This is a genomic window from Janthinobacterium sp. HH104, assembly GCF_001758715.1.
Lineage (GTDB): Bacteria > Pseudomonadota > Gammaproteobacteria > Burkholderiales > Burkholderiaceae_D > Janthinobacterium > Janthinobacterium aestuarii.
The window spans coordinates 57,672-115,342 of the sequence record NZ_LRIB01000060.1; the positions used below are offsets into that span (position 1 = coordinate 57,672).

The following is a 57,671-nucleotide window of genomic DNA, read 5'->3' on the forward strand; positions in this document are numbered from 1 at the left end:
CCCACACCATCAGATAGGTCGAGTTGTACCAGTCGGCCGATTCCGGCACGTCCGTCTGCTCGCCCCACACTTGCGGGCTGGCTGGCGGCAAGTCGCAGTACCAGTCGTAGAAACTCAGGGCCACGCCGCCGATCAGGGACAGATAGCGCGTGCCGGAAGCATAGCTGACCATGGACATGGCGGGAATCGGCGAGAAGCCGACGATGCGGTCCGGGCCGTATTTCTTGATCGTCAGCGCATTCGCGGCGGCGATGATTTCATTCGATTCTTCCCAGGTGGCGCGCACGAAGCCGCCCAGGCCGCGGATGGATTTGTACTGCTGCGAGCGCACGGGGTCCTGGCTGATCCAGTCCCAGGCCGTGACGGGGTCCATGGTCTTGCGCGCTTCGCGCCACATTTCCATCAGGCGGCCGCGCACCATCGGGTATTTCACGCGCTGCGCCGAATACACGTACCAGGAATAGCTGGCGCCGCGCGGGCAGCCGCGCGGTTCGTGGTTGGGCAGGTCGGGCCGCGTGCGCGGGTAATCGGTTTGCTGCGTTTCCCAGGTGATCAGGCCATTCTTGACATACACCTTCCAGCTGCACGAGCCGGTACAGTTCACGCCATGCGTGGAGCGCACGATCTTGTCGTGCTGCCAGCGCTGGCGGTAGGCGTTTTCCCAGGTACGGTCTTCATCGACCACGGTGCCGTGGCCGTTTGAAAACGGCTCGGCGGGCTTGCTAAAAAATTTCAGGCGGTCCAGAAAGTGACTCATGCTACCTCCACATTGCGCCGCCGACAGCGGCGCCAGGTCTTAAAAAACGCTGCAAGCACGATGGCTCAAGCGTCGATACAAACAGTCTATCGATGCGCCGTGCCCGGCGGTATTGGCAAGAAGTCGGTTTCCGGCACCAGGAATGCATAGGCGCGTAGTCACCCGGATAGTCACTATTGCCTATGGGCGGCAAGGCGGAGCTGCGGTATACCTGTCGTCATCGTTCAACACAGAGAAAGAGCATCATGCCGATTACCGATTACGCCAGCCTGCTGAGCAGCGCCCGCAACCAAGAGCAGCCGCAACGCCTGCTGTTCACCTTTACGCAAGCGCAGGCCCAGCCTGGCGGCCAGGGCAAGTCCCTCACGCCCGTGATGTGCGCCGACAAGCTGCCCGAGGAACTGGACAGCTTCGAGACATTGAAGGAGGAGTCGAAACAGATGCAGACGCACTGGGATGTGGTCTTCGTGGCGGGACTGGCGGGTCGCGAAGGCCAGCCGCCCGCCGCGCAGGAATGCGAAGCGCCCCTGCGCGCCATGGTGACGGCCATCGAGCAAGGCCGCATCGACAGCCTGCTGGCGTTTGACCGCAGCGGGGATTTGTTACGTTTTAGTTGACGGAACTTGTCGGATTACGGCCTGTGGCCTAATCCGACCTACGTGATTGATGTAGAGCAAGGTAGGTCGGATTAGCGTAGCGTAATCCGACACCTTGTTGGCCGCACGTTTCGGATTATCTGCCTGCATCCGGCCAAGGGCGCTCATGCAAATGCCGCGCCCTTTCTATTGGACAGACCAGAGGCAAAAACTGCTGCTGGCGCGCCGAATACGCCATCAGCGCCCCGCTGTCGATGTCGAAATACCATCCATGCAATTTCAATACGCCCTGCTCCACCCTGCGCTTGAGCCACGGGTAGGTGAGCAGGTTGTCCAGCGACTGCAATATGCTGGCCAGCTCGCACGCGTGGTGCTGTTCCGCCGACGAACGGTGCGCCAGTTCGCGCCGTACTCTTTGCGCCACCGGTTCGGCGATGCGCATCCACTGGCCAACGAAGTCCGTTTCCTGCCCTTCCGCGCGCGGCTGCGGTTCCAGCAGCGCGCGGATGCCGCCGCAGCGCGCATGACCGAGCACGATGACCCTCGCCACTTCGAGCTTGCAGACGGCGAACTCGATGGCCGAACTGACGCCGGGCGGCGCGTCCGGCGTACACGGTGGCACGAGGTTGGCGATATTGCGCACGACGAACATGTCGCCCGGGTCGCTGCCCGTCAGCAGCATGGGGTCGACCCTCGAATCGCAGCAGCCGATCAGCAGAGTCGAGGGCCGCTGCCCGTCGCGCAGGCTGTCGTACAAGGTTTGCGGCTCGCTGAAGTACTGCTGCTGAAACAGGCTGAAGCCGTTGACGAATTTTTCCAGTTCTTCCATGACTACCTCTTACTGTGTTCAACGCCGGGCAAGCAAGACTCGTCCGACGTTCTGACGCTAACTAGCAAGGCATCGGCGCGTTCTTGCGCGCATAGCACCACCAGGTGATCGCGATGCAGCTGACATAAAAGCCGATGAAGCACCACAGGGCCGCGTCGGGGCTGCCCGTCAGCGCGATCGAGGTGCCATAGCTTTTCGGGATGAAGAAAGCTCCATAGGCCGCCACGGCCGAGGTGAAGCCCAGGACGGCCGCGCCTTCCTTGTTGGCGTCGACGATGGCTTGCTCCTGCGCCGCCTTGCCCTTGCCGGCCGCCGCGCGCTGGTGTTCCGTCAAAAAGATCACGGGAATCATACGGAAGGTCGACGCGTTGCCGATGCCCGTGCCGGCGAACAGCAGCATGAACATCCAGAAGAAGCCGTTGAAACTGCCCGCAGTGTGCACACCTTCGCCCGCTTGCGGCATGAAGTACAGCACGCCCAGCACGGCGGCTATCATCAGCAGGAAGGACCACAGGGTGACTCTGGCGCCGCCCAGTTTGTCGGAAATCACGCCGCCGGCCACGCGCGCCAGCGCACCGACCAATGGCCCCAGGAAGGCGTAATCGAGCGGGTTCACGTCGGGGAACTGGATCTTGATCAGCAGCGGAAACGCGGCCGAATAACCGATGAAGGAGCCGAAGGTGCCCGTGTACAGCCAGCACATGAGCCAGTTGTGCTTGCGCTTGAAGATCACGGCCTGCTCGGAAAACGACGCCTTGGCCGATGCCAGATCGTTCATGCCGAACCAGGCCAGCAAGGTCGACAGCGCGATGAACGGCACCCAGATGAAGCCCGCGTTTTGCAGCCACATGTCCTTGCTCACGCCATTCTTGACCCAGGTAAGCGAGTCGCCGCCCCAGGCGCCGAAGACGGCAAACGTGATCACCAGCGGCACGACGAACTGCACCACCGACACGCCCAGGTTGCCCAGGCCAGCATTCATGCCCAGCGCGAAGCCCTTGCTGGCCTTAGGATAGAAAAAGCTGATGTTGGCCATCGACGAAGCGAAATTGCCGCCGCCGAAGCCGCACAGCAGCGCCAGGATCAGCATGGTCGGATAACCGGTGTTCACATCCTGCACGGCCAGGCCGATGCCGATGGCGGGAATCAGCAAGGAACCCGTGGAAATGGCCGTCCAGCGGCGCCCGCCGAAGATCGGCACCATGAACGAATAGAAGATGCGCAAGGTGGCGCCGGACAAACCCGGCAAGGCCGTCAGCCAGAACAGCTGGTTGTTACTGTAGGTGAAGCCGATGTTGGGCAGGTTGACCACCACCACGCTCCACACCATCCACACGGCGAATGCCAGCAGCAGCGCGGGGATCGAGATCCACAGATTGCGCGCGGCCGTGGCCTTGCCCGTGTTTTGCCAGAAGCTCGGGGTTTCCGGCTCCCAGGTATTAATCATATAGCGGCTCATGCTTTAGCTCCTGCGAGTTGGTTGGTAGGTGCCGCGCGCAGCGGCTTGAACGAGAAATGCATCCAGATGAGGGAGACGCAAACGGTGCCGTAGAGGAGCATGAAGGAGCTCGAACGCACGCCCGTAAAGTCCACCAGGGCGCCGAACATCACGGGCAGGATGAAGCCACCGAGGCCGCCAGCCAGGCCCACCACGCCAGAAACGGCGCCGATGTTGTCGGAAAAATCATCGCCGATGAACTTGAAGACGGACGCCTTGCCCACGGCCATGGCGATGCCGACGATGAACAGCAGCACGGTGAACCACAGCGGCGACAGGCCGATATGGAAGGCCAGCGGACCGGTGACGGTTTCCACGACCATCTGTGTTTGCGGATACGACAGCAGGAAGAAGCACACCCAGCACACCCACATCACGGCCCAGGTGACTTTCGCCGCGCCGTATTTGTCGGAGATCCAGCCGCCCACGGCGCGCAGCACGCCGCCCGGCAACGAGAAGCAGGCGGCCAGCAGCGCCGCGTGTTTCAAATCAAAACCGTATTCGGCCACGTAGTACTTCGTCATCCACAGCGCCAGCGCCACGTAGCCGCCGAACACCACCGAGTAGTACTGGCAGTAGCGCCACACGCGCGGATCCTTCAGCACTTTCATCTGGGCCGAAAAGCTTTCGCCCGATGGCGCCAGGTGCGATTTGTCCGTGTACGAAAACAGCCAGAAGATGATGGCCGTGGCCAGCATGGCTACCGCGTACACCTTGGGTAGCATCTGCCAGCCGAAGGCGGCGACGATGCCGGGCGCGACGAACTTGGTCAGCGCGGAACCGGAATTGCCGGCGCCGAAGATGCCCATCGCCAGGCCGCGACGCTCCTTTTCATACCAGCGCGCCACGTAAGGCGTGCCGACGGAAAACGAGCCGCCCGCCAGGCCCACGAACATGCCCAGCACGAGGAAGTGCCAATAGGCGGTGGCGTAGGAGATCAGGTAGATCGGCACCACGCTGGCCAGCATCAGCCAGAAGAAGACGCGGCGTCCGCCGTATTTGTCCGTCCAGATGCCCAAGGGCACGCGCACGAGGGAGCCCGTCAGCACGGGCATGGCGGCCAGCAGGCCGAATTGTGTTTCAGTCAATCCCAGGCTGGTCTTGATGGGGATGCCCAGCACGGCAAACATCATCCAGACCGCAAAGCAGATGGTAAATGCGAAGGTGCTGCTGATCAGCACGGACGCCTGCTTGCGCCGCATGCCGGGTTCGACTGCCTTGTTACTACTGTTGTTCTTAGTGCCATCTAGGGTAGCCACGATGTTTCTCCATGAATGCACTGGCCGTCTGGCCAGCCGTCCCGACCAGCTTACGTGGCAGAGGGGAAAGGCACTATCGGCCACAGGGTGATTCTGGAAAGGCAATCTGGATAGCCGTATCGGCAAAAGTGACTAGATGGCGGGGTATGGACCTAGCCTGGATGGCGGGTGTTTTACAAACGGACGCATTTTTGGCACACTCGGCGCCGGGAGAAAAAGAACGCCATGCAGAACAGAGACGAAACAGACAAGATCATCACGCGCGCGGCCCAGGCTGGCGATGTGGACGCCATGCTGGCCTGCGATGCCTATGCGCAGGCGCACGCCAGCCGGGGCGAGGCCGTGCGCGCCGCCGTCGGCCAGGGGCACTGCCAAGTGGCCATCCGGGCGGGCCAGGTGGCAGGCTATGTCCTCACGCGCGACGATTTCTTCGATTACGGCTTTGTCTCGCTGGTGGTGGTCTCGCCCGCCTACCAGCGGCGCGGTGTGGGCGTGGGCCTGCTGGCCGCCGCCGAAGCCGCGTGTCAAACTGAGAAGCTATTCACCTCGACGAACCAGTCCAACTTGGCCGCGCAACGGCTGTTCTCCAGCGCGGGTTTCGTGCGTAGCGGACAGATCGACCATCTCGACGAGGGAGACCCGGAGCTCGTGTACATGAAATGGTGCCGCTGATTGCGCGTCCCTCCGACGGCGTATGGCGCGGCGCGCCAAAGGGGGCTATGCTGGCGCTACTTTGAATAACGACCGCATGGACATATGGACTATCTGAGCCTCAAGCATTTCCACATGGCTTGCGCCGCCGCCAGCGGCCTGCTTTTCCTCTTGCGCGGCGCATGGATGCTGCGCGCCTCGCCCGCCTTGCAGCAGCGCTGGGTAAAAATCCTGCCGCACCTGGTCGACACGGCCTTGCTGGCCAGCGCCATCACCCTGGCCGTGTGGAGCGGCCAGTCGCCGGGCAGCCAGCCCTGGCTGGCCGCCAAACTGTGCGCGCTGGTGGCCTACATCGTGCTGGGCACCATCGCGCTGAAACGGGGCAAGACGCCGGCCGTGCGCGGCGCCGCCTTCGCGCTCGCCGTGCTGGTCTTCGCCTACATCGTCGCCGTAGCCGTGACCAAACAGGCCTGGCCGCTCTGATGCAGCAAAAAATGTAGCGCAGGGTCGCGCCTGCAGTACAGAGTGACGCGTGCGCGGCGCGACCTGCAGGTGCTTATTTGGCGCGGTTTCTTTCCTGAATTTCCTTGCCAAGGGCGTCCTCTAGCCACCATTCACGCACCTCGAGCGCCTTGTTCTCGATGCTGGCATTGGCCAGCAAGGGATTTTTCTTCAGGTATGCGATATCTTCCTCGAAATTGTCGTGTATCGAAGCCACTTGCAGGAAACGGTTGGCATCCAGACGTCCCAGGTAGATGACCTTGCCAGCAACGACGTCAAACTCGATCGGCTTCGGCGACGATTCGGAGTACCTGGACCTGAATCCATAGTCAAGCAGCCAGATGATGACGCTGTAGCGTCCCGGCGTCAGCTGCAGCGCAAAGGTGCTGCCTTTGCCCGTAGGTACTTTTGGCAAGACATTCTGCAAGGCGACCTGGCCGGCGGGAGCATGGCTGGATAACCACAGACTTTTGCCCTCGAGGGCGGCAGGGTCGCTGCTGACGATGCCGAACCTGGCGCCATGCGCCTCGAAGACGGAGCTCTCGAACACGGTGCCGACGACAACGCCCTTGGCAAGGTCGGGTGTCGTGTAGGTAAACGCAGGCGCGCTATTGCGGCCGGTGACACAGGCCGACAACAGCGCAGGCAGCAAGACGGCGCACGCCAGCGCGCGCAGCATGGTGGTTCGGACAAACATGGATGATCCTGAATAAAATGAAGAAATGGGTCACAAGTGATGGGCAAAGGGCAAAGGACGGCAAGCGCGCCTGTGCCTGCATGAGTCCAGATAAATATTGCTAATTGGAAATATTTTCAGTGTATCCGCCTGGCACGAAAATGTCTAGTTGACAAGTAGTCAAAGGACGCCATACGACTTCTGCGGAACGCGGCAAGCTGCACGGCAATGATAGTATTGGCAACTTCATCGACAAGGCAGCCACCGTGGCCGTGCTGCTCCCCTGAAAGGCAACCATGCTCTTATCCGAACTATTGACCAAGCTGACCTGCGGTGATCTGGAAGGCGAGGAACTCGACGACGCCGTCGCCGCCATCACCGAAGCTCCCTCCGCGCCGCGCGAGGAATGGGTCGACAGCGATGCGCAAGCCTACGCGCTGGAACTCCTCTCGCAGCTGGGCGGCCATATGGCGTCGAGCGACAAGATCGATGAATTGCACGAACAGATACAGGACATGTTCGACGAATTCCCCGACTTCCCGTACGCACTGCTCAAGGAAAGCGGCGGCAGCGTGCTGCCCTATTTCGAGTGGCTGGATACGGAACTGGCGCAGCGCGCCGTGGAAGAAGGCGGCTATGACCTGATCCAGATCGACGGCAACGGCTCCGACGAAATGGATGCGCTGATCGTCTACCGGCGCGACACGGACGACATCATCCAGGCGGCGGCATTGATGGGCGTGACGATAGGCCGGCCGCTCACCTACTATCGCGGCATCGATGCGATGGTAGGCAAGCGGCCAGGGTAAGACTTACTGCATCGGCAAGGCGCTGACATCGACGGCCGGCGCCTGGCCCGTCGCGGGCCGCGTAAAGTTCTGGCTGGTTTTCACATAGTCGGCGAAGAAGCCGCCGTTATGCAGGTAGAACCTGCCGTTTTCCAGCCCGCCCGCATAATCCATGCGCTGCGCATTCGTGGCCGTGGCGTCGCCCGTGAACCTTCCCGCCGTCACTTCGGTCCATGTCCCGGAAACGTTCCTGGCCCACTGGTTGCCGAACTGGACGCGGCGCTCCGTGTAGCCCAGGGTATCGATAAAGTTCTCGAGGAAGGAATGCACGCCCGTCAGATACGTGGAGATCGCCGGCCGCTTCCAGGTGGCGATGTAGCGCCACTTGCCCGTCTCGGGCGCGAAGAACCAGGCCGAATAATCGCTGCCGCCATTGCCGTCGGGCCGCGCACGCGTGATGAAGCGGTACGTCGTGCCAGCCGCCCAGTTATACGACAGATAGGTCTGGCCGCCCGTGCCCTCGCCGCCAAACGCATTGTCGACCACGCCGGCGCCCTTGCTGACCAGGGTGGTCTTGGCGCCATTGTCGGCATCCCACACGGAGAACAATATCCAGCGCTCGCTCGGCGACTTCACCTGGATGCCCATGTAGCCCTGGCCAAAGCCGTTGGCCATGAAGTAGGAACCGATGGCGTCCTGGCCCTGGGGAATCGTCATCTCGTTATAGAAATACTCGGTATTGGCCGGCACCGTATAACCCATGTGCACGGACGGGCCGCGCCGCGACCAGTAGTAGTTGGCGGGGTCATTCGCATAGGTGAGCGCCGTGTTCGACGTCACCTTCAGCGCCGCCACGTCGCCGAACGTGCCCTTCACGCGCTTCAGGCCCTGCATGTCGACCTTTACATAGCCGGCCGCCGGCACATTGACCGTGCCGACGGCATAGGTCTTGCGCTCCTTGCCGGCCAGCTTGACATCGAACGGCGTGCCATTGATCTTCACGCGGATGGTGCTGTTGCCGCCATCGGCCAGGCTGGCGTCGAGCGCCACCTGCACGGAGCCCGCCTCGGCCACGCGGAAATACGTGCTGGCGACGGCATCGGGATTGCTCCAGCCGGCCAGGCCGCGTTCGTTGATGACGGCGCCTACGTCGCCGCTGGTGATGAAGGCGTTACCGGCCAGTTCCACGGTCGCCGTCGTGGCGGGCGCCGCCACGCTGGCCGCCAGCAAGGCCGTGTTGCCGTTGCCCGTGGCGGTGGCGCCGCCGCAGGCCGCCAGCAGCAAGGGCATGGCGGGAAGGATGGCATAGAGTAATGAACTTCTGTGTTTCATCAACGTCTCCTGGTGGTACAGCTTTGCGGCGGGCGAACACGGGCCTGCGCACCTGCGCCGCGGTTGAAAAACTGGGTGGATAGAAAAAACCCGCTACGGCAACTGGTGCGGTAGCGGGCGAATGGAGCTTAGTACTTGCCGTCGAGGGCGAAGATCGGCTTGCGCGATTTCCACTGCCCGCCCGTAAAGTCCGGGAAGTCCAGGGTCTGGAAGTTGGCGGCGATCGATTGCTCGGACAGCGGCGTGATGGCGCTCCACGTCACGGCATCGTAGATATCGATCGGCATCGGCGCGTTGGCCTTGAGCGCTTCGACAAAGGCGTGGATGACGAAGAAGTCCATGCCGCCGTGGCCAGCGCCTTCCGCTTGTGCCGCGTACTTGCGCCACACCGGATGCTCATACTTGTCCTGGTAAGCCTTGAAGTCGTCCCACTGGTGCGGCTTGCTGACGCCTTCGATATGGATCGAATTGTTCAAGTCCATCCACAGGCCGTCCGTGCCTTGCACGCGGAAGCCCAGCGAATACGGACGCGGCAAGCTCGTATCGTGCTGCAGGATGATGGTTTCGCCGTTCTCGCACGCCAGCGTGGTGGTGACGACGTCGCCCAGCTTGAATTTCACCTTGGCGTTCGCATGCTGCGCGCCGCCCGGCTGCTTGACGATGTAGTCGTGCAAGCCGCGCGCCTTGGTGGCGAAGGCGTTGATGCGCGTAAAACGGTTGCCGCGGTTGATGTTCGTGTACATGGCGCACGGACCGATGCCGTGGCTTGGATACAGCTCGCCATTGCGCTCGACCGAGTGCTGCGTGCGCCAATGGGCTTCGGACCAGCCCTTCTCGCCGAACTCCACGCCGCCGCCATATGGCTTGGCCGGATTGCCGCTGTTGAATTTCACGGCGCGCAAATCGTGCTGGTAGCCGCCCTGCAGGTGCAGCAGTTCACCAAACAGGCCCGCGCGCACCATCTGCAGCGCGGCCATCACGTCGCGGCGGTAGCACACGTTTTCCAGCAACATGTACGGCGTGCCCGTTTTCAGCTGGGTATTGAGCACATCCCAGTGGTCTTGCAGGGTGATGCCGGCCACCACTTCGCAGCCGACGGCGATCTTCGCCTGCATGGCGGCGATCGCCATCGGCGCATGGAATTCCCACGGCGTGGCGATGATCACGCCATCGAGGCCGCCCGCGTCCAGCATGCGCTTGTAGGCTTTCTGGTCGCGGTCTTCGCCATACGTGCGCGGACGGGGCTTGCCGGCCTTGGCCACCTGGCCCAGCGCGTGTTTCAGCATGATCGGTTCGATATCGCACAGGGCCACCACTTCCACGTCGTCGCGGCGCACCAGTTCGGCCAGCAGCACCTGGCCGCGCATGCCCGTGCCGATCAGGCCCAGGCGGACCTTGTCGCGGCCGGCGGCGGGTGCGGCGTTGGCCTCGCCAGGCAGCAAGGCGCTGCCGGTCATGGCGCCACCGGCCAGCGCGGCGCTGGCGGACAGGAAATTGCGTCGATTGATTTGTGTCGTCATTGGTCTCTTCTCGCTTCCATTGGTAATGATCGTCGCCGGTCCGCCGCACGGCAGGCCGGCTGCAGTTTAATAGGTGTATTCCGCCGTGAAGCGCACGGAACGCGGCGCCGTGCGGCCGGCCACCTGCAGATAGCTGCGGGCGATGGCGCCATGGTCTTCGCGCGTCTCGTTGTAGCGGGTCACGGTCTGGCTGTTGAACACATTGAACACGTCCACTTTCAGGCTCAGGCCCTTGACGGCGCTGGGAGTATAGGCCAGATTCATGTCCAGCTGGGCTTGCCATGGCAGGCGGCCCTGGCTGCCGCGCGGCGCCGCTTTGCCATCGCAATAGAAGTAGGAATCGCCGTAGTCGTTCTCGAACTTCAGGTTGTCGGGCAGCGCGCCGATGCAGTTGCGCGGCGCGCCCGACGTCAGCGACAGGTTGGCGCCGACCGTCACGTCCGGGATGACCTGCATGAAGCCGTAGGCCTTGAAGGCGTGGCGGTGGTCGCCCGGCAGATAGCCATACGCGTTGTACATCAGTTCCTTGTGGTCGTCGCTGACCGTCAGGCCCACGTCGCCGCCGCCGATGCTGTCCGTCTGGCCTTCCATATTGCCCTTCAAGCCGGACAAGGTGTAGGTCAGCTTGCCGTACCAGCCATTCGTGTACGGGTGCTCGATGAACATGTTCAAGGCGCGGTAGGTGCGTGCCGGTTTCGGATTGCCCCACTCCGCCGCCGAAATATCCACGCGGCGCAAGCCCTTGCCATCGTCGAAGTCCACCATCAGGCTGTTGTCGCGGCCCGGGTTGATGATGGCGCACTGGAAGCCGCCCCAGTTGCTCGTGTCGACGCTGTTGCGCGTAGCCCAGGCTTGCAGCGGACGCGCATCGCAGGTGTCGTCGTTGGTGTCGTTCAGCTTGCGGTACAGGACACTGGCGCCCACCACCAGCTTCTTGCTCAGGGCACGTTCGAAGCCGAGCGAGAATTCATCCTGCGACAGCGGTTTCAGGCCGACGGCCGTTACTTCGCGCGCATCGCGGCTCTGGCCATACGCATTGTTTGCCGAATACGGCTTGCTGATCGCGTGCAGGCCCGTCGGCGCGCCCGTCACCGGATCGACGCCCGTGTACGTGTACATCTCGCTGGTGGCCAGGAAGGGGCTGGCCATGTTGCTCGACAAATTCGACGGCACAGGCAGGTGGTAGCGGCCGCCGTTGGCGAAGAATTTCAGGGTGCCGTCACCCAGGTAATCCCAGGTGGCGCCCACGCGCGGGGCGATCATGTTGCGCTGCGAAATGAAGGCCACGCCATCGGTGCTGTAGTTGGTGAACTGCTCGCGGCGCAGGCCCAGGTCCAGCAGCACCCGTTCCGTAACCTGGTAATGGTCCTGGATGTATTGCGCCGATTGCACGCTGGTGGGACGCGCCAGGTTGGCGTTCAAGTCCTTGCTGACGTAATAGCCCTGCGCGCCATAGCCGCCGCCCTGGGCCGGCGTTTCAAAGGCGCCGTTGATGGCCCGGTTCGGATCGGTCGCGCGCTGGTAGCTCCAGCGGTAGCCGCCGGCCAGGCTCAGGCCCACTTTCGACTCCACGTCGATGCGGTCGATGCCGCCGCGCAGCGAGTGCTTGCCCAGCTTGTATTCGAGGTCCAGGCGCTTGGCTTTCTGGCGGTCTTCCGACGATGGGTCGACCAGGGTGCCCGTCACCGTTTGCGGATTGGCGTACGTCAGGCCAGGCACCTGCGTCGAGGTATTCGACGACGTTTGCGCCAGCAGCGGATTGTAGCCGTTCGGCGTGCGGGTGTGCGAGGTGCGCGACTCGCCCATCATGGCCGTCACGGTCAGGTTGTCCGTCAGGTAGCCCGTGTACTTGAAGATGTCGATGTTGGCGCCCGGCGCGGCCGATGAACCGCAGCAGTTGACTGTCGTCTCGCCCTTGCCTGCCTGGACGCCATTGCTCGCATGCGTGGCGTAGCTGTAGCCATATGCCTGGCTGTCTGTTTTCGTGCGGTCATACAGCTTGGTGTATTCGAAGTGATGGTCGTCCGTCAGGTTGTAGTCGAGCTTGGCCATCATGCGGTCCACCTTGCTCTGGCTCGTGCTCCAGCCGCGCGCCAGGGCCGTGCCCGAGTCGGCGGCGGCGGCAACGGACTGGCTGTCCGTGCGCGTCTGTTCCAGCGCCACGAAGGCGAACAGCTTGTTCTTGATCAGCGGGCCGCTGCCGTACAGGCCCACCACTTTGCTGGTGCTGCCATTGTCGCGGTTCCAGTACAGCAGATTGCCGTCCGTCTTGGGATTGGCGCCCGTGTTCGGGTAATAGGTGTTTTCCGGCTCGCCCTTCAGCGAACGGGGAATGATGGAGACCTTGCCGCCGAATTCGACCTTGTTGCCGCCGCTCTTTGTGGTGATGTTGATCACACCGCCCGTGGAGCGGCCAAATTCCGAACCGTAGCCGCCCGACAGCACCTGCAGGTTCGAGATCGCGCCAAACGGCAGCTCCGACGCACCCACCTGGGTCAGGATATTCGTGATGGGGAAGCCGTTGACGTAGAACGCGTTTTCCGACTGTCCTGAGCCGCCGATCGATGGCGCATTGCCGTACACGCTGTTGGTGCCGCGCGAGACGCCCGGCGTCAGCTGCACGATGGACGCCACATCATTGCCGACCGGCAGCGCCTTCAATTCCTTGGCCGTGAAGATCACGCCATTGTTCGTGTTCGACACGTCGATCGGATTGCGCGACGCCTTCACCACGACGGTCTGCTCCTGACCCACGGTGCCTGCCGCGCTGGCCGGGCCGAAGTTGGCCTCCGCGCCCGCGCCGATCAGCGCTTCGACTTCCTGCGATGCTTCCACCGAACCGGCACGCAGCACGCGCACCGCATAGCGGCCTGGCGGCATGGAGTTGGCCACGTAGCGGCCCGACGTATCGGGCGTCAAGGTGCGCTGCACGCCCGTCGCCAGGTTTTCCAGCACCACGGTGGCGCCGGCCGGCGCACTCACTTCGCCGAAAATGGTGCTGGTGGCGTTCGACTGTGCCCAGGCCTGGCCTGGCACGCCGGCCGCCAGGGCGATCACGATCGCGGCGGCGCGGCTGATGTCGCGCAATTTGAGTCCGGTGGTATGCATGGTGTGTCTCCGTCTATATCGAGGGTTATGCGCGCCCTCCCCGCTCCAGGGCGAAGCCGGGGGGATGCAATTTTTATGGTGGTCGTCGGAAGGTAGCTCCAGGCAGTTGCACCTTCCGGGAAATCAGTCCGTATCGGCTGATTTTCGTTTTCTTGGGATTACTTTAAAAAGAAAAATAAGTATCGTCAACAAAAAGAAAGTTATAACGGCAATTTATCGAGAAATCCGGCAAATAAAGGCATTTTATCTTTCGATTTAATCTGTGATGCGTCCCATAACTTTCGTTATCGTGGTATGACAGATACACGCGACTGCAGCGAGGTAAGCAGAAATCGTGAATCGGCGCAAAAAAACGGGGAGAAAAACGCGAAAGCAGCCATGGCACTCTGCTTTCACTTACGTTTATCTTTCGTATTGTGCATTTCGGAATATTGTCTTTTCTTTTCCATGCCAATACCCCGGCCCGCATAGACGGGCCGGGGCAGCGTCACGTATTAAAAGAACTTGTAGCTGGCCGACAGGGCGAACTGGCGGCCGAACAGGTCCTGGCTATGGTTGTAGCCTTCCCAGCCGTTCGGGTCGTAGTACGGCTTCTTGTTGAACGCGTTTTTCACGTTCAGGCCCACGTCCAGGTTCTTCACCGGCTTCCAGCTGAAGGCCAGGTTGACCGTCGTGTATGACGGCGCGCCCTTGCACTGGCCGGCCGGCAGCGCCACCGAGGCGGCGGTGCAGTTTTCCGGCGTGTTGTCTTTGTCCCAGGGACCGTAGGCCCAGCGCGTCTTGCCCGAATAGTTGATGAAGACGCTGCTGACGAAGTTGCGGTAGCTCCAGTCGGCGTTGACCGTGGCACGGTAGCGCGGCGAATCGTAGTAGCCGACGGTATTGCCCTTGATATCGCTGCCGTCTTCGCTGTCGTGGGTGTCGCGCTTGCGGATGGTGGCCGCGATGCCCGTGCTCAGCTTGCCCCAGTCACCGAGCCCAAAGCGCGTGCGCGCATCGATGTCCACGCCATCCATCAGGGTGCGGCCGCGGTTCGAATACGAGTTGATCAAGCCGCCCAGGTTGCCCACCGAGTAGCCGGGCACGCCGCCCGTGCACACGCCCGCGTTGGCGGGATTGGCGCACATGGCCGCCACCGCCGCCACGTTGCCCCGGTCCGTATCCGTCAGGTCGTTGCGGATGGCGCTGGACGTGCCGGCCAGGGTCGGGCCGTACTTGTCCACCAGTTCCGTAAACAGCTCGTTGAAGTCCTGGCGCACGATTTCGTCGCGGCGGTTGATGAACCAGTAATCGATGGAGATGCTCACGTCCTTGGCCGGCTGCAGCACCAGGCCCACCGTGGAAATCTTCGCTTTTTCCGGACGCAGGTTCTGGTTCGGCGGCGTCAGGCCGCCCACCGTCGTCGAGCAGTTCGAATTGAGCAAACTCTTGCCCAGGTCCGCATCCGTCGCCACCTTGGACTTCATCAGTGCACGCGCCATGGCGTTCGTTTCATCGCAGCGCACCGTGTCGCGGATGCCGCCCACCTGCGCAAAGACGCCGCCCGTGCCCGCTTCAGCCAGGTTGGGCGCGCGGAAGCCTTCCGAATACGTCCCGCGCAGCATCAGGTCGGGCCGCGCGCGCCAGATCACGCCCAGCTTGGGCGCCAGGTTGGCCGAGAAATGCGGATATTTGTCCAGCCGCGCGGCCGCGTTGACCTCCAGGGTGTCGCTGAGCGGCACCACCACTTCGCCAAACACGGCGGCGATGGTGCGCCGGCCGTCGAACCAGGAACCGCCCTGCTGCGTGATCAGGCCATTGGCCGCATCCGCGTTGCCGGGCGTGAGGAAACTCTCGCGCATGATGTTGGTACCCACGGCGGCGCGCACTTCGCGCTCGCCCAGCTTGAACAGGGTGCCTTCCACCTTCGCGTCCCACGTCATCAGCTTGGTCCACGATTCGATGGCGAAGGTCGGATAGGCGCTGCGCACCAGCGCCGCATTCGCCTCGCTGATTTCGCCGAACTTGTAGGCGGGATTGTCGGAGATGTACGTGCGGCCGCTGACGGGGTCTTTCGTGAACGGCCCGAATGCCTGCTCGAAGCCCTTGATGTTGATGTTCGCCGTCTGGAACAGCGTCGAATGGCTGCCCGCCACGCTGAGCGCCGTCTCGAAATCCCAGCCGCCGCCGATGCTGCCGCGCAGGCCGACGAGCGCGCGGTAGTTTTCATCGACGTTCTTCTGGCCGAAGTGGCCTTGTGCATCCTGCAGCAAATAGTTCAAGCCGGCCGCGCCGCCCATCTTGGCCACCATGTCGGCATCGAGCTTGCCTTTCAGGTAGACGTTGTTGGGGCTCAGGAAAGGCGTGGCGAACGTGTTCAGGGTATTGCCCGTATTGCGCGCGAACCAGTTGTTCGTGCTGCCGCTATTGAAGCTCGACGGGCCGTTCTCGCCGCGCATCTTGATGTGGGTGAAAGCGCCTTCCGCGAACGCTTCCATGTCGCCACCGAGTTTCAACCTGCCGCTCACGTACGCCGTGGCGCGCTCCGAGGTGGGGCCCGTGTCGAGCTGGTTCGGCAGCGCATTCCACACGCAGCGCGTGCCCGACGCTTCGGTGATGCTGGTGTTGCAGCCATTGACGGCGCGCTGGGTGCGCGCATTGTTCTTCGCCTTGTCGAAGACAAAGAAGGTCCCGGGATTCATCACGCCCGGTTCGCTGCCGACACCCACGCGCATGTTCGGGATGAAATTGGGATTGTTTACATAAAAATACGAGGGGCGCTTGCGCCAGGTATCGGCCAGCGCGATACGGTCGCGCTGGTAGACGTTCACGGAACCGTAGATGTTGTAGCCATCGCTGGCCAGGTCGCCCAGGCCATACAGCACGCTGGCCTGGCGCTCGCCATACGATTTCACGCTCGGCGAAAACTCGCCATTGGCGCGCGCTTCCAGGCCCTGGTACGACTTCTTGGTGATCACGTTGATGACGCCGGCCACGGCGTCGGAGCCATACACGGCCGACGCGCCGTCCGTGAGGATTTCCATGCGCTCGATGGCGGCGGCGGGAATGGCGTCGATATTGACGAACATGGTCTGGAAACCGGCCGGCGCGCCATAGAACGACAGGCGGCGGCCATTCAAAAGCACCAGGGTGCCCTGCGCGCCCATGCCGCGCAAGTTCGCTTGCGAACCGCCATCGGAACCCGTAAACATCGAGCGGAAATCCTGCTGCGCCGGACGGGCGGCGGGCAGGTTGTCGAGCACTTGCAGCAAGGTCAGCGCGCCCATGTTCTCGATCTGCTTGGCGTTGATCACCTGCACGGGCGACGCCGTCTCCGCGTTGATGCGCTTCAGGCTGGAGCCCGTCACTTCGACACGCTGCAGTTTCTCCTCCTCCGCCGCCAGCGCCGTCGACGCCAGCCCTACCGCCACCATCGCGGCCATCATTTTTTTCAAGTGCATTCTCAACTCCCTTTTTATAAGTGATTTGTTTTCGTCAGGTTGCAAGAGCCCCTCCCCGGTCCGAAGAGGGGCTCTTTTTAGTGAAATGATTGAAGCAGTTAGCGCGGCTTGACTGTCGCGCCTTCCGTGCCGGTGAGTACGGCGTTGGCCCAGTTGCCGCAGACCTGGGCCGGGTGGGCGCCGCGCGCGCCCAGGGTGCGCAAACTGAGCTGGCTCAGGCCGCGCACGTCGATTTCGGGTTTGACCACCCCGGGAGCCGTGACCAGGCCGCTGTCATACAGCAGCCGCTCACCGCTCCAGACCTGGAATTGCAAGCCGCCCGCGCTGCGGCAGCTATCGTCCACGCCCAGGTCGGCGCGCAGCAGATTCCAGTTGCCCGCCAGCTGCAAGTCGATGCGGCTGGCGGGTCCCACGCCGAGGCCCTTGCGGAACCACAGCCCGTTCATGCGCATCTCGGCCGCCTTGCCGGCTGGCCGGTCTTTCGCGATAGTCTTCGGCAACGCCAGGTCCGACAGGTAGCGCTGCACTTCCTCGCCTTCGGCCACTCTGTGCTCGAGCACGCGGAATGCGGACAAGGTGACGGGCGCCACGTCGGTCGCCAGCGCCGCGTCGAACGCGCGCGCCACCGGACCCGCTTGCGCCGCCGTTACCATCGGGTCCAGGGTCGCCGCGCCATCGCCTTCCGGATTTTGCATGCTCATGACGCGAAAGCGCAGCAAGCGCCCGGCCGTGGCGGGGAAGTTGATCGTCTGCATGCCTTCCTGCAGTTTCAATGTGCCGCGCACCAGCGGCGCGCCCCACTCGCCGTTGTTGTCGCCGATGTAGATTTCATAGTCGCGCACCTGGCCATGCTTCCAGTGCTGGTCATTGCGCGGCGCCAGTTCGATGCCGTCCACCAGGCGCCGTTCCGTAAAGCCGATCACCCATTCATGCGGCCCGCTTTTCACGGACGGGCTGCGCACGGTACGGAACCACGTCTCCGGCTTGCCATCGAAAGCGTTTTCCAGCGGATAGCCGCTTTCTTCCGCAGGACGCGCCACCACCTGCATGGCGTCGGCCGGCAAGGCGCGGCCCGGCACGGGTGCCGCCGGGAAGTCGGCATCCGTGCGTGCCACGGCCAGCGCGCCGGCGACCTGCAGCATCAAGCGCTGGCGGATATCCTGCGCCGCCACTTTCACGTGCAGGGTGCCTTGTCTGTCCGCCGCATCAAAATACCAGCCCTCTGCCGCCTTGTCGTAGGCGGCACGGCCGGCGGATGCCGCGATCAGGCGTTCGCCGGCGCGCACGGCGGCCGGTGTCTGGCCTGCCAGCATGCGCAGCACATAAGCGCGGCGCGCTTCCTGGCCCTGGTACCGGCCATCGACGGCGCCGATGTCGACCTGCACGTCGGCGCCCGTCTGGCGCATGCGGATGACTTGCTGGCTGAAGGCGCCGCCCTGGTACTGGCGCGTATTGCCGTCGTCTTCATACAGGGTGTAGTCGGAATCGCCGTGCGGGTAGATATCGAGGGTCAGCTGATCCTTCGGCTTCTGGCCGTCGTACAGCATTTCTGGATACATGGGCAGGATGGCGCCGGCGCGCACGAACACGGGCAGTTTATCGAGCGTCACCTGCAGATCGAGGTCGCGCCCCTTGGCGTCGGCCGTGGCCTGGCGGCCATCCCAGTAGTCATACCACGTGCCCTGCGGCAGGTGGATGCCCTTGCGCCAGCCGCCGCTGACGGCCTGGCTGCGGTAGACGGGCGCCACCAGCACGTCGCGGCCCAACAGAAACTGGTATTTATAGGCTTCCGTATAGGCGGCCGGGTCTTGCGGGTAATCCCACATCAGGCCGCGCACCAGCGGCGCGCCCGATTGCTCCGCTTCGCGCACGAGGGTATACATATACGGCGTCAAACGCATCTTGAGTTTCAGATAGCGGCGGTTGATGTCGCGGTACGGCTCATCGAACCACCACGGGTGCTTGCGCTCGGCCGCGGCCCAGCCGGACATGCCCATAAGGACGGGCGTAAAGCTTTTCCACTGCAGGTCGCGCAAATAGGTTTCCGGGCTGCCGCCGAAGATGGCGTCCACATCGCCCGATGCATAGGCCTGGCCGGACAGGCCCGAGCCGATCAGGGTCGGGATGTGCCAGCGGATGTAGTCCCAACTGGCGCTCTGGTCGCCCGTCCACGCCACAGCGTAGCGCTGGATGCCGGCCCAGCCCATCACCGTCCACAGGAAGGGGCGGCTGTCGGAGTTGTTCAGGATGCCGTCGTAGGCCGACTTGTTCGCGTCCATGGCGAACTGGTAGCCCTTGCCCGTCCACGCCACGTCCAGTTTTTGCACGCGGCTGCCCGCCTGACCCACTTCCCAGGCGATCTTGTCGACGCCGTTTTCCGTCCACAGGCCCGTGCGAAAGCCATAGCCGGCCAGGCCCTTCACCGTTTCCGGCAAATTCGTGTAACCGCAGCCATAGCCGTCGTTGGGCAGTATCCAGCCGCCCGGCATGTCGTGTTCGCGGTACTGGCGCGCCACCGTTTCCACCACGTCCGGCGTCTTGCCGGTGGGGCCGTCCGTCCAGTTCTTCGGCACGGAACCGGGCTTTTTCACGTTGTCGCCATCGTTGTAGCAATCGGCGTCGCCGTATTCCAACGCCCAGCGGGGCAGCATGCGCGCGCGGCCCGTCAACTCCGTGTAGCGGGCGACGACGTCGCGCAAGTCCTTGCCGACGAAGAAATACGCATCGAAGCGGCCTTCCGCGTGCTGCAGCGAGATCTGCTCCTTGTCGCGCAGATCGTAGTTCCCGTCGGACCAGGTATTGCGCAGCATGCCCCAGCCGCGTGAACTCATGAGGAATGGAGCGGGATTCGGCCGGTCGCCCTCTTCCCAGCCGCCCGAATACGATACGGGCACCTGCTTGCCCTTGAATTCGAAGCGGCCATTCTGCTGGCCGCCGCCAAAGTAACGCTCGCCCGGCAGGCTCGATAGCACCTGCACGCCCTGCTTGTCGTCGAGCGACAGCGGCTGCACCTCGCGCCACAGCGGCACCGCATCACCGTTGCGGAAAAGGGAAAAACGCAACGGTTTGCGGTCGATGCGCAGGCTCAGGGCATCCGTGCTGATCAGGATATGGTCGGGCTGTTCCTTGATCTGGTACGCCACCTGCGCGGCAGGCTGGCCCACGACGATGGGCGCTGCCTTGTCGCCGGGCCCCGTCAAGCCTGCCTTGCCGCCGGCCTGGATGCGCAGCACGTCCACCTGCGACAGGCTGATGCGCAGTTGCATGCCCGTGTCGCTGCGCAGGTCCCAGCCCAGCGCCTCGCCCTTGGCCACGTCGGCCGCGTGCACGGCGCTCAAGCTGGTCAGGTTACCGATAGGCGCGGCCTGCAGGCCCGGTGCGGCAAGGGTGGCAAGGGCGGCCAGGACGCAGGCGACAAGAGCGCGGCGGGGAAGCGGGAGAGGTTTCATCTGCTGGCTTTCAGAAAATCGAAGTGATGGAAATACTTTAAGAAGAAAAATAAATATCGTCAATCAAAAGAAAGTTAAAGCGGCAATTTATTAATAAAATGCCCAGAATTGGCGCATTTTTCTTACGTTTCACCAAAATGTCACAAAAGATACTTTCGTTATCGTGGCATTTCAGCGACAGGCCGCGCCGCCACCGGCTTTTGCGCTGCACCGCAGCATGCTTCAGGGCCATTAAAACGACATTATTTCGCAAGCCGCCAAACTATTTACTTTCGTTTTACTTTCGTATTTGACTTTTCGAAATTTAGTATTTATGCTTTCTCCAACAAACACTTTACTGACCTCTCATGACTACCCTTCTTCAGCGTGACATTCAAACCTGGCGCGACATCGGCGGCCTGCACACGGCCGAGGAAATCGCCCACCAGCCAGCTATCTGGCGCGCGCTGGCCACCATCTTGCGCAAAGAGCAAGCGACACTGGCCGCCTTCCTCGGCGACGCGCTGTCGAACCCCCAACAACGCGTCATCCTCACGGGCGCCGGCAGCTCGGCCTATGTGGGCGAAATCGTCGTCGATACCCTGAATGCGGCCTGGCCCGCGCAGATCCGCGCCATCGCCACCACGACTTTGCTGACGCACCATGAGCTGTACCTGGAAGCGGATGCGCCCACCCTGCTCGTCTCGTTTGCCCGCAGCGGCGACAGCCCGGAAAGCCTGGCGGCCGTGGAATTGCTGCGCCAGGTCGTGCCCGGCGCGCGCTTTCTGAACATCACCTGCAATGCGGACGGCAAGCTGGCGCGCCAGGGCGCAAACGACAGCAATACCTATAATCTGCTGATGCCGGAAGGCAGCTGCGACCGCGGCTTCGCCATGACCAGCAGTTTCAGCAGCATGCTGCTGGCGGCCCTGTCGGTACTGGGCAAGGATACTGATTTGTCGCGCCTGGACACCCTGGCACAGCTGGGCGAACACGCCTTGCACGACTGGTCTGCCCCCGTGGCGGACCTGGGTTCGACACCGGTGCGGCGCGTCGTCTACCTGGGCAGCGGCCCGCTGGAAGCGCTGGCCAAGGAAGCGGCATTGAAGATCCTGGAATTGACGGGTGGCCGCGTGATGGCGATGGCGAATACGCCGCTGGGCTTCCGCCACGGCCCGAAATCGGCCGTCACCACGGAGTCGCTGGTGATCCTGCTGCGCAGCAGCAAGCCGCTGGCGCGCCAGTACGAAGACGACCTATTGAAAGAACTGCAGCGCGACAGCGTGGCGCAGACGTGCCTGACCGTCGGTATCGGCGGTGACTTATCTGCCGATGCGCCGGCCTGGCCCGACGCCTGGCTGGCCCCGCTGTGGCTGCTGATGGCGCAGCAATATGCGCTGCACCAGTCCGCACTGCTGCAACTGCGCCCCGACAATCCATTCGCCGGCGGCATCGTCAACCGTGTCGTGCAAGGCGTCACCATCTATGGCCATGACCAATTCTAATCACACAGCCGGCTACCACGGCATCGACATCGGCGGCAGCAAGATAGAGCTGGTCGCCTTTGCCGACCGCGATGGCGCGCTGGAAGAAGTGTTCCGCGAACGGGTCGCCACGCCCGGCGACGATTTCAACGCCTTCGTGCAAGCCATCACCGGCCTGGTGGCACGCGGCGACGCGGCGCTGGGCACGACGGCGCCCGTCGGCATCGGCTTGCCCGGCGTGATCGACAGCGCCAGCGGCCGCCAGCTCAGTTCCAACGTGCCGGCCCTGAACGGCCGCCTCGTGGCGCAAACCCTGCAGCAAGCCTTGCAGCGCCCTGTCGCCATCGGCAACGATTGCCAGTGCTTCGCCCTGTCGGAAGCGCAAGGCGGCGCGGCCGACAATGCCGCCAGCATGTTCGGCGCCATCCTCGGCACGGGCGCCGGCGGCGGCTATTGCGTGGGCGGCCAGCTGTTGCGCGGCTTTAACGGCGTGGCCGGCGAATGGGGCCACTGGAGCCTGCCCGCCACCCTGATGGCGCAGCATGGCCTGGCCGGTTACGACTGCCCGTGCGGCAAGGCGGGCTGCCTCGAGCGCTATGTCTCCGGCCCCGCCATGCGCAAACTCCACGCGCACTTCGGCGGCGACGGCGCCGAGCCTCTGGCCATCGTGGCGCGCGCCAACATGGGCGACGCCGTGGCCCAGCGCACGGTGGCCGTGCACCTCGACGTGCTGGGCCACGCGCTGGCCGGCCTCGTGCTGGCCTACGACCCGCACGTCATCGTGCTTGGCGGCGGCTTGTCCAAGCTGCCGCATTTGTACGACAAGCTGCCGGCCGCCGTGAAGCGCCATCTGTTCCCCGGCGTGCACGTGCCGCCCATTCTGCCGCCCCGCTTTGGCGACGCCGGCGGCGCGCGCGGCGCGGCCCTTTTGATACGACAACATACAAAGGCGTAACCATCATGAAACAAGCGGAAAACCCGACTTTTACCCTGTCCCCGATCCAGCAAGTGATCAAGGCGCACCGCCGCGGCGAGCGCGTGGGACTGTACGCCGTCTGCTGCAGCCACCCGAGCGTGCTGCGCGCCGCCATGCGCGTGGCCAGCGAGTACGACACCGTGCTGCTGGTCGAGGCGACGTCGAACCAGGTCGACCAGTTCGGCGGCTACACGGGCATGACTCCGGCCGTTTTCCGCGACACCATGCTGGCACTGGCCCGCGAACAGGGTTTCCCCGCCAGCCGCCTCGTGCTGGGCGGCGACCATTTGGGCCCGAACGCCTGGCAGCACCTCGATGCGGCCACCGCGATGAACCACGCCGAAACCCTGATCGCCGCATATGCGTCGGCCGGCTTCCATAAGATCCACCTCGATTGCAGCATGCGCTGTGCCGACGATCCCTTGCAGCTCGACGATGAAACCGTGGCCGCCCGTTCGGCGCGCCTGTGCATCGTCGCCGAGGAAGCGGCGGCCGCCGCCGGCTTCGCGCCGCCCGTCTACGTGATCGGCACGGAAGTACCGGTTCCCGGCGGCGAAGCGTCGCTGGCGCAAGCGGGCGCCGTCACCAGCCCGCAAGCGGCGCGCCGTACGCTCGACGTGCACCGCCGCGCCTTCCTCGACAAGGAATTGCATGGCGCCTGGCGCCGCGTCATCGCCATGGTGGTGCAGCCGGGTGTCGATTTCGACCAGAGCAGCATCCAGCATTACGATGCGGATGCCGCCGCCGAACTGTCTGCCTTTGTCGCCGAGCAGCCGGGCCTCGTGTTCGAAGCCCATTCCACCGACTACCAGCGCGAAACGGCGCTGCACGCCATGGTGCGCGACCATTTCGCCATCCTGAAAGTGGGCCCGGCCGCCACCTTCGCGCTGCGCGAAGCGCTGTTCGCCCTGTGCCAGATCGAGGAGGAACTGCTGCCGGCGCACGCCACCTCGCAGCTGATGCAGGTGCTCGACGACGTGATGGTGGCCAAGCCGAAGAACTGGATCAAGCATTACCTGGGCACGCCGGACGAGCAGCGCCTGATGCGCCGCTACGGCTTGAGCGACCGTTGCCGCTATTACTGGGGCGAGCCGGAAGTGGCGGCCGCCGTCGGCAAGCTGCTGGCCAACCTGGATACGGTGGCCATTCCGCTGCCGCTCCTGAGCCAGCATTTGCCGGAACAGTATCTGGCCGTGGTGCAGGGCAGCTTGCCGGCGCAGGCGCAGGCCCTGATCGAGCACAAGATCGGCAGCTTGCTGGCGCAATATGCGCGCGCCTGCAACCGTAATGCGGCAGTCCCCGTCATTGCCGAAGCGGCAATCTGTTAAGCTCGGTATTTTCACTTTTTACCGAGCCCGCCACCATGCGAAATACCAGCCAACGCCGTGAATCCATCCTCCAAATGCTTGCCCAGCAGGGCTCGGTGCAAGTGACCGACTTGGTGGAAAAGCTCGGCGTGTCCGCGGTCACCATCCGCAGCGACTTGAATGCGCTGGAAGCGCAAGGCATGGCCACGCGCAGCCACGGCGGCGCGACCCTGACGCGCACGCCCCCGCTTGAACACACGATACGCCAGAAGGATGCCATCAACCACGAGCAGAAGGAGCGCATCGGCGCCTATGCGGCGCGGCTGGTGGAACCGGGCGACAACATCATCATCGACTCGGGCACCACCACCATCTCGCTGGCGCGCCATCTGCGCGATGCGACGGGCGTGACGGTGGCCACGAATGGCCTGAACATCGCGTGGGAACTGGCCGACGCGCCCGGCGTGGACCTGATCCTCACGGGCGGCCTGCTGCGCAAGCAGTCGCTGTCGATCCAGGGCAGCCAGGCGGAAACCTGCTTGCAGGCCTACAGCTTCGACAAGCTGTTTCTGGGCGTCGACGGTTTCGACCTGCAGTTTGGCGTGACCACCCACCACGAAGCGGAAGCAAGCCTGAACCACAAGATGGTGGAACGGGCCAAGAAAATCATCGTCCTCACGGACGCCTCCAAGTTCGGCCGCGTCAGCCTGCACCGCATCGTGCAGCTGGACCGGGTCGATACCGTCATCACCGATGCCAGCATCAGCCAGGAGTACCGCGAAGGGCTGCAAAAGCTGGGCATCGAACTTTTTATAGCGGAATAACACATGCTGAGCGGCAGAATCCTTACCCCATCTGGCTGGATCACGGGCACCATCACCTTTGACCAGCGCATCGTCCAGATACAAGAAGACCCTGCCGCCGACAGCGCGCTGACCATCCTGCCCGGCTTCATCGACCTGCACGTGCATGGCGCGGCCGGCGTCGACATCATGGAAGGCGGGAACGCGGGCGCCACCGTGGCGCAGGTGCACGCGCGCCACGGCACCACGGCCCTGCTGGGCACGACCCTGACGGCGAAAGAACCGTCGATCCTGCGCGCCCTGCAAGGCCTGGCCGGCGTCATCGCCGAGCGCCCCACCAACGGCGCGCGCATGCTGGGCGTGCACCTGGAAGGACCGTTTTTGAATTTGCACCGCCTGGGCGCGCAGCCGCCCGACGTCGTGCAGGCCAGCCTGGCGCTGGTGCAGCGCTTCCACGCCATCGCCCCCATCAAGGTCCTGACCATGGCGCCGGAAATCCCAGGCCATTTGGAACTGATCCCGCAGCTGGCGGCTATGGGCATCCGCGTGCAGATCGGCCACAGCGCCGGCACGTATGACGAAGGCGTGGCCGCGCTGAACGCCGGTGTGTCCGGCTTTACCCACCTGTACAACGGCATGACGGGCATGACACATTACGACCCGGGCATGGTCGGCGCGGCGCTGGCGCACGCCGAATACGCGGAAATCATCCCCGACCTGCAGCACGTGGCCAAGGGCGCCCTGCGCGCGGCCCTGCGCGCCATCCCGCGCCTGTACGGCGTGACGGACGCCACCTCGGCCACCGGCATGCCGGACGGCGAGTACGGCCTGGGCACGCAGCGCGTCTACAAATGCCTGGGCTGCGTGCGCCTGGCCACCGGTTCCCTGGCCGGCAGCGTACTGACCATGGACCAGGCCCTGCGCAATTTCGTCGACCTGGGCCTGGACCTGGCCGACGCCTCGAACCGCTTGTCGCTGTACCCGGCCGACTACCTGGGCGAGTCCGACCGGGGCCGATTGGCGCCGGGCGCCTGGGCCGACATCGTCGTCCTCGATTCCACACTACAGCCAGTGTCCGTCTTCGTCGAAGGCACGGCCATCGATCTTTCCACCCGCTAGACCACCTCAACTTACCTCAACCCCGTCCCGGAGTTACCATGCACGACACGTCACACAAGGCCCCCGTGTGGGCCATGCGCTACCTGCTATTTATTGCCGGCATGGGGGGATTGCTGTACGGCATAGACATCGGCATCATCGCCGGCGCCCTGCCCTACCTGGAATCGACGGCCTCCGTGGCATGGAAACTGACGGCCCAGCAGCTGAGCTTTATCGTCGCCGCCGTGCTATTGGGTTCCGTGCTGTCGTCGCTGTTCGCCGGCGCCCTGGCCGACCTCTTGGGCCGGCGCTGGGTGATGTTCCTGGCCGGCGCCCTGTTCAGCGCCAGCATCCCGCTGATCGCGCTGGCCGACGGCTACACGCCGCTGCTGCTGGGCCGTCTGCTGCAAGGCATCAGTGGCGGCTTGATCGGCGTCGTCGTGCCTTTGTACCTGGCTGAATGCCTGCCCGCGCAGCAGCGTGGACGCGGCGCCGCCCTGTTCCAGCTGCTGCTGACCATCGGCCTGGTGGCCGCCGCCCTGATCGGCCTGATGCAGGCGCAGACGGTGGAAACGGCCACGCAGGCCGCGCAGGCGTTGCCGGAAGCGGGCCGCGTCGCCGCCATCTTCACGGCCAAGGACCAGGCCTGGCGCAGCATCTTCTGGGTCTGTTTGACGCCGGGCCTCGTGTTTACCGTCGGCGCCCTGCTGCTGGCCGAGTCGCCGCGCTGGCTGGCGCAACGGGGCTGCATCGAGCAGGCGCGCCAGTCGCTGCTGCGCACGCGTTTGCCCGCCGCCGCCGACATCGAACTGCGCGAGATGCAAGATACGCCCGAGAATACGGCCAAGGCCAGCGGCAAGGCGAAAGACCCGCTGCTGAGCCGCCGCTACGTGCTGCCCTTCCTGCTGGCCTGTTTGATCCTCGCCTGCACGCAGGCGACGGGCATCAATTCCATCCTCGCCTATGTCGTCAATATCCTGAACCAGGCGGGCCTGTCGGGCGCCTCGGCCAACATGGCGGACGTCTTACTGAAAGTACTCAATGCCGTGATGACGGTGGTGGCCGTACTGCTGGTCGACCGCAAGGGCCGCAAGTTCCTGCTGATGCTGGGCACGGGCGGCATCGTCGTCTCGCTGCTGGCGGCCGGCCTTCTGTTCCGCGGCGCCGAAGCCCACCTGGTCGACGTGCGCCCCGCCATCGCGGCGCAAGTGCAGGCCGATGGCCTGGCCTTGCAGCTCGATGCGGCCGCCTTGACGGCCCTGGGTGCGGCGGCCGACGGCACGCCGCAGCAGCTGACCATCGCCTACGCCTACGGCCCGTTCACGAACGTAAAAAGCTTGCGCAGCGACGACGCCGTGCTGCGCCAGGTGACGATCGCCCGCGACGAGGCCGTGCAGCCCGACAGCGTGATTGGCGTGTTCTTCCGCAAGCTGCACCTGAACCCGTTCGCCGACCCGGCCGCCGGCCGCGAAGCGCCGCTGCGCATCGAGAAGGCCAGCCTGGGCCCCGTGCCCTCGTCCACGCACGGCTGGCTGGTGGCGATCGCCATCTGCGTGTTCGTGTCCAGCTTTGCCGTGGGACCGGGCGTGTGCGTGTGGCTGGCCCTATCCGAACTGATGCCGACGCGCATCCGCTCGAACGGCATGAGCATCGCGCTGCTCGTCAACCAGTTCGTCTCGACGGTGATCGCCGCCATCTTCCTGCCGACCGTGGGCTTGCACGGTTATTCGACCCTGTTCTTCTTCGGCGCCGGCTGCACGGTGCTGTACTTCCTGGCGGCCGCCTTCCTGCTGCCGGAAACCAAGGGCAAGACCCTGGAAGAGATCGAAGCGCACTTTGCCAAGTAAGCCAGAGTAACCAACTGTAGCAGTCTCCTTTCCAGCCCCGGCTCACCATCCGGGGCTGTTTTTTTGCCGGCCGGACAAGTTTGCGGGGCTGGCGCGCACGGCACCATACGGTTTTCCTTCTGGAATCCCGGGCGCGTGGGCTAGAATCTGGCTGCGTCGTGCTACTCACGAGGCGGCAATGGCGCCATGACAAAAACCACCAGGAGACACAGTGAGCTTATTTAGAACCAAGAATTTGGATGACATGATCGCCCACAGCAAGAAACCGGGAGGTCTGGCGAAAGTGCTGGGGCCCTTCGACCTTGTCCTCATGGGCATAGGCGCCATCGTCGGCACGGGCATTTTTGTGCTCACCGGCACGGGCGCCCTGACGGCCGGGCCCGCCTTGTCGCTGTCGTTCGTCGTGGCGGCCGTCGCCTGCTGTTTCGCCGCCCTGTGCTATGCGGAATTCGCTTCCACCGTGCCCGTGGCCGGCTCCATCTATACCTACAGCTATGCCACTTTGGGCGAGCTGGCCGCCTGGATGATAGGCTGGGACCTGCTGCTCGAGTACGGCCTGGCCGCGGCCGCCGTCTCCGTCGGCTGGTCCGGCTACTTCCAGTCGCTGCTGTCGGGCTTTGGCATCGCCCTGCCCGTCGCCCTGACGGCGGCGCCCGGTGCCCTGCCTGGCGTGACCACCTTCATCAACCTGCCGGCCCTCGTCATCATGCTGCTGCTGACGGCCATGCTGGGCTGGGGCGTGCGCGAATCGGCGCGCCTGAACAACATCATGGTCGCCATCAAGGTAGGCGTGGTCCTGCTGTTCATCATCTTCGGCGCGCGCCACGTGCAGCCGGCCAACTGGCAGCCCTACATGCCGTTCGGCTACCACGGCATGCTGAGCGCCGCCGCCCTCGTCTTCTTCGCCTTCATCGGCTTTGACGCCGTCACTTCGGCCGCCGAGGAAGTCAAGAAACCGTCGCGCGACCTGCCGATCGGCATCATAGGATCCTTGGCCGTGTGCGCCGTGCTGTACGTCGTGGTGTCGGCCATCATGACGGGCATCGTGCCATATCAAAAATTCCTCGGCGTCGACCATCCCGTCTCGCTGGCCCTGCAGTATGCGGGCGAAAACTGGATCGCCGGCTTCGTCGACCTGGGCGCCATCCTCGGCATGACCACCGTGATCCTCGTGATGGCCTTCGGCCAGACGCGCATCATCTTCGCCATGTCGCGCGACGGCTTGCTGCCCAAGCGCCTGTCGACCGTGCACCCGCGCTTCCACACGCCGTTCTTCGCCACCTGGCTGGTCGGCATCGTCTTCGGCCTGATCGCCGCCGTGATCCCGCTCAACATCCTCGCTGAGCTGATCAACATCGGTACCCTGGCCGCCTTCACCATGGTCTCCGTCGCCGTCGTGGTGCTGCGCAAGAAGCGTCCGGACCTGCCGCGCGCCTTCCGCTGCCCTGGCGTGCCGTACGTGCCGGCGCTGGCCGTGATCCTGTGCGTGGGCCTGATGACCTTCCTGAGCTGGGTCACCTGGGTGGCCTTTACCATCTGGCTCGTGATCGGCCTGGTCATCTACTTCGGCTACGCGCGCCGCCGTTCGCTGCTGCATCCGCAACAGTAATCCCTCCACTGCGCCATCGCAGTAAGATGGCGGTCTCGCAACCCCGCAGACCGCCATCGATGCAACGCTCCCCCGACCTCATCAAACAGCTGGACCACAGCACGGACCAGCTCAAGCGCGCGCGCCTGCGCAACATGCAGTGGCTGGCCGTTGGCTTGCTGCTGCTCGCCGCGCTGGTCTTTGCCGTGGCCCGCTCGCAGCGCGGCGGCCACCCGGCCTGGGGCTATGTGGAAGCGTTCGCCGAAGCGTCCATGGTGGGCGCGATCGCCGACTGGTTCGCCGTCGTCGCCTTGTTCCGCCACCCGCTGGGCATTCCCTTGTGGCATACGGCCATCATCCCGAACAGCAAGGCCGACATCGGGCGCAGCCTGGGCGCCTTCGTGGAAAACCATTTCATTACCGAGCAAGGCATCGCCGAGCGCATCGCGCAAGCCGACCCCGCCGCGCGCCTGGGCGCCTGGCTGGCCGACGAAGCCCACGCGCGGCAGCTGGGCATGGCCAGCGCCGGCGTGGCGAAACAGCTGCTGGCGATGGCCGACCACGACAAGCTGGGCCACCTGCTGCGCGAACAGGCCAGCGGCTACCTCGGTCAATTGAACCTGTCGGACGTGGCGGCCGACTGCATCGATGCGCTGATCGCCGACGGCAAGCCGCAAGAATTGCTGGACTTCCTGCTCGACCGCGGCGCCGCCTACCTCGACGACGAGGCGCACCACGCGGCCATCGGCGACTTCGTGCTGGGCGCCTTCCAGATCGAGAACGCGCTGATCAAAAAAGCCGTGAAAGCGTACGAGCCGCGCATGATCGCCTCGCTGCAAAAATTCGCCATCGCCGTGCGCATCGATCCCGATCACCCGCTGCGCCAGCGCATCGCCGGCTGGATCGCCGACAGCGCGCTGCACCTGAAGGCCGACCCGCAGTGGCAGGACACGGTGCGCCGCTACCAGTTGCAACTGATCGCCAGCGACACGGTGCAAGCCATGCTGGGCGACGTGTGGAAGCACATCAGCACGCGCGTGCTGGCCGACCTGCACGCGGACCAGCCCGTGCTGGCGCAAGCCATCGCCAGCCTGGCGCGCAACACGGGCCGGGTGCTGGGCACGGACGACCATGCGCGGGCATGGCTGAACGGCGCCATCGTCGCCGGCAGCGGCTCGCTGGTGCGCCGCTACCGGGGCGAGGTGGGCGCCTTCATCGCCAGCCGCCTCGACTTGTGGAGCAAGGAAGAAATGAGCGAACGCATCGAACTGGCCATCGGGCGCGACCTGCAATTCATCCGCATCAACGGCACCATCGTGGGCGGCCTGGCCGGCTTGCTCATTTACGCGGCCAGCCAGGCGTTCTAAGCAGGCTTACCAGCGTGGCACGGCGCTGACCGGTGCCGCATGCGAAGGAAAATGCGGCAGCACTTCCTGCGCCAGCTCCCGCAGCACCTCGGCGGCCGGACGCCGGCCATGCTGGATGCCCAGTGCCGCATGGTTGACGCCCGCTTCCTGCCATTCCCCCAGCAGATCGATCAAGCCCTTGCGCCCCGTGCGCAGCACATAGCCGCTGCGCACGGGCGTGCGCGGATAGTCGGGGTCGTCCACCAGGTCCAGCCACTCATTGCACATGTGTGGGCGGAAGCCGCCATCCGGGATGCACTGGCGCCAGGCGCGGATCTTTTCCGCCAGCCGGCGCGGCCCGTCCGGCGTATCGGTCGCTTCCGGATACGTCAGCCAGCCATCGGCATGCCGCCCTATCCACTCAAGCGGCTGGCCCGAGGAACTGGTGACGATCAGGGGAATGGCGCCCGCCACGGGCTTGGGCAGCAGTTCGAGACCCTCGAGCTTGCCCAGCGGGCTGCTGACATCCACGGGGCCAGGGCGCAGCAACTGGCGGAACAGGTGCACGGCCTGCGCATAGCGTTCGCCACGCGTATCGTACGGCACGCCATATGCGGGAAATTCGCTGGCGCGGTCGCCCGAGGCCGTGCCCAGCACCAGGCGCCCGCCCGACAACTGGTCGATGCTGGCGGCCGCCTTGGCCAGGTCGATCGGATGGCGCAGGGTAAAAATGGCGCTGCCCGTGGCCAGGGCCAGCGAGTCCGTGCGCGCCGCCAGGTAGGCGAGATAGGTCCATGGGTCGAACAGCTGGCCCGCATCGCCGAAGCGCGGGTCGAACAGGGGAATATCGCGCACCCAGGCGGCGGCAAAGCCTTGCCTGTCCATGGCGGCGACCAGGTCGGCCTGGCCGGCCAGCGCCTGCATGTCGCCCTGGTAAAAGCGCAGCGGCAGATAAATGCCGAGGGTGAGCGCACCGGGCGCGAACATGCGGCGGTAGCCGCGGTGCTGGGTGAAGGCCTGCGACGAGGCGCCTTCCGTGTTGTCATTGCTCATGCTGTTCCTCGATAAAAATCAGGCGCCCGTGGCGGGCGCGGGGATAGTGACGCCCAGCTGCACGGCCGGGCGCGCCGCCACGCGGGCGTACCAGCTGCTGACGTGCGGCCAGGCGGATAAATCGAAGCCGACGATGCGGGCGATGTGCAGCCAGCCGAAGCTGGCGATGTCGGCAATGGAATAGTCGTCGCCGGCAAGGTAGGCGTTGGCCGCCAGGCGGCCATCCATGGCGATTAGCGCGGCGTCGCACAAGCGGCGAAAGTGCGCCGTGGCGGGCACGTTCGCGCCCGCGTCGGCGATCTCGAAATGCACGCGCTGGCCCAGCACCGGCCCCATGCTGGCCGCATGAAATTGCAGCCAGGTGATGGCGGCCCAGCGTTGCGCGGGCGCCTTGGGCAGCAGCCGCCCCGTCTTCTCGGCCAGGTACAGCAGGATAGCGGCCGACTCGAACACGGTGACGCCCGTCTCGTGGTCGACCAGCACGGGAATGCGCCCGTGCGGATTGCGGGCCAGGAAAGCGGGCAGCCGGTGTTCGCCCTGCTCAATGCGCACATGGCGCAATTGATACGGCAAGCCCAGTTCGGCCAGTGCAATCGTGGCCTTGAAGCCGTTGGGCGAGCTGTCGGTGTAGAGTTCAAGCGAACCCGCCGGGGATGTGATGCTGTGCATGGAGTATCCTGTCGATATAGTTTTACTGAAGTAAAATAAGCGTTGCAAACACCGCTATCCTCGCTCTTATCTTCGGAGAATGGAAACGATGATTTTTGCTGTCTTACTATAGAAAAACTATATCCATGAAACATCCATTACCGCTCCAGGCGCTACGCGCCTTTGTCGAAGTGGGCCAGCGCGGCAGCATCAAGGCCGCTGCCGAAGCGCTGCACGTGACGTCGGGCGCCGTCAGCCAGCAAATCCGCCTGCTGGAAGAACGGGTCGGCATGCCCCTGTTTACGCGCGAACGCCAGGGCTTGCGCCTGACCGAAGCGGGCGCCATGGTCCACCCCACCCTGCTGGGTGCCTTTGCGCAGATCGCCGGCGTCAGCCAGGCACTGGAAGACATGGGTGGGCGCCAGACGCTCACCGTCAGCACGGTCGCCACCTTTGCCGCCGCGTGGCTGGTGCCGCGCCTGGGCCGCTTCAACCAGCGCCACCCGCAAATCGAGGTGCGCGTGGAAGCCACGTCGGCGCTGGTCGACCTGCGCCGCGACAGGGTCGACGTGGCCTTGCGCCACGGCCTGGGAGAGTATCCGGGCTTGCAGGTGACGCGGTTAATGGCACCCGTGCTGGTGCCCGTCGCCAGCCCCGCCCTGATGGCAGGCCAGCCGCCCATTGCCACGCCCGGCGATTGCCTGCGCTACCCGCTGCTGCACGATACGGACCGCGCCGACTGGCCGTTGTGGCTGGCCGCGCATGGCGCCTCGGACGGCAGCGCGGATGCGGCGCGGGCGCTGCGCGGCTCGGCCTTCGAAGATGATTTTCTGTTGATACGCGCGGCCGAGGCGGGACAGGGACTGGCCCTGGTGCCGCAGCTGTACGCGCAGGAGGAAATCGCCGCAGGACGCCTGGTGCAAGTGCTGGACTTGCCCTGGCCCGCGCGCTTTGCCTACTACCTGGTGACGCGGCCCGACGCGGCCACGCGCCCTGCCGTCCAGGCATTCATGGCATGGATCCGCGAGGAGGCGCAGGCCGCGCGCTAGAGTCCATGCTCGCCTGCCGCGCACGACACCACGCCGCACATGGCGCTGAACGGCGCCGGCATGCCGGCGCGTCCCGTGGCGATGCAGGCCGCGGCCGGCACCACGGCCAGCAGCAGGGCCAGGTAAGCGATCGCCTTCAGGCGCTGCATCGATGCATGGCGCACCTGCGCCCCGTGTGGATAGCCCTTGCCCGCCTCTACGCTGCCTCTTACCGACATCTTCGTATGCATGTCCGTCTCCTCTATCCACAGTGAATGGTGTTGCTTCACTGAATTTTGCTACATAAATTTACCGAATACAATAAATAATTTCACGAAAAAATCATTTTCTCTTTCCGTGAGCAAACGAAACGAAGAAGAAAACTTTGCTCACCATAGGAAGAAATGGCCCAGCATCAGCTGTTTACGCCATGCGCCCCCGAACTTAGCTGTGTCGAAAATCAAAATAAAATCATGGAAATCACAATATTCGTTGAAATCATTTTTATTTGATGTATGATGAGTGCAAAGGAGCGCCCAGGGCGATTCGGCAGACCTCTTTGCGTCGACCGCCCGGCATCTCCACCTTCTTTGTAGGGGACAAGCAGATGAACAGAATCCTGGCCTTGCGCCTGCTCGACGCCGCCGATGACGCCGCCGTCATCATCGATGCGGGCTCGCGCATCCGCTATGCGAACGATGCCATGTATGCGCTGAGCGGCTATGCCGTGGGCAGCTTGCCGGGCCAGCCGATCGAGGCGCTGCTGCCCGACGCCGTGCGCGAGCAGCATGGCGCGCAGATCGGCGCGTATCTAGCCGGCTACAAGAAGTCCCGGGTGCTGGGCCACAAGCGCCATTTCGCCATTCGCCACCGCGATGGCACGATGCTGCCCATTGTGCTCAAGGCCATGGACCTGGGCACCCTCGACGATGAAAACTTCATGGGCGCCTTTTTCATCGACCAGCGCCGCGAACTGGCCATCGAGCAGCAGAACGCGGCCCGCTGGCAGCAGTTGCAGCGCATCGCCCTCAGCGATCCCCTGACCCAGCTACCCAACCGCCGCGCCTTCGAGATCGACGCCGTGCGCACGGCGGCGCGCTCCAGGCGCTCGGGCCACCCGATGACCATCGGCATCGCCGACATCGATTTCTTCAAGCATGTCAATGACCAGCATGGCCATGCGGCCGGCGACGCCGTGCTGCAAGCCATCGCGGCCATCATCCTGGCCCAGGCACGGGCCGCCGATGTCGTCGCCCGCGTGGGCGGCGAGGAATTCGGCTTGCTGTTCCCCCACACGGACCTGGCCAGGGCGCGCCAGGTGGCCGAGCGCATCCGCCTTGCCGTGGCCGCGGCGCAGGTCGATGTCGAGCACGCGCCCATCGCCGCGACGATCAGCATCGGCCTGGCGCCGCTGCCTGCGGACGGCGACTGGAAAGCGGGCTTCACGCAGGCCGATGCCGCCCTGTACCAGGCCAAGAAAAATGGCCGCAACCGCGTCGAGCAGGCTTGAACCCCGCCCGGCGATCCTCGCAGTCCCATGCAGTACGCAGCACCTGACAGGAGCAAGCACATGGAAACGACCACGACACATGCCGCCGCAGCGGGCCAATGGGCGCAAGCGGGCGCGCGGGAATTGCTGGTCTTCGGACTGGGCAAGGAGGAATACGCGATCGACATCGGCCTGGTGCAGGAAATCCGCGGCTACGGCGCCGTCACCCGCATCGCCAACGCGCCCGCCTTCCTCAAGGGCTTCATCCACCTGCCCGGCAGCATCGTGCCGCTGGCCGACCTGCGCATTGCGCTGGGCCAGGCCGAGCCCGCGTACGATGCCTCGACCGTGGTGATCATCCTCGTCTTCGCGCATGGCGCCACCGGCATCGTGGTCGACCGCGTGGCCGATGTGGTGCCGCTGGCGCCGGCACAGATCAAGCCGCCGCCGCAGCTGCACGGTTCGGCCATGGCCGGCCACGTGACGGCCATCGGCGCCCTCGGCGAGCGCATGTTGATCGTGCTCGACATGGACAGCCTGCTGGCGGGCCTGGGCATGCACGCCACGGGCGAGCTGGCGGCCTGAGCCAGCCACCGCCGTCCCGTCCGCCACCTGACCGCCATCCGCCGGAGACACCATGAGCATCCTGATCGTCGATGACAACGACACCAACCTGAGCCTGCTATCGACCCTGGCGTGCAAGGCCAGCAGCATCGAGACGGTCTGCATGAGCGATCCCGTCGATGCGCTGTACTGGTGCGAATCGCACGTGCCGGACCTGGTCCTGCTCGACTACCGGATGCCCAGCCTGTCGGGCAACGAGTTCCTCAGCATTTTCCGCAAGATGGGCGGCATGGCCGACATCCCCATCATCATGGTGACCACGGAAAACGACCGCGTCGTGCGCAAGCAAGCCTTTTCGCTGGGCGTCACCGAGTTTCTCACCAAGCCCGTCGACACCATCGAATTCAGCCTGCGCGTGCGCAATCTGCTGGCCCTGCGCACGGCGCAAACCATGCTGGCCGACCGCGCCAAGCTGCTCGAACACGAAGTGGCCCAGGCCATCGCCAACGTCACGGCCAGGGAGATGGAACTGGTCACGCGCCTGGCGCGGGCGGCCGAATTCCGCGACCCGGAAACGGGCGCCCACATCATGCGCATGGCGCGCTACTCGGCGCTGATCGCCAGGAACCTGGGCATGGATGCGCAGTGGCAGGAGCTGCTGCTCAAGGCGGCGCCCATGCACGACGTGGGAAAGCTGGCCACGCCCGACCATATCCTGCTCAAGCCGGGACGGCTCGACCCCGATGAAATGGCCATCATGCGCCTGCATGCGAAGATCGGCGGCCATATCCTGGCCGGCAGCGATTCGCCGCTGATCCGCCTGGCCGAGGAAATCGCCTGCGGCCACCACGAAAAATATGACGGCAGCGGCTATCCGGACGGCCTGGCGGGCGAGCAGATACCGCTGTCGGCGCGCATCGTCGCCGTGGCCGACGTCTTCGACGCGCTCAGCTCGGAGCGCCCGTACAAGCCGGCCTGGCCTCTGGCGCAGGCGCGCCAGTACCTGGAGGAAAACCGGGGCGGCCATTTCTGCCCGCTGTGCCTCGACGCCTTCCTGGGCGCCTGGGACGAGGTGCTCGCCATCCGCGACAGCCTGCCCGACCCCGTCCAGCAACACGCCCACCCACTGTAAGCGAGGAGCCTGCCATGCGCGTGCAACAACTGATCCTGAAAAACCGTGCCGACATCGATGCCGCCCTGGCGCCGCTGGCCGCCATGACGCCCGACCTGGTGCTGGTCTTCGGCGCCTGCCCCTATTTCGCCACGCCCGACCTCACGGCGGCGCTGCGCCGGCAGCTGCCCGGCGCCGTCATCGCCGGCTGCTCCACGGCCGGCGAGATCGCCGGCAAGCGCGTCCACGACGACAGCTGCGTCATCACCGCCATCCGCTTCGCCCACACCACGGTGGCGATTGCCGACGCCATCATCTGCGACATGGCCGATTCGCACGACACGGGCGAGCGCCTGGCGCAGGCCCTGCCGCACGATGGCCTGACGGCCGTCTTCATGCTGGGCACGGGCGTGGCCATCAACGGCAGCGCCCTGATCGCCGGTCTGCAGGCGAACCTGCCGCCTGGCGTGACGGTGTCGGGCGGACTGGCGGCGGACGGCGGCGCCTTCCTCCAGACGTGGACCCTGGGCCCGCGCGGCGCGGCCGACAATACCATCGTCGCCGTCGGCCTGTACGGCGAACGCATCCGCCTCGGCTACGGCAGCCATGCGGGCTGGGAAGCGTTCGGCCCCGCGCGCAAGGTGACGCGCTGCGTCGACAACGTGCTGTATGGCCTCGATGGCGCGCGGGCGCTCGACATCTACAAGCTGTACCTGGGCGACCATGCGCGCGACCTGCCCGCTTCAGGCCTGCTGTTCCCGTTTGAAATGCTCACGGCGGCGCATGAAAAAAGCAATGTGTTTCGCACCATCCTCGCCGTCGATGAAGAGCAAGGTTCGCTGACCCTGGCCGGCGACATCCTCGCCGACGGCTACTTGAGACTGATGCATTCCAGTACCAACCGGCTGATCGACGGGGCCGAGACGGCCGCGCGCGGCGTCGCCCCCCACGCCGATGCGCAGGGCGACCAGCTGGCCCTGCTGGTCAGCTGCGTGGGACGCAAGCTGGTGATGGGCGACCGGGCCGAGGAAGAGGTCGAAGCCGTGGCAGACCTGCTGGGCGGCGCGGCCTGCATCGCCGGCTTTTACTCGAACGGCGAAATCGGCATCGCCCAGCCGCATGGCGCATGCCAGCTGCATAACCAGACGATGACCGTGACTGTATTGAGCGAAGCATGAACCGCACCCTGGCACGCCAGTTGAACCGCGTCTGCGATATCGACTCGGATAGCGCCTGCGCCGCCCTGCTGGAACAGGCGCAGACACTGTGCGGGCGGGCGGACACGCCGCCCGAACTGGCCGGTTTTCTGGCCGGCTTGCCAGCCCTGCTGCAGCGCATCGACGGCGCCTACGAACAGTCCGAACGCGATCTGGACCTGCGCTCGCGCAGCCTGGAACTGAGTTCGAATGAACTGAGCATGACGAATGACCTGCTGCGCACGGAACTGGCCAGCCGCAACCGCGTGATCCAGTCGCTGCGCGTGGCGGCCGTGCGCCTGCTCGACAACAACGATTCCGGCCTGCGCCTGCCGCAGGAAGACGATATCGAAGGCCTGTCGGTGCTGCTGGCCGAGCTGGTGTCGCAGCAGGAACTGCGCCGCATCGAATTGCAGAACCAGCGCTTCGCGATGGACCAGCATGCGATTGTCAGCATCACGGACACGGCCGGCGTCATCATCTACGTCAACGACAAGTTCTGCGCCATCAGCGGCTTCGCGCGCGAAGAGCTGGTCGGCAAGACGCACCGCCTGATCAATTCGCGCGCGCATCCGGACGCCTTCTTTGCGCAGATGTGGCAAACCATTACGGCCGGCCACGTGTGGCACGGCGAAATCTGCAACCATGCCAAGGATGGCGGGCAATACTGGGTCGACGCCACCATCGTGCCCTTCCTCGACGCGGCCGGAAAACCCTATCAGTACATCGCCATCCGCACGGAAATCAGCGACAGCAAGCGCATGGCCGAGACCATCGCGAAAAGCGAGCGCGAATACCGCAACGTCGTCAACAGCCTCAATGAAGTGGTCTTCCGCACGGACCTGCACGGCGCCTGGACCTTCCTCAACCCCGCCTGGCACACCATCACGGGCTTTGGCGCCGCCGACAGCCTGGGCAAGAGCGTGCTGCAATTCGTCGATCCGCGCGACCGCGACCGCGCCGCGGCCGGCCTGTCCCAGCTGCTGGGCGGCCAGGTGGACAGCATGCGTCATGAAGCGCGCTACGTGACCCGCGATGGCGACGTGCGCTGGATCGACGTGTGCGCGCGCGCCGAACGCGATGGCCTGGGGCGGCTGGCTGGCATCACGGGCAGCCTGACGGACATCACGGAGCGGCGCCAGGCGGCGCGCGAGCTGCGCCACAACCTCAACTTCGTCGACGCGCTGATCGAAACCATCCCTATCCCCTTGTACCTGAAGGATGTGCAGGGCCGCTACCTGCGCGCCAACCGCGCCTTTTGCGCCTTCTTCCAGCTCGACCAGGCGCGCATCCCGGGCCTGACGGTGGCCGACATCCTGCCGCAGCAGCAGGCGCAGCAAGCGTTGCAGCACGACCTGGCACTGCTGCAGGACCGGGGCAACCAGTCGTATGAAGACCGGCTGACCGTCGGCACGCGGCAGGTCGATGTCCTGTGCAGCAAGGCGGCCCTGCTGAAATCCGACGGCAGCCTGCACGGCCTGGTGGGCACCATCGTCGACATTTCCAGTCAAAAGGCGGCCGAGCGCGCGCTGCTGCTGGCCAAGGAAGTGGCCGAATCGGCCAGCCGCTCGAAGAGCGAATTCCTGGCCAACATGAGCCACGAGATCCGCACGCCGATGAACGGCATCCTCGGCATGACGGACCTGGTGCTCGATTCCGAGCTCGATGCCCACCAGCGCAAATACCTGGAAATCGTCAAGGCCTCGGCCGACGCCCTGCTGTGCATCATCAACGACATCCTCGATTTCTCGAAGATCGAGGCGGGCATGCTGCCCCTGGGAAGCATCCCCTTCGACCTGCGCCAGCTGCTGCAGGAAACCATGCGCGCGCACGCCATGCGGGCGCAGGCCAGCGGCCTGGAACTGGTGCTCGACGTCGACCCCGCGCTGCCGCACACCCTGCTCGGCGACCCGGGCCGGCTGCGCCAGGTGCTGACCAATCTCGCGGGCAACGCCATCAAGTTCACGCCGCATGGCGAGGTGGTCGTCAGCGCCCGGCTGCGCGCCAGCGGCGATGGCGTGGCCAGCCTGCGCCTGAGCGTGCGCGACACGGGCATCGGCATCGCCGCCGACATGCAGGAGGCCGTCTTCGACGCCTTCCAGCAGGAAGACGGGTCGACCACGCGGCGCTTCGGCGGCACGGGACTGGGCCTGTCGATCACGCGCCGCCTGGTGACGATGATGGACGGCGGCATCGGCCTGACGAGCGAACTGGGCAAGGGCAGCTGTTTCACCGTAGACCTGGCACTGCCCATCGGCGAGCAGCAGCCCCTGGCGCCGCCGCCCGGCGCCTCGCTGGCCGCACGCAACATCCTGCTGGTGGACGACAATCCCAGCAGCCTGACCATCCTGCGCCGGATCTTCGAGCACAGCGGCGCCACGGTCACCGCCTGCGAGTCGGGCGAGGCGGCGCTGGCGCACTGCCGCGGCGCCTTGCCGGCGGACTGCATCATCATGGACTTCGCCATGCCCGGCATGAATGGCTTCGACACGGCATCGGCGCTGGCCGCCCTGCCCCACTGGAGCCAGGCGCCCATCGTCATGCTGTCTTCCTGCGGCAGCCTCGGCGACGCGGCGCGCTGCCGCGAACTCGGCATTGGCGGCTACCTGCTCAAGCCTGCCAGCCCCGAGGAATTGCTGACCGTCGCCATGAGCGTGCTGGGCACCCGCCGCGGCATGCCCAGCGCCGCGCCCGTGGCGACGCGCCAGGCCGTACGCGAAAGCATGCCCGGCCTGGACATCCTGCTCGTCGAGGACAACGCCATGAACCGCGAACTGGCCACCGTGCTGCTGTCGAATGCGGGCCACCGCGTCACGCATGCGGCAAACGGCCGCATCGCCCTCGATTGCCAGGCCGCCGGCCATTTCGACATGATACTGATGGACTTGCAAATGCCGGAGATGGGCGGTTTCGAAGCCACCGCGCAGATCCGCGCGCGCGAAGCGCAAGGCATGCCGCGGAGCGTCATCATCGCCATGACGGCCAGCGCCCTCGAAGGCGACCGGGAACGCTGCATCGCCGGGGGCATGGACGACTACCTGTCCAAGCCGTTCCGCACGGCCGCCTTCCACAGCCTGATCGAGCAGCATGTGTTGCAGATAAACAAGCAGACACCGCGCTTCGGCTACGGCGCCGCGCTGGCCCAGGCCGACACCGACGTGATCGGCATCATCGGCGCATCGTTCCTGACCGGCTTGCCGGCGCAGCTGGAGGCCCTGCGCACGTCCCTGCGCGCGGACGACCGGGCCACCGTCAGCCGGCAGGCGCACACGCTGGCCGGCTTGCTGGCCAACTTCCGCGCCGCACCGGCCGTCGCCATCGCCGCCGCCATCGAGCGCGAAGCGGCAAAGGCGCCGCAGGGTGCGTTGCTGGCGCGGCTCGATGCGCTGGACGAGCAACTGCGGCTGTTTGTGCAGGAAACGGACACGGCCATCCAGGCGGCAAGCCACATGCTGCACGCATCCGGCCAAACTTGATGTAGATCATAATTTTTTAAACAAGCTCTTGCTATCCTGTAAAAAAATGACAGGAGCCCTGGATGAGCAAGACGCAGCCGAGCGAAGCGGCGCACGACGTTGAACATGAGCGCCTGGGCAGCGCCTGGCAAGGCGTGCCGGCGCCCGACTATCCGGAAAGCGCGCCGGAAGGCGCCACCCTGGACTTGCTGCTGAACGCCTGGCTGGGCAAGTTCACGGGCGGCATTTCGCCGGCCGCGCTGGGCAACGCCTATGCCGACTGGCTCAGCCACCTGGCGCTGGCGCCGTCGAAGCAGCAAACCCTGCTGCAGGAAGCGTGGAAGAAGATCGGCCGCTGGCAGCAATATGCCTTGCAATCGGCCATGGCCGGCGGCGCCTTCGAGCCGTCGTGCATCGCGCCGCTGCCGCAGGACCGGCGCTTCGACGATCCGGCCTGGCGGCGCTGGCCGTACAACCTCGTCTACCAGGGTTTCCTGCTGCAGCAGCAATGGTGGCACCGCGCCACCACGGGCGTGCGCGGCGTCACGCCGCACCACGAGGATGTCGTCACGTTTACCGTGCGCCAGTGGCTCGACATGCTGGCACCGTCGAACTTCATGCTGACCAATCCCGTGGTCCAGCAAGCGGCCCTCGAGAGCGGCGGCGCCAGCCTGGCGCGCGGCGCGCAGCACCTGGCCGAAGACTGGCAGCGCGCCGCCATGGGACCGTATGCGCCCGACACGCGCCGCTACAAGGTGGGCGGGAACGTGGCCGTCACACCGGGCAAGGTGGTCTACCGCAACGACTTGATCGAATTGATACAGTACGCGCCCACGACCGCCACGGTGCATGCGACGCCCCTGCTGTTCGTGCCCGCGTGGATCATGAAGTTCTACATCCTCGACCTGTCGCCGCACAATTCGCTGGTGCGCTACCTGGTGGGCCAGGGCCACACGGTGTTCATGATTTCCTGGAAAAACCCCACGCAAGAAGACCGCGAGCTGTCGCTGGAAGACTACCGCCAGCTGGGCGTGATGGACGCGCTCGACGCCATTGTCCGCATCACGGGCGCGCCGCACGTGCACGCAGCCGGCTACTGCCTGGGCGGCACCCTGCTGGCGATCGCCGCCACCACGATGGCGCGCGACGGCGATGCGCGCCTGGCCAGCCTCACCATGCTGGCCTCGCAGGTGGATTTCAAGGAGCCGGGCGAACTGTCGCTGTTCATCGACGAGAGCCAGGTCAGCTTCCTGGAAGCGGCCATGTGGAAACAGGGCTACCTCGATACGAAGCAGATGGCGGGCGCTTTCCAGCTGCTGCGCTCGAACGACCTGGTCTGGTCGCGCCAGCTGCGCCATTATCTGCTGGGACAAGACGAGCAGGACAGCGACCTGATGGCCTGGAATGCGGACGCCACGCGCATGCCCTGCCGCATGCACTCGGAATACCTGCGTCGTCTGTTCCTGCACAACGACCTGGCCGAAGGCCGCTACCGCACGGCGGGCCGCCACATCGCCCTGCCCGACATCGATGCGCCCATCTTTGCCGTCGGTACCCTGACGGACCACGTGGCGCCGTGGCGCTCCGTGTACAAGCTGCAGCTGCTGACCGACACGGACGTCACTTTTTTACTCACCTCGGGCGGCCACAATGCGGGCGTGGTCTCGCCGCCGGGCCAGCCACGGCGCAGCTACCAGCTGGCCACGCACGGCCACGACGCACCCTACATCGACGCGGACAGCTGGCAACGCGACGTGCCGCACCATGACGGTTCGTGGTGGCCCGCCTGGCAGGCGTGGCTGGCGCAGCGCTCCGACGCGCAAGTGGCACCGCCGGCCATGGGGCCCGGCCTGGGCGACGCGCCGGGCCGCTACGTGCTGCAAACCTGATACTGACAACCGAGCGACAACCGAGGAAAACGCCATGCCCTACACCACCCTGCTGGTCCACGTCGACAATTCCCGCCACTGCGCCCAGCGCATCCGCCTGGCCGTGCGCCTTGCCGTTGCCGACGGCGCGCACCTGATCGGCTCGGCCATGAGCGGCATCTCGCGCTACGCGTATGGCGGCGGCGTCAACGCGCTGCAGTTTGCGCCGGCGCAGATGCAGGCGCTGCGCACCCAGGCCAGCGAGGCCTTGCACGACTTCGAGCGCATCGCCCGCGAAGAAGGCCTGGGAACCTATGAAACGCGCTTCGTCGACGACGACGCGCAAGGCGCGCTGCTGCTGCAGGCACGCTATTGCGACTTGCTGATCCTGGGCCAGACGGATGCGCAGGATACGCCGTCGCGCGTCATCGCCGGCACGCCCGAATACCTGATGCTCCACTGCGGCCGGCCCGTGCTGATGGTGCCGCACACGCCGTCCGCCGCGCCAGCGGGCAACGCGCAGCATCCGCTGCTGGCCTGGAACGGCAGCGCCGAAGCGCTGCGCGCCATCACCGATGCGCTGCCGCTGCTGCAAGGGGCGCGGCAGGTGACGCTGGCCGTCGTCAATTCGCACGCCCAGCCGGCCGCGCATGGCGAGCAGCCAGGCGCCGACCTGGCCCTGTACCTGGCGCGCCACGGCGTCAACGTCGAGGTGCTGCAGCACGACACGCCGCCGGGCCAGGACGTGGGCACGGCCCTGCTGGCCATGGCGGCCCAGCGGCACTGCGACCTGCTCGTGATGGGCTGCTACGGCCACATGCGCCTGCGCGAAGCGCTGCTGGGCGGCGTCACGCGCACGGTGCTGCAACAGATGACGTTACCGGTGCTGGTGTCGCACTAGGCGGCAGTGCGGTCATTTTTCATCATGAACTGATCATGCAATATGATTGGTAATCAATAACAAACTTGGCGAACGCATGTTCAGACACTATTTGACTTTCCACTTGGCCTTGGCTTTGGCAGCAAGCACTGGCGCCAGTTCTGCAAGCCCCGGTAATCACCTTGATACAGGCTGCTTTGTCAGCGCGGCAAAAGGCGGCGCCATGTGGGAAAACCGCCTTAAAATGGAAGAAAGTGGCCTGTTTCGCGTCGATTCAGGGGTGAAGAATGAAATCGAAGAACTCTCCAGCACGTTTGGCGTTCGCGCGGACTTTGGTTTTATTAACGATCTGGATGGTGCGAATGCCTATGCCTCCCCGGGCCATGACGTCTATCGCGTCATGTTCGGGATCCGCATGCTGCACCGCATGAGCGGGACCTTGAACCCGGTCGAGGACAAAAAAATTCCGCAAAAATTCCCTGAAGTGTGGGAAGGGGCAATGGGCGGCGTCATCGCACATGAGTGGGCCCATGTATTGCAATTCAAACAGGGCCTGATATTTCCATCCCCCGTCACGCCATCGGAGCTACACGCGGACTTTCTGGCCGGCTGGTACATGGGGATGAAAGGCCAACGAATGAAAATTGCGTATGAAGAATTAAAGCAGGAATTTTTCGCCATGGGCGATACCAACTTCAACGATCGCGACCATCATGGTACGCCCGAGCAGCGCAGGCACGCCATGTCAAGCGGCTATGAACTGGCGACGTCCGGCATGCACGATGTACAACAAGCTTTTGACAAGGGAATGCGGCTATATGGTCTTTCAAAAAAATAAATGGCAACTGTCGCTGGCACTCATCGGCGCATTGAGCGTCGTTGTGCCGCATACGTATGCGGCAACGACCAGCGCATGTGAAGAAACCACCGTCGGCAGACCCTTGAAGGGCTTTGAATTGCCGAAAAATGCCAGGAATTCCAATGACATCATTGCCGTGCTCGGAGCGCCGTTCTTCGCGACCTACCTGGCGGAAGAACGCAAAGACGTCCTGGTGTATGTGGACGGTTATTTTCGTGGCGAAAAAAAAGTGATGAACTCGGCCGACCCCGCACTATATGAGGGATACTCAAGTTCGCAGGAAAGCTGTGGCGTGGCCTTGATATTCACTTTCTCGCCAGCAGGCATGGTGTTTAAAATGACGGCGTTGAAGATTGCCGACTTGACCAAGGCGCATGCCAGCAAATTTGCGGATACGACGTGGGCAAACGCGGCAAAAGAATAGGCCATGTCGACAATCCGGAATGGCTCCGGATTGCCATGCCCGCCGCTCATCCCCGCATCACCGGTTTTTTAAAATCACGCCGCTCATGTATTGATTCAGATCGCGGAAATCCTTCACGCTCCAGGCGTGCGGCGCAATCTTGACGCCATTCTCTTTCAGGGTTTTCGGAATCAGGTCGCCATTCGGGCGAAGGATGACCGACGAGACGATCACGCCCGGATAATCATTGAGCCGTTTCTTGAAAGCGGCGGTGGTCAGATCGGGGGTACGGGGGTTGCTTTTATTTGCCAGCGGCCCCGTTCCTCTGATTTCGGCTCCGTGGCACACGGCACATCGCTGCATGTAGAGATTTTTTCCATTGACGTTCTCCGCGAAGGAGGACGATGTGTGAAGCAAAGATAAAAGGCCCAGCGTAGCGGTAAATACTAATTTCATTGTCATGTAGTTTGTTATTGATATCAACGGAGCTGGCTCAGGGCAAACCCCGTCAATGCCGCTGCAACGCTCCAGATAATATTTTAACCGGGATTGCTCATTCACCAAGTGACGCCTGCGGCCAGTCCGGCGCCGGCTTCGCGGGAACGGCCTACAATAGCCAGGCTGGACACTGCGTGGCTGCCTGCTGACGGGCCGCGCGGCCTGTGTCGCCCCCCGTCGGCGCTACCGCCACAAGGAGTATTCGCATGAGCAAGCAAGCCACCATCGTCCTCGTCCACGGTTTCTGGGGCGGCGCCGCCCACTGGAGCCGCGTCATTGTCGAATTGCGGCGCCACGGCCACACGGCCATCCGTGCCGTCGAACTGCCGTTGACGTCGCTGGCCGACGACGCCGAGCGCACGCGCAAAATGGTGGCGCAAATCGATGGCCCGGTATTGCTGGTAGGACACTCCTACGGCGGCGCCGTCATCAGCGTGGCCGGCAATGCGCCGAATGTCGCGGGCCTCGTCTACATCGCCGCCTTCGCGCCCGACGCGGGCGAAAGCCCGGGCAGCATCACGCAGGAACACCCGCCCATCGGCGCGGCCAGCCTCGAGGGCGACAGCGACGGCTATCTGTGGGTCAAGCCCGAGCAGTACCATGACAGCTTTTGCCAGGACCTCGACGCGGAAGAAGGCGCCGTGCTGGGGGTGGTGCAGAAAGCGCCGCTGGCCAGCACCTTCGGCGACACCGTCAGCGACCCGGCCTGGAAGCACAAACCCAGCTGGTACCAGATTTCCAGCGCCGACTGCATGATTTCCCCCGTCAACCAGGAGCGCATGGCGGCGCGCCTGGGTGCCAGGAAGGTCATCACGCTCAACGCCAGCCACGCGTCGCTGGCTTCGCGCCCCGTGGAAGTGGCGGCGCTGATACTCGAAGCGGCAGGCGCGGTGGTCGGCGGGTAAGCGTGCTCCGCTACAGCCACCCTTCGCGCTTCAGCCGCCGGTGCAACCAGAAGCAGCCGGCGATGATGATGGCGATCACGGCCGGATAGCTGCCGCGCCACTTCAGCTCAGGCATGAATTCGAAGTTCATGCCGTACAGGCTGAAGACCATGGTGGGTACGGCCAGGATGGCGGCCCAGGCGGCCAGGCGCTTGACGACCTCGTTCTGGCGGATCGAGATTTGCCCCAGCGCCACCTGCATGGCCGAATTGACCAGCTCGCGCATCTGCCCCGCCGTATGCGTGACCCGTTTGACGTGGTCGAGAATGTCGCGGTAATAGATGCGATTTTCCTTGGGCACGATGTCGCCATGGAAACGGATGAGCTGGGTGCAGATATCGTGCAGGGGATTGACGGCCGCATCGAGCTTGAGCAGCTCCGTCTTGAGCTGGTAGAAATCCTGCAGCTTGTCTTCGGAGAGGCTGGGCTTGAACAGCTGCAGTTCATAGTGCTGGAAGCGGGCCTGCAAATGGTCGATGCAGGGCTGGTACTGGTCGACGATGAAATCGATGATCGAATACAGCACGTAGCCGGGGCCGCTGGCCAGTTTCTCGGGCACGCTTTCCTTGCGCTCGCGCAGCTTCGCATAGCCGGCCGAGGGGCCATGGCGCACCGTGATGATGAAGCGTGGGCCGAGAAAGACGTGGGTTTCGCCATAGACGATGGCCTCGCCATCGAGGGTGGCCGTGTGCATCACCATGAACAGGGTGTCGCCGTACTCTTCCAGCTTGGGCCGCTCGTGCGCGCCCTGCGCATCCTCGACGGCCAGTTCGTGCAAGCCGAACGCCGATTGCAGCGCCTGCATGGCCGTGGCGTCGGGGCTGGCCATGCCGATCCAGACGAAACAATCGGGGTCGCCGAGAAAGTCGCCCACCTTGTCGATGTCGAAGTGGGCGATCTTCTTGCCGTCGCGATACGCTTCGCAATTGACGACGGCGGCGTGGGTACTCAGGTCCATGTGATTTTCGGGCTACGATGTCGGGCCGTCAGTATAGCGGAATGACACTGTCACTCTGTTAAGTTGGCCACCGTCGCCCGCAACGAAGCTTAGAACAGGCCGAACAGCGATTTTTTCGGCGCCGCGCAGGCGGCGGTGACGGGCGCCTCGATTTCCTGCCTGGCCGCCGGATCCGTCACATCGAGCAGCACCTGCTTGCACTTGTTTTCACCAAGGAAGCGGAATTCCACCTGATATGTCTTGCCCGCTTCCGGCGTCAGCTGCAAGGTCAGCGGGCCGCAGGAACCGGCGCGCAAGCCGTGTTCGGCCGGCCAATCGGCGTAAGCCTGCACCCAGACCGGTACGCCCGCCGTCAGCGTCTTCTCCACTTGCGGCAACACGCCCGTCATGCGCCGCGAACGCTCGACCATCTTCGAGATAAACGGCAACAATTTCTCGCGCAAGGTCGTGGCGTCGTACACCTTGCCCGCCGGCGTGAAGTCCTTGCACTCTTCCTTGCTGCCACTGGTGCCGTAGTCCACCACCATCTGCTCGCCCGAGGATACCAGGCTCAGTTTCGCAACCGCGGGCACGGCGGCCGCTTCCGCAGCAACAGGCTGCGCCACCGGCGTTTCCACCGCCGGCTTCGCCACGACTTCGTCACCCGCCTGGGCCGCCCAGGCACTCACGCTGGCCGCAGCCAGCAAGACACTCAATACACCACGCACACTATCTTTACGCACAAGAAATCCAGATTCAAAGTAAGTTTCATCGAAAAATTAGTTAATTCAACATAACCAATATTGCCATAAAAGATAATATATTAAATATTTCCATATGGCAATTTTATAATGTGCGGTTTGCCTGCGCGTCGCGTCTCATCACGTTTCAATAGCGGTAGTTCAGGCTCAGCATCGCATTGCGCGGGTCGCCGTAACTGACCCTGCGGCCCGTGCTGATGCCGTAGTAGCTGCGGTCGGCCAGGTTGTTGAGGTTGAGCGACAGGGCCAGGCGATCGGAGACCTGGTAGCGCACCATGGCGTCGAACACGGCGTACGAGCCCTGGTGCACGGTGGTGGTGCCGCCGCGCACGGCCCGGGTTTGCTGCCAGGTATGCGATTGCCAGCGGGCGCCGCCGCCCAGCGTCAGGCGCGGCATCGGCTGCCAGGTGCTATACAGGCTGAGCTGGTCTTCGGGCGCCAGGGTATTGACCTTACCGGCAGCGTCGCGCGCGATCTTGTGCGTGTAGCCGGCCTGCAATTGCCAGCCCGGCATCAGCTGGCCCGACACTTCCAGCTCCACGCCGCGCGAGCGCACGCCGTCGATGGCGCGGTAGGCGTCCATGCCCGTCACCTTGTTCACGGCGTCGACAGACTCGGCAACATTATCCTGGCGCACCTCGAACGCGGCCGCGCTGGCGTTCAGGCGGCCGTTGAGGAATACGCCCTTCACGCCCGCCTCGATATTCTTGCCCAGCACGGGGTCCAGGGTCTTGTTGTCGACGTCGCGGCTGTTTTGCGGACTGAAGATGTCGCTGTAGCTGGCAAACGCCGTCAGGTTTGGCGCGAAGTCCCACGTCAGGCCCGCATACGGCGTGAAGATCGACGCTTCATCGATCTCGGCCGTTGGGTTGACGTAGGACGACAGGCGCCCGCCCATGATCACGTGCACGCCCTGCGGCAGCGAAAAGCGGCCCGTCGCATACACGGCCTTCTGGCGGATGACTTCGCGGGCCGTGTCCAGTTCCCACTTCGGCTCAGCGACTATGCCCCGGTAAGTATAGATATTATCGACCTTGATGAAGGAATACGGGCTGAAAACGTCGTCCGACTGCTTGCGGTAGGCGTTCGCGCCCACCACCAGTTCATGCGTGCGGCCCAGCAAGGTGAACGGCCCCTTGGCGTACACGTCGAGGCCATTGCTGGTGGCGTCGCTGTTGTACTGGCGCGCCGTGACGGACGTGCCGCTGCCGTCCGCCCTCGGGAAACCGTCCAGGTAGGCGACGGGCGCGTACAGGGCGTTGGCCTGGTGGATCAGGCGCAGATTCGCCAGCCAGCCATTGTCGAACGTGTGCTCGAGCGAGGCGAAGACGGATTTGGCTTGCGTCTGCTGCGTGCTCCAGGTGGGCGCGCCGTTGAACGAGCGGGGCATGGTGAAACGGTTGCCGTCCGCGTCGAACAGGGGCGCGCCGCCCCAGTCGCTATTGCGCGGCACCGTATGCTGGTAGTCGGCGCCCACGGTCAGCAAGGTGCGCGGCGACAGGTCCGCCTCCAGCGTGCCATAGGCCAGTTCGGAGCGGCGCTGGTAGCGGTCGACGAACGAGTGCTTGTCCTGGTACGAGGCCACGGCGCGCGCACGCACGCTGCCGCTGTCGTTCAGGGGGCCGCCCACATCCGCCATGCCGCGGTAATTGCTCCACGATCCGGCCGACAGGTCGGCCAGCGCGCGCAATTCGCGCGTGGGCTTCTTGCGGATCAGGTTGACCGTGGCGCCCGGCGTGCCGGCTCCGCTCATCAGCGCATTCGCGCCCTTCAGCACCTCGACCCGGTCGTACAGGTCCATATTGGCCAGGGACTCGCCCAGGTTCAGCGAAGCGTCGCGCGTCCACGGCAAGCCATCGTAGCTGAAATTGTCCAGCGAAAAACCGCGCGCATAGTAAATCGTGCGTTCGCTGTCGATGTGCTGCACGTACACGCCCGGCGTGTGGTTCAGCACTTCGCTCAGCTGCACCAGGCCGAAATCGTCCATCTGCTGGCGCGTGACGACGCTGACCGCGTGCGGCGTCTCGCGCGGCGACAGCACCAGGCGGTTCGCCGTGCTGACGGCGCCCGTCGTGTACGAACCCGTGTCTTCCGTCACCTGGCCCAGGTAATTGGTGGTGATGACCACTTCCGGCATCGTTGCCTCGGGATGGGCGGCGGCCTGTGGCGCCGCCGCTTGCACGGTATAGACGCCGCTATCGGTCTTGAGCAGGGCCAACTGCGTGCCCTGCAAGGCGTGGCGCAAGGCCTGCTCCGCCGTGAAATCGCCGTGCACGGCCGCGCCGCTGGCGCCGCGCGCCAGGTCCGCATCGATGGAAATGCGCACGCCGCCACGGCTGGCAATCGCGATCAGGCTGGCGTTCAAGGGCTGGGCCGGCACGTCATAGCGCACGGTGGCTGGCGCCATTTGCGCCGCTGGCGTTTGCGCCAGGACGGTGGGCGCGGCGCAGGAAAGTAACATTACAGCCAGGGGAATCTGGCGCATCAACAATGGTGGCATGCTGGGACTCTATCTTGTGGTGAAGGAAAAGTGGGGCTACACCAGGTATGAGTCGCGGCGCGCCAAAAGTGACAGTGCCGGCGCAAAAAAAAATGTCAGCCTGCCTTCAGGTCGATGCCCGTCCACCAGCCGCCGGGCCCCTGGCGCAAGGTGACAGGCAGGGTTTCGGCCAGCGCCAGCAAGGTGGCGCCGCTGTCGTCGAGCGAGTAATTGCCGGACACGCGCAGCGCCGCCGCCTGCGCCGTGATGTCGATGTAGCCGTGGCGGTACGGACGCAAGGCGGCCACCACTTCGCCCAGCGGCTGGTCGACGGCCACCAGCATGCCCTGCTCCCACGCCGTCGCCTGTCCTGGCGCCATGCCGGGCAGCAGGGTCAGGCGGTCCGCGTCGAAGCGCGCCGCCTGGCCCTGGCGCAGCACGCGCGCCAGCCCCTTGCCGGCCGGACGCACGTCGATATCGCCCCGCACGGCCAGCGCCACGGTGGCGTGCGCTTCGCGCCGCAGCATCAGCTCGCCGCCCGGCGCCGTCACCGTGCCGTGCGCGCTGCGCAGCAGGAATGGCGCATTTGCCGCATGCGCCACCCTGGCCAGCAGCTGGCCCTGGCGCAAGGTGACGTGGCGATGTCCATGCGTGAGGTCCGTATCGGCCGAGGAACGGGCATCCAAAGTCAGCACGCTGCCGTCGGCCAGCGTGTAGCGGCCCCGCTTGGCCGTGGCCGTATGCAGGTCGGCGCTCCAGTCCGGCAAGAACGGGCTGCCGCGCAGCAGCCAGGCGCCGCCGAACGCCGCGCCCGCCAGGCACAGGGCGCCCTGCAGCCACTGGCGCCTCTGCTCATCGTGCCGGGCGGCGCGCGCCAGGGTTTGCCCGACGGTCCCCGCCCCGCCCGCCGCCTGCAGCGGACCGACGCTGTGCTCGACGGCCTGCTCCAAGGTGTGCCACGCGGCCGCATGGCGCGCATCGGCGGCCAGCCAGCGGGCGAAGGCCTGATGCTGGGCCGCGTCCGCCTCGCCCGAACTCAGTTCGACCAGCCAGCCGATGGCGGCGTCCTGTACCGCAGCGGACATGCTCATGCCGGCTCCGCGGCGGCCAGGCAGCAGCGCAAGCCTTGCGCCATGTACTGGCGCACCATGCTGGCCGATACGCCCAATTGCGCCGCGATCTGTGCATACGTAAGGCCGTCGAGCTGGCTCATGAGAAAGGCGCTGCGCGCCTTGACGGACAAGGTATCGAGCGCGCGCGACAGCCGCTCCAGCGCTTCGAGCAGCACGGCGCGTTCCTCGGGCGATGGCTGGACGGCGTCCGGCAGCAGCGCCAGGGTGTCGAGATAGGCCTGCTCGATATCGCGCCGCCGCCACTGCTGCAGCAAGACGCTTTTCGCTACCGTCGTGAGATAGGCGCGCGGCTCGCGGATGGCGGCCAGCCGCCCCGCATGCAGCACGCGCACAAAGGTTTCCGAAGTGACATCTTCCGCCTCCGCCCGGTTACGCAGGCGTAACAGCAAGCGCTGCAGCAGCCAGCCCTGGTGGCCCGTAAACAGGCTGGCGGCCAGGGTGGCGTCATTCGAGGGAAAAGGCAAGGCAGACAAGAGCGGATCCGGCAGCTTTAATGATAATGATTCTCATTATATTGCAGAGACTGGAGCCTGTCCCGCAATTTTGCCATTGTTGTCAGACGCCGACAACGCAGCAGCAGCCTTGAATGACGAGGGATGCCGCAGCAGGCTAGGCCGTCGAGATGACCGCATTCAAGGCCCGCCGCAATTCCTTCAGCCGCGGCGGCTTGCCCAGCACGCAATTGACGTGTTCGGGATAGTCGCTGTCGGCCGCCAGACGCTGGCCCCAGCCCGTGAGCATGATGATGGGCGTGGCCGGCGAACACTGGCGCACGGCGCTGGCCACCTTGCGCCCGTCCACGTGGGGCATGCCCAGGTCCGTGATGACCACCTCGAAATCCTCGTGCCGGTCGCGTGCGGCCAGAAAGCTGTCGATGCCGGCCTGGCCCCCATCGGCGGACACCACGTCGTGGCCATCGATTTCCAGGATGTCGCGCAGGGACTTGAGCACCATCGGGTCGTCGTCCACCACGAGGATGCGCAGGCGCGGCGGCACGGCGTGGGCCGCGTCGGGCGCCGGCTCCCCCGCGTCCGCCGCGCAGGCGGGAAATGCCAGGCGCACCGCCGTGCCCTGCCCCGGCGCCGTGACGATGTCGATGCTGGCGCCATGGCGCTCCATCATGCCGTACACCATGGCCAGGCCCAGGCCCGTGCCCCGCTCGCCCTTGGTGGTGAAAAACGGTTCCAGGCAGCGGCGGCGCGTGTTCTCGTCCATGCCGACGCCCGTGTCGGCCACTTCGATCAGCACCTGGCCGGGCGCGCCCACGCCGGCCGTGCGCACGGTCAGGGTACCGCCATCGGGCATGGCGTCGACGGCGTTGAAGACGAGGTTGGTCAGCGCTTCGCGCAATTCGCCCACGCTGCCGGGCAGCATGGGCAGCGCGTCGGCCAGCTCCGTGCGCAGGGCGATGACGATGCCGCGCTGCTGCGGCATGTCGCTCCAGCGCGCACGCGTCAGATCCAGCACCTGCTGCACCACCAGGTTGGCGTCGATCGGCGAGAGCGCCAGTTGCGGTTCGCGCTGGCGGTAGAATTCGCGCATGCGCGCCACGGTGGCGGCCACGTCGTCGATGGCCCGTTCGATCACTTCCAGGCAATGCCGGCCCTGCGGACTGAGATTGGTTTCCGTCTCCAGCAGCGATTCCGTGTACAGGGCGACGGGGGAAATGGCGTTATTGATGTCGTGCGCGATGCCGCTGGCCATCTGCCCCAGCGCGCGCAGGCGTTCCTGCTGCATCACCGACTGCTGCGTCTGGCGTAAATCGTCATACGCGCGCTGCAGTGCGCCGTAGAGCTGCGCCTGGTTGGCCGCCAGCGCCACGTGTTCGCTCAGCTGGCTGAGGAATTCGCACTCGCCGCTGGTAAAGCTGTTTGCGGCGCGGCGTGCCACGATCAGAATGCCGAAGACCGTGTTTTCGGCCAGCAGCGGCGCCATGACGAGGGCACGCAGTCCCCCTTGCGCCAGGCGCTGCGGAAACGGAAACGCCACCCCGGCGATGTCGGCTTCATACACGAGCTTGCCGCGCACGCAGCTCGACAGTCCATTCTCGTCGATGGGAATGTGCGCGTGTTCGCTCATCATGAACGACTGCGCCAGCGCCTCGCTGCGCACGCCCACGCACGTCACCTGCAGCGCGTGCTGCGACGGTTCGTACAGGCAGATGCAGCTGAAATCGATGGGCAGCTGCTCTTCCAGGCTGCGCACCACCACCTGAAAGATGCTGCGCAAGTCCTGCCGCTCGCCGATCGAGCGCGTGATCTGCTGCAGCAGGTTCAGGCGCTCGAGCTGTTCATGCACCTTGCGCTTGGCCAGCTGGCGTTCGGCGATCTGCGTTTCCAGCGCGGCATTCGTGTGCGCCAGCTCGTCGCGCGAGACGGTGGTGCGCCGCAGCTTTTCCGTCATGCCGTCGAAGGCGCGCGCCAGGTCGCCGATTTCATTTTTGGTGTGCACGCCGAGCGAGAAGTCCAGCTTGCCGGCGCCGACGATCAGGGTACCCTGACGCAGTTTTTCCAGCGGTCCCGTGACGCTGGTGATGGTGAAGTAAATCAGACCGGCCACCAGCGCGATGATCATCCCGCCAAACAGCATCACGGCCACGTTGGCCCGCTGCTGCGCGTCCAGCACGCCTTGCCGGCTCAATTCGGACAGCCGCATCGCCTCCGAAATCATGCCCTGCACCTTGCCCATGATCTGGCCGGACAGGCGCGACTCCAGCTCGTCCAGCACTTCGCGCCGCTGCGGGTCCTGCCCCAGCTCGCGGTGATTCGCGACAAACAGATGGAATAGGCCGCCCACGCCGGCCAGGTCGCCCTGCAATTGCAGCAGCAGCGCGCGCTCCTCGCCCGTGCTGAAGGCGGGCGTGGCCAGCAGGCCCGATGACAGCGATTCGCTGCGCAGCTGCCACTGGGCCCGCGTGCGCTCGCCATGGTGCAGCGCATATTCGATCGACAGGTAGCGCAGCGACGTGACGGCTTGCAGGATATCGGCCGCCGCCTTGTTCTTCGCCAGTTCGCGCTGCATCGCCATGGTGGTGGAAAACAGCATGGCGACGATGATGGCCACGAGCACCACGCAAAACAGTTCGGCCAGCTTGAAACGCGTTACGATTTTCACGGTGGCCTTCTCAATGAATGACCGTCACGGCCGATGGCGCGACGGCTTCCAGGCCGTCCAGGTAGACGGCGTCGAGGAAGTTCGGCATGGTGCCGCGCTCGGCCAGCCGGTTCCTGATGGCCCAGCGCGCCTCGTCTTCCAGCGCCAGCAGCAAGCCCTGGTCGAGCACGACGCCGAAGCGGTAACCGTGCCAGGCCGCCTGCAGGCGCGCCGTCTCGCTGGCCGATGCCTTGGCAAACAGGGCGCGCGCGGCATCGGGCTGGTCCTGGCAAAAGCGGGCGCCGGCAATCAGCGCCCGCAGCACCTTGCGCACCGTGGCCGGGTGGCTGCGCACATAGTCGCCCGTGCCGGCCACGTTGAACAGGCCCGCATAGACATCCTCGCCATAGAAGATGGCCGCCTTGCCCGCGATGGCATGCGTCATGCCCGTCAGGAACGGTTCCCATCCGGCCGCCGCATCGATCTCGCCCCGCGCCAGCGCCCCGGCCAGCTGCTCGGGCGCGTAGTTGCGCAAGGTGACTTCGGCGGGCAGCAGCTTCTGGCGGTTCAAAAAGGCATCCAGCGTAAACTGGCCGGACGTGCCCAGGGTCACGCCGATGCGCTTGCCCTTCAGGCTGGCGGGCGTGGACACGCCGCGGTCCAGGCGCCCCACGATACCGTGGTCGCGCTCGGCCTCGAATATGCTGGCGATGATGACGACGGACTGGTTCCGCAGGCTGGCCAGCACGACGGGAATATCGGAAACCGTGCCCAGGTCGGCCTTGCCCTGCAACACGGCTTCCATCGACGCCTTGCCCGACGAGTACGGCTGCAGCCGCGCGTCGATGCCTTCGCGCGCGAAATGCCCCTGTCCGTGCGCGGCCAGGACGGGGCAGCTGCCCACGTAATCCGCATTCACGGCCAGGCGCAGCACTTCCACGGGGCCGGGCGGCGCGGCGGGACGGGCATTGAGCTGCCAGATGGCCACGGCAACCAGCGCCAGCAACAGCACGATGGCTGCCAGCCTGAGCGCCCGGCCGCTCATGCGCTGCACTGCGCCGTGGCCGACTCCAGCGCGCTGTTGACGGCTTCGGAAAACGCCGTTACGTCGATCGGCTTAGTGAGATAGCGGTAAAAGCCCGCCGCCAGCCCCTGGCGGATATCGCCGGGCCCGGCCAAGGCCGTCAGGGCGATGACGGGAATATGCGCGGTGCGGGCATCGGCGCGCAGCTGCTGCATGACTTGCGTGCCGCTGATGTCGGGCAGGTCGCTATCCATCAGTATCAGCTGCGGCACGTGGCGGCGCGCCATGTCCAGGCCCGTCAGGCCGTCGCCGGCCGACAGCAGGTCGAGATCGGGACGGAAATGGATCAAACCCGCCACCAGGGTCACATTCAGGGGATTGTCTTCCACATACAGCAGCGTCTTGCGGTCCGGCAGCCGTACCGCTTCAGCGGGCCGGGCAATGACGGACAGGCGCGCACTTTCCTGCGGTGGCTGGCGCGCCGGGCAACTGGCGATATCGAGCCAGAAGGTGCTGCCGCGCCCGGGCGTGCTGGTCACGCCCAGCCTGGCCTGCATGGCTTCGGCCAGGCGCTTGCTGACCACCAGCCCCAGGCCCGTGCCCTCCTCGTCGCGCGCATCGCGTCCCAGGCGGTTGAAGGGCTGGAACAGCGCCTCCAGCTGCGCCGCGCTCATGCCGCCGCCCGTGTCGCGCACGGACAGGCGCAGCTGGCGCGCGTCGACGGGCTGGCAATCGACGTGGATCTCGCCCTGTTCGCGGTTGTACTTGACGGCGTTCGACAGCAGATTGATCAGCACCTGCTTGAGGCGCGTACGGTCGGCCAGCACATGCACGCCGCCCGCTTCGACGAACGTCAGGGTGATGCCGCGCTTGTGCGCCAGCGGTTCCATCATTTGCCAGCATTCGTGGTAGATGTCGGCCAGGCTCACGGGTTCCATCGACAGCGACATATTGCCCGATTCGATCTTGGCGATGTCGAGAATGTCGTTGATCAGGGTCAGCAGATGCCGGCCGGCGCCGAAGATGTGCGAGGCAAAGGTTTTCTTTTCCTGCGCCGTCGAGGGGATGGAATCGGACATCAGCATCTGCGAAAAGCCCATGATGGCGTTGAGCGGCGTGCGCAGCTCGTGGCTCATGCTGGACAGGAAATTGGTCTTTTCCTGGTTTGCCCGCTCGGCCACTTCGCGGGCCAGCTGCAAATCCTTGTTCATGGCGTCGAGTTCGGCCGTGTGCTGGCGCAGCAGCAGTTCCAGGCGCGCATTAGCGATGCGCAGCTGGCGCGTTTCCAGCGCCCGCGCCAGTATCAGCAGGATGCCCGACACCTTGAACGGCTTGACGACGTAATCGAGCGCGCCCGCCTTCATGGCCTGCACGGCCGAGGCGATCGTGCCTTCGCCCGTCATGATGATGCAGGCC

General features: G+C 64.8%; 45 protein-coding genes (2 of these 45 cut by a window edge). 23 read left to right on the forward strand and 22 right to left on the reverse strand.

Annotation, left to right across the window (positions count from 1 at the left end):
• Positions 1-757: the beginning of a nitrate reductase subunit alpha gene (locus tag JAB6_RS27210; protein WP_070305906.1), read on the reverse strand. 2,942 nt of this gene lie to the left of the window's left edge; the window shows 757 of its 3,699 coding nt (coding positions 1-757); it begins with the start codon at positions 755-757; its stop codon lies off the left edge, out of view.
• Between the two features lie 245 nt (positions 758-1,002).
• Here JAB6_RS27210 and JAB6_RS27215 point away from each other — a divergent pair, with 245 nt between their 5' ends.
• Positions 1,003-1,374, forward strand: coding sequence for a hypothetical protein (locus JAB6_RS27215; RefSeq protein ID WP_034751248.1), 372 nt, complete (start codon positions 1,003-1,005; stop codon positions 1,372-1,374).
• Between the two features lie 115 nt (positions 1,375-1,489).
• On the opposite strand, the gene JAB6_RS27220 is transcribed toward JAB6_RS27215, so the two are convergent.
• From JAB6_RS27220 to JAB6_RS27230, 3 genes are all read right to left on the reverse strand, one after another.
• On the reverse strand, positions 1,490-2,182 hold the full coding sequence (locus JAB6_RS27220; RefSeq protein ID WP_034751250.1) for a carbonic anhydrase: 693 nt from the start codon (positions 2,180-2,182) through the stop codon (positions 1,490-1,492).
• Between the two features lie 61 nt (positions 2,183-2,243).
• Positions 2,244-3,641 carry a NarK family nitrate/nitrite MFS transporter gene (locus JAB6_RS27225; protein ID WP_070305908.1) on the reverse strand — a complete coding sequence of 466 codons (1,398 nt, stop codon included), beginning with the start codon at positions 3,639-3,641 and terminating at the stop codon, positions 2,244-2,246.
• Positions 3,638-4,882 carry a nitrate/nitrite transporter gene (locus JAB6_RS27230; protein ID WP_070305910.1) on the reverse strand — a complete coding sequence of 415 codons (1,245 nt, stop codon included), beginning with the start codon at positions 4,880-4,882 and terminating at the stop codon, positions 3,638-3,640. The genes JAB6_RS27225 and JAB6_RS27230 overlap by 4 nt, the downstream gene beginning before the upstream one ends.
• Before the next feature lie 282 nt (positions 4,883-5,164).
• On the opposite strand from JAB6_RS27230, the gene JAB6_RS27235 reads away from it, so the two are divergent.
• The gene (locus tag JAB6_RS27235; protein WP_070305911.1) at positions 5,165-5,611 is read left to right on the forward strand and encodes a GNAT family N-acetyltransferase; all 447 of its coding nucleotides are present in this window, start codon (positions 5,165-5,167) and stop codon (positions 5,609-5,611) included.
• 84 nt (positions 5,612-5,695) lie between these two features.
• Positions 5,696-6,073 carry a SirB2 family protein gene (locus tag JAB6_RS27240; protein ID WP_034751260.1) on the forward strand — a complete coding sequence of 126 codons (378 nt, stop codon included), beginning with the start codon at positions 5,696-5,698 and terminating at the stop codon, positions 6,071-6,073.
• A 73-nt stretch (positions 6,074-6,146) separates the two neighbouring features.
• Here the strand turns inward: JAB6_RS27240 and JAB6_RS27245 are convergent, their stop codons facing one another.
• Positions 6,147-6,788, reverse strand: a complete 642-nt coding sequence (locus tag JAB6_RS27245) for a hypothetical protein (protein ID WP_139143519.1) — start codon at positions 6,786-6,788, stop codon at positions 6,147-6,149.
• A 275-nt stretch (positions 6,789-7,063) separates the two neighbouring features.
• On the opposite strand from JAB6_RS27245, the gene JAB6_RS27250 reads away from it, so the two are divergent.
• A complete protein-coding gene (locus JAB6_RS27250) occupies positions 7,064-7,576 on the forward strand; it encodes a hypothetical protein (protein ID WP_139143520.1) in 513 nt (170 codons plus the stop codon).
• A gap of 3 nt (positions 7,577-7,579) precedes the next feature.
• On the opposite strand, the gene JAB6_RS27255 is transcribed toward JAB6_RS27250, so the two are convergent.
• From JAB6_RS27255 to JAB6_RS27275, 5 genes are all read right to left on the reverse strand, one after another.
• Positions 7,580-8,887: a DUF5077 domain-containing protein gene (locus JAB6_RS27255; protein ID WP_070305913.1), complete on the reverse strand. Its 1,308-nt coding sequence runs from the start codon at positions 8,885-8,887 to the stop codon at positions 7,580-7,582.
• 128 nt (positions 8,888-9,015) lie between these two features.
• Entirely contained in the window at positions 9,016-10,407 is a 1,392-nt protein-coding gene (locus tag JAB6_RS27260) for a Gfo/Idh/MocA family protein (RefSeq protein WP_200873015.1), read from the reverse strand.
• A 66-nt stretch (positions 10,408-10,473) separates the two neighbouring features.
• Positions 10,474-13,515 carry a TonB-dependent receptor gene (locus tag JAB6_RS27265; protein WP_070305914.1) on the reverse strand — a complete coding sequence of 1,014 codons (3,042 nt, stop codon included), beginning with the start codon at positions 13,513-13,515 and terminating at the stop codon, positions 10,474-10,476.
• Between the two features lie 494 nt (positions 13,516-14,009).
• Positions 14,010-16,955 carry a TonB-dependent siderophore receptor gene (locus JAB6_RS27270; RefSeq protein ID WP_083293064.1) on the reverse strand — a complete coding sequence of 982 codons (2,946 nt, stop codon included), beginning with the start codon at positions 16,953-16,955 and terminating at the stop codon, positions 14,010-14,012.
• Positions 16,956-17,053: 98 nt separating this feature from the next.
• Positions 17,054-20,404: a TIM-barrel domain-containing protein gene (locus JAB6_RS27275; protein ID WP_070305917.1), complete on the reverse strand. Its 3,351-nt coding sequence runs from the start codon at positions 20,402-20,404 to the stop codon at positions 17,054-17,056.
• Positions 20,405-20,751: 347 nt separating this feature from the next.
• Here JAB6_RS27275 and JAB6_RS27280 point away from each other — a divergent pair, with 347 nt between their 5' ends.
• The 8 genes from JAB6_RS27280 (at position 20,752) to JAB6_RS27315 (ending at position 30,853) form a co-directional block, all read left to right on the forward strand.
• Positions 20,752-21,888: an SIS domain-containing protein gene (locus JAB6_RS27280; protein WP_070305919.1), complete on the forward strand. Its 1,137-nt coding sequence runs from the start codon at positions 20,752-20,754 to the stop codon at positions 21,886-21,888.
• Positions 21,875-22,822 (forward strand): ROK family protein, encoded by a 948-nt coding sequence (locus tag JAB6_RS27285; protein WP_070305923.1) that lies wholly within the window; start codon positions 21,875-21,877, stop codon positions 22,820-22,822. The genes JAB6_RS27280 and JAB6_RS27285 overlap by 14 nt, the downstream gene beginning before the upstream one ends.
• Positions 22,823-22,827: 5 nt before the next feature.
• The gene (locus JAB6_RS27290; protein ID WP_217494663.1) at positions 22,828-24,171 is read left to right on the forward strand and encodes a D-tagatose-bisphosphate aldolase, class II, non-catalytic subunit; all 1,344 of its coding nucleotides are present in this window, start codon (positions 22,828-22,830) and stop codon (positions 24,169-24,171) included.
• Between the two features lie 35 nt (positions 24,172-24,206).
• The gene (locus tag JAB6_RS27295; protein WP_034751280.1) at positions 24,207-24,974 is read left to right on the forward strand and encodes a DeoR family transcriptional regulator; all 768 of its coding nucleotides are present in this window, start codon (positions 24,207-24,209) and stop codon (positions 24,972-24,974) included.
• Positions 24,975-24,977: 3 nt separating this feature from the next.
• Positions 24,978-26,072 (forward strand): N-acetylglucosamine-6-phosphate deacetylase, encoded by a 1,095-nt coding sequence (locus JAB6_RS27300; protein WP_070305925.1) that lies wholly within the window; start codon positions 24,978-24,980, stop codon positions 26,070-26,072.
• 38 nt (positions 26,073-26,110) lie between these two features.
• Positions 26,111-27,898, forward strand: coding sequence for an MFS transporter (locus tag JAB6_RS27305; protein ID WP_070305927.1), 1,788 nt, complete (start codon positions 26,111-26,113; stop codon positions 27,896-27,898).
• Between the two features lie 211 nt (positions 27,899-28,109).
• On the forward strand, positions 28,110-29,507 hold the full coding sequence (locus tag JAB6_RS27310; protein WP_034751289.1) for an amino acid permease: 1,398 nt from the start codon (positions 28,110-28,112) through the stop codon (positions 29,505-29,507).
• Positions 29,508-29,566: 59 nt separating this feature from the next.
• Positions 29,567-30,853 (forward strand): DUF445 domain-containing protein, encoded by a 1,287-nt coding sequence (locus JAB6_RS27315; protein ID WP_070305928.1) that lies wholly within the window; start codon positions 29,567-29,569, stop codon positions 30,851-30,853.
• A gap of 6 nt (positions 30,854-30,859) precedes the next feature.
• Here JAB6_RS27315 and JAB6_RS27320 read toward each other — a convergent pair whose 3' ends face one another.
• The gene (locus JAB6_RS27320; protein WP_070305930.1) at positions 30,860-31,885 is read right to left on the reverse strand and encodes an LLM class oxidoreductase; all 1,026 of its coding nucleotides are present in this window, start codon (positions 31,883-31,885) and stop codon (positions 30,860-30,862) included.
• An 18-nt stretch (positions 31,886-31,903) separates the two neighbouring features.
• Positions 31,904-32,554, reverse strand: coding sequence for a glutathione S-transferase family protein (locus JAB6_RS27325; protein ID WP_070305931.1), 651 nt, complete (start codon positions 32,552-32,554; stop codon positions 31,904-31,906).
• 125 nt (positions 32,555-32,679) lie between these two features.
• Between JAB6_RS27325 and JAB6_RS27330 the strand changes: the two genes are divergently transcribed.
• Positions 32,680-33,582 (forward strand): LysR substrate-binding domain-containing protein, encoded by a 903-nt coding sequence (locus tag JAB6_RS27330; RefSeq protein WP_070305933.1) that lies wholly within the window; start codon positions 32,680-32,682, stop codon positions 33,580-33,582.
• Here JAB6_RS27330 and JAB6_RS27335 read toward each other — a convergent pair.
• Complete coding sequence (locus JAB6_RS27335; protein ID WP_070305935.1) at positions 33,579-33,812, reverse strand: hypothetical protein; 234 nt, start codon at positions 33,810-33,812, stop codon at positions 33,579-33,581. The two genes, JAB6_RS27330 and JAB6_RS27335, sit on opposite strands and share 4 nt — an antisense overlap.
• Before the next feature lie 356 nt (positions 33,813-34,168).
• Here JAB6_RS27335 and JAB6_RS27340 point away from each other — a divergent pair, with 356 nt between their 5' ends.
• The 9 genes from JAB6_RS27340 to JAB6_RS27380 all read left to right on the forward strand — a co-directional run bounded on the left by JAB6_RS27340 (position 34,169) and on the right by JAB6_RS27380 (position 45,407).
• The gene (locus tag JAB6_RS27340) at positions 34,169-35,071 is read left to right on the forward strand and encodes a sensor domain-containing diguanylate cyclase (protein WP_070305936.1); all 903 of its coding nucleotides are present in this window, start codon (positions 34,169-34,171) and stop codon (positions 35,069-35,071) included.
• A 60-nt stretch (positions 35,072-35,131) separates the two neighbouring features.
• Positions 35,132-35,635, forward strand: a complete 504-nt coding sequence (locus tag JAB6_RS27345) for a chemotaxis protein CheW (RefSeq protein ID WP_070305938.1) — start codon at positions 35,132-35,134, stop codon at positions 35,633-35,635.
• A 52-nt stretch (positions 35,636-35,687) separates the two neighbouring features.
• On the forward strand, positions 35,688-36,746 hold the full coding sequence (locus tag JAB6_RS27350) for an HD domain-containing phosphohydrolase (RefSeq protein ID WP_070305940.1): 1,059 nt from the start codon (positions 35,688-35,690) through the stop codon (positions 36,744-36,746).
• Between the two features lie 14 nt (positions 36,747-36,760).
• Positions 36,761-37,903: an FIST signal transduction protein gene (locus JAB6_RS27355; RefSeq protein WP_070305941.1), complete on the forward strand. Its 1,143-nt coding sequence runs from the start codon at positions 36,761-36,763 to the stop codon at positions 37,901-37,903.
• Positions 37,900-41,397, forward strand: a complete 3,498-nt coding sequence (locus JAB6_RS27360; protein WP_070305943.1) for a PAS domain S-box protein — start codon at positions 37,900-37,902, stop codon at positions 41,395-41,397. Before JAB6_RS27355 ends, JAB6_RS27360 begins: the two co-directional genes overlap by 4 nt.
• A 62-nt stretch (positions 41,398-41,459) precedes the next feature.
• Entirely contained in the window at positions 41,460-43,265 is a 1,806-nt protein-coding gene (locus JAB6_RS27365; RefSeq protein ID WP_083293068.1) for an alpha/beta hydrolase, read from the forward strand.
• A 34-nt stretch (positions 43,266-43,299) separates the two neighbouring features.
• Positions 43,300-44,145 (forward strand): universal stress protein, encoded by an 846-nt coding sequence (locus tag JAB6_RS27370; RefSeq protein ID WP_070305945.1) that lies wholly within the window; start codon positions 43,300-43,302, stop codon positions 44,143-44,145.
• Positions 44,146-44,221: 76 nt separating this feature from the next.
• Positions 44,222-44,962 (forward strand): hypothetical protein, encoded by a 741-nt coding sequence (locus JAB6_RS27375; RefSeq protein WP_070305947.1) that lies wholly within the window; start codon positions 44,222-44,224, stop codon positions 44,960-44,962.
• The gene (locus tag JAB6_RS27380) at positions 44,943-45,407 is read left to right on the forward strand and encodes a hypothetical protein (protein ID WP_070305949.1); all 465 of its coding nucleotides are present in this window, start codon (positions 44,943-44,945) and stop codon (positions 45,405-45,407) included. The genes JAB6_RS27375 and JAB6_RS27380 overlap by 20 nt, the downstream gene beginning before the upstream one ends.
• 57 nt (positions 45,408-45,464) lie before the next feature.
• Here JAB6_RS27380 and JAB6_RS27385 read toward each other — a convergent pair whose 3' ends face one another.
• Entirely contained in the window at positions 45,465-45,842 is a 378-nt protein-coding gene (locus JAB6_RS27385; RefSeq protein ID WP_217494666.1) for a cytochrome c, read from the reverse strand.
• A gap of 248 nt (positions 45,843-46,090) precedes the next feature.
• Between JAB6_RS27385 and JAB6_RS27390 the strand changes: the two genes are divergently transcribed.
• Positions 46,091-46,789, forward strand: coding sequence for an alpha/beta hydrolase (locus tag JAB6_RS27390; RefSeq protein ID WP_070305952.1), 699 nt, complete (start codon positions 46,091-46,093; stop codon positions 46,787-46,789).
• Between the two features lie 10 nt (positions 46,790-46,799).
• Here the strand turns inward: JAB6_RS27390 and JAB6_RS27395 are convergent, their stop codons facing one another.
• From JAB6_RS27395 to JAB6_RS27430, 8 genes are all read right to left on the reverse strand, one after another.
• The gene (locus tag JAB6_RS27395; protein ID WP_070305954.1) at positions 46,800-47,786 is read right to left on the reverse strand and encodes a magnesium and cobalt transport protein CorA; all 987 of its coding nucleotides are present in this window, start codon (positions 47,784-47,786) and stop codon (positions 46,800-46,802) included.
• Positions 47,787-47,875: 89 nt separating this feature from the next.
• On the reverse strand, positions 47,876-48,508 hold the full coding sequence (locus tag JAB6_RS27400) for a hypothetical protein (RefSeq protein ID WP_139143522.1): 633 nt from the start codon (positions 48,506-48,508) through the stop codon (positions 47,876-47,878).
• Positions 48,509-48,653: 145 nt separating this feature from the next.
• The gene (locus tag JAB6_RS27405; protein WP_083293069.1) at positions 48,654-51,026 is read right to left on the reverse strand and encodes a TonB-dependent receptor; all 2,373 of its coding nucleotides are present in this window, start codon (positions 51,024-51,026) and stop codon (positions 48,654-48,656) included.
• A 95-nt stretch (positions 51,027-51,121) separates the two neighbouring features.
• On the reverse strand, positions 51,122-52,096 hold the full coding sequence (locus JAB6_RS27410) for a FecR domain-containing protein (protein WP_070305957.1): 975 nt from the start codon (positions 52,094-52,096) through the stop codon (positions 51,122-51,124).
• The gene (locus tag JAB6_RS27415) at positions 52,093-52,611 is read right to left on the reverse strand and encodes a sigma-70 family RNA polymerase sigma factor (RefSeq protein WP_070305959.1); all 519 of its coding nucleotides are present in this window, start codon (positions 52,609-52,611) and stop codon (positions 52,093-52,095) included. Before JAB6_RS27415 ends, JAB6_RS27410 begins: the two co-directional genes overlap by 4 nt.
• A 136-nt stretch (positions 52,612-52,747) precedes the next feature.
• Positions 52,748-55,252: an ATP-binding protein gene (locus JAB6_RS27420; RefSeq protein WP_070305961.1), complete on the reverse strand. Its 2,505-nt coding sequence runs from the start codon at positions 55,250-55,252 to the stop codon at positions 52,748-52,750.
• A 10-nt stretch (positions 55,253-55,262) separates the two neighbouring features.
• Positions 55,263-56,276, reverse strand: a complete 1,014-nt coding sequence (locus JAB6_RS27425) for an ABC transporter substrate-binding protein (RefSeq protein ID WP_139143523.1) — start codon at positions 56,274-56,276, stop codon at positions 55,263-55,265.
• Positions 56,273-57,671 carry the 3' portion of a response regulator gene (locus JAB6_RS27430; protein ID WP_254671816.1) on the reverse strand. 239 nt of this gene lie beyond the right edge of the window, so the window shows 1,399 of its 1,638 coding nt (coding positions 240-1,638); its start codon lies beyond the right edge, outside the window — the gene reads right to left on this strand; the stop codon is at positions 56,273-56,275. The genes JAB6_RS27425 and JAB6_RS27430 overlap by 4 nt, the downstream gene beginning before the upstream one ends.

What these genes read in the sequence shown, in the direction of transcription:
- JAB6_RS27260 (WP_200873015.1), bottom strand. Translation starts at nt 10,407, where the DNA reads ATGACGACACAAATCAATCGACGCAATTTCCTGTCCGCCAGCGCCGCG.
- JAB6_RS27410 (WP_070305957.1), bottom strand. Translation starts at nt 52,096, where the DNA reads ATGAGCATGTCCGCTGCGGTACAGGACGCCGCCATCGGCTGGCTGGTC.
- JAB6_RS27315 (WP_070305928.1), top strand. Translation starts at nt 29,567, where the DNA reads ATGCAACGCTCCCCCGACCTCATCAAACAGCTGGACCACAGCACGGAC.
- JAB6_RS27240 (WP_034751260.1), top strand. Translation starts at nt 5,696, where the DNA reads ATGGACTATCTGAGCCTCAAGCATTTCCACATGGCTTGCGCCGCCGCC.
- JAB6_RS27255 (WP_070305913.1), bottom strand. Translation starts at nt 8,887, where the DNA reads ATGAAACACAGAAGTTCATTACTCTATGCCATCCTTCCCGCCATGCCC.
- JAB6_RS27390 (WP_070305952.1), top strand. Translation starts at nt 46,091, where the DNA reads ATGAGCAAGCAAGCCACCATCGTCCTCGTCCACGGTTTCTGGGGCGGC.
- JAB6_RS27325 (WP_070305931.1), bottom strand. Translation starts at nt 32,554, where the DNA reads ATGCACAGCATCACATCCCCGGCGGGTTCGCTTGAACTCTACACCGAC.
- JAB6_RS27425 (WP_139143523.1), bottom strand. Translation starts at nt 56,276, where the DNA reads ATGAGCGGCCGGGCGCTCAGGCTGGCAGCCATCGTGCTGTTGCTGGCG.
- JAB6_RS27235 (WP_070305911.1), top strand. Translation starts at nt 5,165, where the DNA reads ATGCAGAACAGAGACGAAACAGACAAGATCATCACGCGCGCGGCCCAG.
- JAB6_RS27250 (WP_139143520.1), top strand. Translation starts at nt 7,064, where the DNA reads ATGCTCTTATCCGAACTATTGACCAAGCTGACCTGCGGTGATCTGGAA.
- JAB6_RS27320 (WP_070305930.1), bottom strand. Translation starts at nt 31,885, where the DNA reads ATGAGCAATGACAACACGGAAGGCGCCTCGTCGCAGGCCTTCACCCAG.
- JAB6_RS27375 (WP_070305947.1), top strand. Translation starts at nt 44,222, where the DNA reads ATGTTCAGACACTATTTGACTTTCCACTTGGCCTTGGCTTTGGCAGCA.
- JAB6_RS27345 (WP_070305938.1), top strand. Translation starts at nt 35,132, where the DNA reads ATGGAAACGACCACGACACATGCCGCCGCAGCGGGCCAATGGGCGCAA.
- JAB6_RS27290 (WP_217494663.1), top strand. Translation starts at nt 22,828, where the DNA reads ATGAAACAAGCGGAAAACCCGACTTTTACCCTGTCCCCGATCCAGCAA.
- JAB6_RS27385 (WP_217494666.1), bottom strand. Translation starts at nt 45,842, where the DNA reads ATGAAATTAGTATTTACCGCTACGCTGGGCCTTTTATCTTTGCTTCAC.
- JAB6_RS27370 (WP_070305945.1), top strand. Translation starts at nt 43,300, where the DNA reads ATGCCCTACACCACCCTGCTGGTCCACGTCGACAATTCCCGCCACTGC.
- JAB6_RS27355 (WP_070305941.1), top strand. Translation starts at nt 36,761, where the DNA reads ATGCGCGTGCAACAACTGATCCTGAAAAACCGTGCCGACATCGATGCC.
- JAB6_RS27405 (WP_083293069.1), bottom strand. Translation starts at nt 51,026, where the DNA reads ATGCCACCATTGTTGATGCGCCAGATTCCCCTGGCTGTAATGTTACTT.
- JAB6_RS27380 (WP_070305949.1), top strand. Translation starts at nt 44,943, where the DNA reads ATGGTCTTTCAAAAAAATAAATGGCAACTGTCGCTGGCACTCATCGGC.
- JAB6_RS27230 (WP_070305910.1), bottom strand. Translation starts at nt 4,882, where the DNA reads ATGCGGCGCAAGCAGGCGTCCGTGCTGATCAGCAGCACCTTCGCATTT.
- JAB6_RS27335 (WP_070305935.1), bottom strand. Translation starts at nt 33,812, where the DNA reads ATGCATACGAAGATGTCGGTAAGAGGCAGCGTAGAGGCGGGCAAGGGC.
- JAB6_RS27300 (WP_070305925.1), top strand. Translation starts at nt 24,978, where the DNA reads ATGCTGAGCGGCAGAATCCTTACCCCATCTGGCTGGATCACGGGCACC.
- JAB6_RS27270 (WP_083293064.1), bottom strand. Translation starts at nt 16,955, where the DNA reads ATGCACTTGAAAAAAATGATGGCCGCGATGGTGGCGGTAGGGCTGGCG.
- JAB6_RS27285 (WP_070305923.1), top strand. Translation starts at nt 21,875, where the DNA reads ATGACCAATTCTAATCACACAGCCGGCTACCACGGCATCGACATCGGC.
- JAB6_RS27280 (WP_070305919.1), top strand. Translation starts at nt 20,752, where the DNA reads ATGACTACCCTTCTTCAGCGTGACATTCAAACCTGGCGCGACATCGGC.
- JAB6_RS27360 (WP_070305943.1), top strand. Translation starts at nt 37,900, where the DNA reads ATGAACCGCACCCTGGCACGCCAGTTGAACCGCGTCTGCGATATCGAC.
- JAB6_RS27305 (WP_070305927.1), top strand. Translation starts at nt 26,111, where the DNA reads ATGCACGACACGTCACACAAGGCCCCCGTGTGGGCCATGCGCTACCTG.
- JAB6_RS27275 (WP_070305917.1), bottom strand. Translation starts at nt 20,404, where the DNA reads ATGAAACCTCTCCCGCTTCCCCGCCGCGCTCTTGTCGCCTGCGTCCTG.
- JAB6_RS27220 (WP_034751250.1), bottom strand. Translation starts at nt 2,182, where the DNA reads ATGGAAGAACTGGAAAAATTCGTCAACGGCTTCAGCCTGTTTCAGCAG.
- JAB6_RS27365 (WP_083293068.1), top strand. Translation starts at nt 41,460, where the DNA reads ATGAGCAAGACGCAGCCGAGCGAAGCGGCGCACGACGTTGAACATGAG.
- JAB6_RS27295 (WP_034751280.1), top strand. Translation starts at nt 24,207, where the DNA reads ATGCGAAATACCAGCCAACGCCGTGAATCCATCCTCCAAATGCTTGCC.
- JAB6_RS27395 (WP_070305954.1), bottom strand. Translation starts at nt 47,786, where the DNA reads ATGGACCTGAGTACCCACGCCGCCGTCGTCAATTGCGAAGCGTATCGC.
- JAB6_RS27215 (WP_034751248.1), top strand. Translation starts at nt 1,003, where the DNA reads ATGCCGATTACCGATTACGCCAGCCTGCTGAGCAGCGCCCGCAACCAA.
- JAB6_RS27265 (WP_070305914.1), bottom strand. Translation starts at nt 13,515, where the DNA reads ATGCATACCACCGGACTCAAATTGCGCGACATCAGCCGCGCCGCCGCG.
- JAB6_RS27330 (WP_070305933.1), top strand. Translation starts at nt 32,680, where the DNA reads ATGAAACATCCATTACCGCTCCAGGCGCTACGCGCCTTTGTCGAAGTG.
- JAB6_RS27340 (WP_070305936.1), top strand. Translation starts at nt 34,169, where the DNA reads ATGAACAGAATCCTGGCCTTGCGCCTGCTCGACGCCGCCGATGACGCC.
- JAB6_RS27225 (WP_070305908.1), bottom strand. Translation starts at nt 3,641, where the DNA reads ATGAGCCGCTATATGATTAATACCTGGGAGCCGGAAACCCCGAGCTTC.
- JAB6_RS27350 (WP_070305940.1), top strand. Translation starts at nt 35,688, where the DNA reads ATGAGCATCCTGATCGTCGATGACAACGACACCAACCTGAGCCTGCTA.
- JAB6_RS27245 (WP_139143519.1), bottom strand. Translation starts at nt 6,788, where the DNA reads ATGTTTGTCCGAACCACCATGCTGCGCGCGCTGGCGTGCGCCGTCTTG.